This window comes from Micromonospora sp. NPDC050417 (assembly GCF_044458865.1).
In the GTDB taxonomy this organism is placed as follows: domain Bacteria; phylum Actinomycetota; class Actinomycetes; order Mycobacteriales; family Micromonosporaceae; genus Micromonospora_G.
Window position 1 is genome coordinate 561,753 of record NZ_JBITIH010000001.1, and the last position, 53,329, is coordinate 615,081.

Here is a 53,329-nt window from a genome sequence, read left to right on the forward strand (position 1 = left end):
GACGCCTTGCCCTGACGATAGCGCTCCACAATAGGCCGAACTGCCCGCAGGTGCCTGTAGCAGAGACTAGTCCACCGCGCCAAACCGGCAAGGCCACCAATGTCAGCACAATGGAAGTATGGAAGATCTCTGTCCTTCACGGCATCACCATTGGAAGTGGCCATGAGCAGGGAGTCCCAGTAGGAAGGAGTACTCAAAAGAAGCTCGTTATCGATGTGGGGAACCGCTCGTCCATCGTCAGCCGCCACGAACCCATCGTACGCAAGTGATATTAAGTCCTGGATGCGCAGCAGGGGATAGCGTAAATATGCGAGATGCTTAGGTGATTTGGACTGACAGGCTATCGAGACCGGGGAAAGGACCGTACGCCTGTCTTCGGGCCCACCAACCTCCCAGTGAGCCGATATGACAAGTTCACGACCCCCCGAAATCATGACGGATTGCTCCGGCTGAACGTCCGCTGTGATTGTGAACGATTTTAGTCTGTTGCTCCCATTGTGGTTCTGCCAATTCTCGACAACCGCACTGAGCCCAAGCCAGCTCGAAATTCCGAAATAGTGGGTTGCGATGGAATGAACATTAGCGCTTCGGATTTCCTTGATGTCCACACCAACAATCAGGGAACGCGCACGGTAGCGAAGGACGGAGGCACTCGCCCCACCGAAGCTCCTGGTGCTTCCTCTACCGACGATGTCAAGCAGGAGAACGCCTCCGCTCTCCGTTGCACCGGTAATGATTCGCGGTAGGGCCGACGACCCATGTCGGTCTTTGAAGGAGTCGCTTTCGTCCAACAAGACGAGTTGAAGCCTGTTGTCGTCGGCGAGCTTCAGGTAGCCGCGTTCGGGTTCCTTCTTCCAGGACCTTGGTTTAACCTGACCAGGCCAAAACCAACCTATGGTTCCTTCGTGCACGGCACCTATCTTTTCGGGCATAAACGCCTCCGGATCAAGAAGTTCCATCACTAATTGCCCATGCCTGCTACAAGATCGGCTGCATAGGTTGGCGAGATTACATCGATGAACGGTCCGAGGCTATCCCCTACTGAATAAATCGACCTGCCCTGGGCACCTCTCGTTCAGTCGCGCGCGGACTGCACCTATGGTTCCGGCTGCCGAATTATTCTCTTCTGGATCAAGCCGCCGGCGGGAGCGGTAGACCGCCCGGTGGCAAGCCGCCCCGGCTCGCTTCGCGGCCGGGGCGGAGGCCACCGACACCCAGCGGACGCCGCTCCCACGCCAGGCAGCAATCGATGGCTGCCGCCACCTCGTCGACCACGGCCAGGACGCCGAGCACGGCGGTACGGAAGCCGGCGTGGCTGGCCTCCGTGGGACTCTTGGCTTCCGACTGCCGCGCCAGTCCACACCCCGGACTGGCTTGCCACCGGGCGCCTGAGGCGCTGTCCGTTGTGGCCGAGCAAGTCGGGCATCGCGGCGCGCGGGCTCCGCTAGACACTGCGGCATCTCGAAGTTCTCGGCCGGATGACGGGTGGTGCAGGGACAACCTGGTCTCCTGATGCGGAGGTCGCTGGGACAGCGTGCCATGGAATGGCACGATCGAGTGATGATCGAGTTGCCGCAGCTCGTCAGGGACTTCGCGTCGGCCCTACAAACGGCTGACGCCAAGCGCCCCCAGGCGACCAGCCCCACTAAACGGACCTACCAGCCCGGCATCGGCCCCCACACCGAGCAGGACACCATCAAACTCGTACTCAATGAACTCGCCGACCTGAGCCCCGGGTATCGGAAGGACGGGCTGAATGTGCGCTACCCCGGCACCAGCCGGCAACGCTGTGACTGGTGCCTAGGAGAGCCTCCGTCATGGGATTGGGCCATCGAAGCCAAGATGTTGCGGCTGTTTGGAGACAACGGAAAGCCAAACGACAACATGCTCACCCGCGTGCTGTCTCCCTACCCCGCACACGGAAGTGCGCTCACCGACTGCGACAAACTCGTAAGCTCGACGCTGCCGGGCCGGAAGGCGATCCTGATCTTTGGCTACGACTACAAAGAGCAGAAGGTGGAGATGGAGATGGAGCCAGCAATCCAAGCGTTCGAAACACTCGCCCGCCTAAGGGTCAACCTCGGCGACCGGTTCGTCGCTACCTATGACCAGCTCGTCCACCCGGTTCACAAGCGCGGTCGTGTGTTCGCCTGGGAGATCGCTAGTCGGGAGTAGCGCGGAACGCCGAGCAGGATGCGACAGCTGAGCTGCGCCCCGTTCCGTCGGGCCATCCACAGGCCAGACGCCGGTGTAACTCCAGGCCAAACCAGACCAGTCCAGACCGTGCCGACCAGGCAAAACGCCGTACCGGGACCCTGCGCGGTCCAATTCCCAAGCTGACAGTGCAGTTTCGATTTCCATTACCCGCTCCATACACAGGAGCCCTACTCGGAACGCGAGTCCCGAGCAGGGCTTTTGGGTTTCGCAGCCTGCTGTTGTCGCCGCGCAAGCAGTATCGTCCGGGCCGCGACGGCCCTACGCGGTTAGCAGATCGGTCAACGCCGCAATATGGGCAACGCGATTCCGGTGCTGTCGAGCCTGTAGGACCAGGTTGGCCACTACCAGGGCCGGGTCGCTATCCGGCGCGTCGATACCCAAGTTGTGCCGGACCCATGGAGCCACCTCGCTCCACCGGTAAAACGCCGTGCCTTCGCGGGCGGGGTTCACCGGTGGGGGAAATCTGCCCGGGCCCCGGTCACCTGTCACGTATCGCCGTACCGATTCCCGGCTCTGGCCGATCCGCTGTGCGACATCAGCCAGTGTGAGTAGGTCCTGATCTAGGACGCGCAGCGAGACTAGGCCGACGCAGTCGAGGTTGCGTACAGCAGAGGCGATGGCATCTGCCATGGTCTCCGCTTCCCGATCGAACTCCGCGATCGGGAAGCCGGCCTCCGTGCCGAACGCTGCATCATCGCAGCCTGCGGTAAACAATGCGTTTAATTCGTCATCAGTAGGCGGCCGATCAAGCACCACCGTGAACACGTGAGTTGTCATGCCGTACCTCCCTTCGGCCCTACGTCGATGCGGGTGCCTCCGCAGCAGGTGCGGGATGGGTGTGGGTCCGCGCGAAACGATCGATCTGCTTCGCATGTGTGCCAGGGCTGCGGGGGGTCGACCAAACATCCCGGCTTGCTTGACAGGCACTGCACCTCACTTCGCCCCACCTGTGCCCGCGATGAAGTTTTGTGATGAGTAGCCCAAGATCTTCAGCGCGACGGAGAGCATCGGCAATCGCCTTCTTCGGGTGGCGGCCCGAGCTGATCATATGGGACTCCTACTCTTCGCCTGTAAGGGCTATCATGTTTTGCCTTCATTTGCTCCACCTCTCAATTGGCTAGTCCAGGTCCAGCCAGGAAAACGGTCGAGATTCCCGATGCGTGATACATCGCCGAAGTGCTCTGCCGAAGAACTTTCGACCGCTTTCCAGTCCGGACCTGGTGCAATAGTACACCACCCTGGTGCACTTGTGCACCAGGGTGGCTCGGGCGAATACCTCCTGCCTTCGATCATCGAGATGCGTCAGCCCGAAGGACGCGTGGGGTGCGCTGGCCATCCGGGGGCCGTAAGCCGATGTAGACCAGGGCCAACACGGGCCACCTGGGAGCGCGTCGACGCACGGCGACGCACGATCGTCTGATCTTGAGCGGTCCCAAGCTGACAGTGCTGCCCAAGATCAGGGCGCATTCGGGGCGTCGGGGCGTCTCCAGGGCGCCAAACGTCGACCAAAGTTGACCATTAACGCTTGCCCCCGCCAGGACATACGGCCAGGTCAGAGCCTTGATTAAGGCTGTGACCTGGTGGGCGACGGACGAGTCGACCTGTACGCCGGATTCTGTGCCCGGTGGCACCGTTGCCGGTGTCACCGGCGGCGGCCATCCATCTCGGCCTACCGTCGCCGGCAGGCTCTAGCGGCCTACCCGCAGACATCGGGCGGGCAGCCCTCAAGCGTCTGCGCGGGCCGTCACCTCGCGGTGATGACCCTGTCTTGGCCTTGCTCCGGGCGGGGTTTACCTAGCCACCCCGGTCACCCGGGGTGCTGGTGGGCTCTTACCCCACCGTTTCACCCTTACCTGGCGTCACCTGCCGAGCCTGTTGGCTCGGCGGGATCAGCCGGGCGGTTTGCTTTCTGTGGCACTGTCCCGCGGGTCGCCCCGGGTTGCCGTTAACAACCGCCCTGCCCTGTGGAGTCCGGACGTTCCTCGGTGGCGGGCTTTCACCCGCCGACGCGACCGCCCGGTCGACTCGTCCGTCGCCCGGCAAGTCTACTTGTCGACACAGTCACAGAGTCGCCGGGAGTAACGCCGTCCCGAGCGGGCCGCTGACTACTCTCGGCAGCGATGGATCTCCTCAATGCGGGCCTGCTGCTCGCCGCCGGGCTCGCCGCGGGCACCATCAACGCGGTTGCCGGTGGCGGCTCGTTGATCACATTTCCGGCACTGATCGCGATCGGTATGCCGCCGATCCAGGCGAACGTGACCAATTCCGTATCCGTTTGTCCGGGTTATCTGGCGGCGGTCGCCGGCAGCAAGGACGATCTGCCCCACCGGAGCCGCGTCCTGCCGTTGATCCCCACCGCCGCGCTCGGCGCCACCGCCGGTGGCCTGCTGCTGCTGAACACCTCCGAGGACGCGTTCAAGGTCGTCATTCCGATTCTGGTTCTCGGTGCGACGGCCGTACTCGCGTTCCAGGATCGGTTGCGCCGACTGGTCGGCCATCCGGCGGATCTGAGCCCGCGCCGCCGCACCCTCACCCTTCAGGGCATGGTCGCGCTCGGCTCGGTGTACGGGGGCTACTTCGGCGCCGCCCTCGGCGTGATGCTCGTCGCCGGTCTCGCCCTGGTGCTGGACGAGACACTGGCCCGGGTCAGCGCGCTCAAGAACGTGGTCTCGGCGGTCGTCGGGTTGACCACCGTCGTCGTCTTCTCCGCCTTCGGGCCTGTGGACTGGGCTGCGGTGGCTATCGTGGCGCCGGCGACCCTGGTCGGGGGCTATTTCGGTGCCCGGCTGGCCCGTCAACTACCGCCGGCCGTACTCAAAGGTGTGATTGTGGCCTTTGGCATGACCATCGGCGTTCTGCTCATCTAGGTTCTGGGGACCAGTCCGCACCGGGAGACATCGCATGATCACTGTTGGCCGGCTCGCGCCGGAGGATCGCGCCGACTGGGAAACGCTGTTCCGGGCGTACGTCGACTTCTACCAGCGTGAGCTTCCACCGGAGATGTACGACAGGGCGTGGAACGCGTTCCAGGACGACACGCGGATGCACGCGCTCGGTGCGAAGATCGACGGCAAGCTCGTCGGGATCGCTCACTTCCTCATCCACGCCAACACCTCGGCGCCGGACGTCTGCTATCTCCAGGACCTCTTCACCGCCCCGGAGGCGCGGGGGCGGGGCGTGGCCAGGGCGTTGATCGCGGCGGTGACCGATTGGGCACGTGAGCAGGAGTGTTGCCGGGTCTACTGGTCGACCCAGGAGACCAACATCATCGCGCGGCGGCTCTACGACCAGGTGGCGATCAACCGGGGCTTCATCCTCTACCAGATCAACCTTTAGTCACGTACCCGATCGGCGGTGAGTCAGGCGGACTCAGCGGTTGGCGACCTGGGTGACGAACGCGCGCCAGGCGGTCGGGCCGAAGGCCAGGGTGCCGCCGTCACGGTTCTTGCTGTCCCGGACCAGCACCCGGCCGGGCAGGTTGTCGGCCACCTCGACGCAGTCGCCGCCGTTGTTGGAACTGCGGGTGGAGGTGCGCCAGATGGCTCCGGTCAGGTCCATGTCTTCGCCACTTCCTTGATCAGCTCGATTGAGTGTCGGCGCGGGAGGGCTTCCCCGGTAACACTCTCCCACCGTCTCCCGAGGCTCACAAGGTCGGCGCGGAGGTCCACCATCTGGCCGCGCAACTGGTTGTCGAGGTGGCCCGCCTCGGTCCCGTCCGGCATCGTCCCGACCACGAACGGCCCCGCGAGCCCGGTGTGCCACGGGGCGTCGGCGGGGATGACCTGGATCTGGACGTGCTCCTGCTCGCCGATCGTGATGAGGTGTTCGAGCTGCTCCCGCATCACCGCCCGATCGCCGACTCTCCGCCGGAGCACCATCTCGTCGAAGACCGCGATGAACTGCGGTGGCTTCGCGCTCGACAGGATGGCCTGCCGCTGGAGTCGGGCCTCCACCAACTCCTCCACCTCCTCGGGCGGCATCACCGAACCCACCCGGAGCATGGCGCGGGCATAATTCTCGGTCTGGAGCAGCCCTTGCAGGACAAGCGGTTGGTACGAGCGGATCAGGATCGCCATGCGCTCGATCTCGGCCCAGGGGCGGAACCAGGCCAGGTTGCGCCGCCGATACGGCTCGGGCCAGAGTTCCTCCTGTTTGCGGTCGAGCAGCGTCGCCACCCGCAGCCGGGTACGCGGATGCGGAGTGCGTCCCGGCGAAAGCCAGCGAGCCGCCGTCTTGGGGTCGACTCCTACTTGGTGGGCGAGGGACTCGATTGTCTCGCCCGCATCGGCCATCGCCACCCGTAAGGCATTGTTCTGCACGGTTCGGCTCCTTAAGGGACACTCGGAGTGTGTGCGCTTACCTTAATCGGGCAGGCCCAGGAATGAACAGGGCGAATTTCCTCATGATCGGATCGAGTACGATTCGTCGCAGCGAATGGGACCGCCTTGTGCGCGACAACCAGGTAGCGATTCTGGCGCGCTCAACACCTCTCCCACCAGTAGAAACGTCCTCGGTTACTCCACTGAGGACGAAGCGATCCAGTCGATTGATCATGCGTTCGCCATGGGTTACGGACACCAAAAAGGACCTCTATTGGTCAACAAAATGACCAGGAAAGGTCCTCCCGAAACTCGCACTCCCACACCACCACCCGGACCCCCTCAGCGAAGGTGATCTCCGCAGGTGTTAGGAAGGGCCCCTTGTTAACGCATAGCGTTAACAAGGGGCCCTTCCTTTCACGCGACCGGTTCGGTGGGGGCTTCCTCGGAGGCGCGACGGGGGGCGGGAGTGGAAACGGAGACGGGGACGAGGCGGGGGTCGCCCTCGTCGGCGAAGTAGTCGTCGCGGTTGGTGCCGTCCGGCCCCTCGGAGACCTTCGCCGCCCGCAGGATCAGCGTGAAGATGACGGCTACCAGCAGGTTGACCGCCACCGCCACCAGACCGACGTAGATCGTCTTCGGGGTGTCGAAGCCGAACCTCTCCAACGCGAAAGCGCTGCCACCGAAGTGTTCGCGCTTCGTGGCCGGATTCGGAATCTGGTAGAGCATCCACATGCCGAGCCCCATGCCGGCGGCCCAGCCGGCGATCAGAGCGCCCCGGTGGAACCAGCGGGTGTAGAGACCGAGCGCGACCGCCGGCAGCGTCTGAAGAATGATCACGCCGCCGATGAGTTGCAGGTCGATGGAGAACTGCGGGTCGAGGAAGACGATGCAGGCGACCGCGCCGACCTTCACCACCAGCGAGGCGATCTTCGAGACGTTCGCCTCCTGGGCGGCGGTGGCGTCCCGCTTCAGGTACTCCTTGTAGATGTTGCGGGTGAAGAGGTTGGCCGCAGCGATCGACATGATGGCCGCCGGGACCAGGGCACCGATGCCGATCGCGGCGAACGCGATGCCGGCGAACCAGCTCGGGAACTGCTGCTCGAACAGGAGCGGGACCACGGTGTTGTTGTCGACGCTGCCCTCGGTGGCACCGGGCAGCGGCTTCACGTTCGCCGCGATCGCCATGTAGCCGAGCAACGCGATCAGCCCGAGCAGCAGGCTGTAGGCCGGCAACGCGGACATGTTCCGCTTGATCACGTCCCGGTTCTTGCTGGCCAGGACCCCGGTGATGCTGTGCGGGTAGAGGAAGAGCGCCAGCGCCGAGCCGAGGGCCAGGGTGATGTACTGGAGCTGGTTGTTCTGGTTGAGCAGGATGCCGTCGCCGGGCGACGGGCTCGCGTCGAACTTGGCGTCCGCCGCATCGAAGATCTCCCCCCAACCCCCCAACTTGTACGGCAGGTAGATGACCGCCACCAGGATCACGATGTAGATCAGCGTGTCCTTGACGAACGCGATCAGCGCGGGTGCCCGCAGTCCGGACTGGTACGTGTACGCGGCCAGGATGGCGAACGCGATGATGATCGGCAGGTGCCGGGCGACGGTGCTCTCCCCGGTCACGCCCATCGTCTTGAGTACCGCCTCGATGCCGACCAGTTGCAACGCGATGTACGGCATCGTCGCCGCGATGCCGGTGATGGCGACCAGCAGGGCGAGTGTCGGCGAGCCGAAGCGCTGCCGTACGAAGTCGGCCGGGGTGACGAAGCCGTGCCGGTGCGAGACCGACCAGAGCCGGACCAGCAGCAGGAAGACCAACGGATAAATGATCACGGTGTACGGCACGGCGAAGAAGCCGGCCGCACCCGCCCCGAAGAGCAGCGCCGGTACGGCGACGAAGGTGTACGCGGTGTAGAGGTCGCCACCGACCAGGAACCAGGTGATCCAGCCGCCGAAGCTGCGCCCGCCCAGCCCCCACTCGTCCAGGTGGGCCATGTCCTTCGGGGCCCGCCACCGGGCGGCCACGAAGCCCATCGCGCTGACCAGCAGGAACAGCAGCGTGAAGACGATGATCTCAGTGAGATGGTCGCGCCACATGTGGTTCACCCCCGCCGCTTCGTCATCTGGTAGACCAGCGTCGTGCTGGCGACCCCGAGCAGGACGAAGGCAAGTTGCAGCCAGTAGAAGACCGGGAAGCCGAACAGTCGCGGCGTGTCCTGGTTGAAGAACGCGGTGACCAGCGGCACCACGATCGGTACGAAGAGCAGCCAGTTCCACGGGCTACGGTCGCCCGCCCTCGACGCCGCGACGGGTGTCGGGGCCGTGGCGGTACCGGCCGGATCCGGTGGGTCCGCCGTACCGGGGTTGGCCGATTCTGGTTCGCTCATCGCACACCTCCACCAGCGTCGTGATCTCGTACGCGGGCGGAGGTTATCGAGGCTGTGACTGCCGTCACGTGCCGGAAACGGACGCCGTGCGCCGAACGGCGAGCGCGCTGCGCCGAACGGCTGATGGAAGCAGCGTCCCCGTCGACCGGACGGTCGACGGGGACGCTGGGTGTACCTGTGCTGGTGGCGACGCTTTCCTAGCCGGCGCCGGGGCGGATCAGAAGGTCCAGAGGCCGAGCGAGAGGGCCTTGGTCAGCGACGCGTTGTCGTCGTCGCCATCGAGCGACCAGATCATTGCCCCGCCCAGTCCCTCCTTGCGGATGTAGAGCGCCTTCTGGAGCAGCACTACCGGGTCGTCGTACGTCCACAGGGTGGTGCCGTCGAAGAGCCAGGCGTGTCCGGCGCGCAGGTCCCGGTGCAGCGTGTAGCCGTTGCCGACCAGGTTCTTCAGCACCTTGTAGTCCTCGTATCCGGCTTCGTACGTGGCCGGTGCCGGGGCGGTGGCGGGTCCGAAGAGTCCGTTGCCGCCGGTGGTGATCCCGGTCCAGCCCCGGCCGTAGTACGGGACACCGAGCACCAGCTTGCGTGCCGGCGCTCCCCGGTCGAGCCAGGTGTCGATGGCGACCTCGACGGAGAAGTCGGGGTTGTCCGGGGCGCCGGCCGGCACCCGCAGCGCGGACTGCTGGTTGGCGCGGGCGTCCCAGCCGCCGTGGAAGTCGTAACCCTGCACGGTGGCGAAGTCGAGATACTTGAAGATCTTCCGACCCTCGAAGCCGGCGTCGATGGTGGACGGGGCGGCCGGCAGGAACGCGGTCAGTTCGTAGTGCTCGCGCTTCTTCTTGCCGTACGCGTCGAGCTGCTTGCGGAATTCGGCGAGCAACTTGGTGAAGTTCTGCTTGTCGTCCGGGCGGATCACGTTGCCCGGCTCACCGGCCGAGCCCGGCCATTCCCAGTCCAGGTCGATCCCGTCGAAGACCCCGGCGGCCGTGCCGGGGGCGGTGCCCGGCAGGTTGCCCTTGAGGTAGAGGTCGATGCAGGAGGTGACGAACGCCTTGCGGGAGGCGTCGGTCGCGGCGGCGTTGGAGAAGTACGTCGACCAGGACCAACCGCCGAGCGAGATCAGCACCCTCAGGTCGCGGTGCTTCTTCTTGAGCTTGGCGAGTTGGTTGAAGTTGCCGTTGAGCGCCTGACCGGGCGCGTCGGCGACCCCGTCCACACTCTCTTCGGCGGGCACCGGCCGCTGGTAGTCGGCCCACGGGTCACCCTCGCCCGGCCCGCCGTCGATGTAGCACTTCCCGTCCTCGCTCACGTTGCCGAAGGCGTAGTTGACGTGGGTGAGTCGGGCGGCGGCGCCGGAGGTGTCGAGCTTCTTCACCGGGAACGCGCGGCCGTAGATGCCCCACTGGGTGAAGTAGCCGACCTTGTAGTAGCCGTCCGAGCCGCCCCGGTGGCCGGTGGTGGCGCTGGCGGCGGTGGGCGGGGCGACGGTGAGCAGTACGGACGCGGTGGCGATCAGGACGCCGAGTCGACGGGCGAGACGGTTATTCATCCACACTCCTTGAGGAGCTGCGATCTGTAAGGAAACCTTGCAGATCGATGATGTGCGTACCGCCTGCTGTGGTCAAGCCTTCTCGACTGCTGCGATCCAGTCCTGTCTCTGGCATGCTGATCGGGTGCCGAGGTTTCCCTCGTACGACGCGACCGAGCTGACCTATCACGTGCACGGCGCCGGGCCACCGCTGGTCTGCCTACCGGGCGGCCCCGGACGCGCCTCGTCCTACCTGGACGACCTGGGTGGACTCTCCGCCCACCGGACACTGATCATGTTGGATCACCGGGGCACCGGGGACTCCGAGGTGCCGGGCGATCCGACCAGCTACCGCTGCGACCGGTTGGTCGACGACGTCGAGGCGCTCCGTACACACCTCGGGCTGGACCGGATGAGCCTGCTCGGCCACTCCGCCGGCGGAGACCTGGCCCAGCTCTACGCGGCCCGGTTCCCTCACCGGTTGGCCCAGCTCCTGCTGATCACCCCGGTCTCGGCGAGCACCGGGACCGAACGGGTCGGCCTGGACAACGCGCTCGACGCCCGGGCCGGCGAGTGGTGGTACCCGAATGCCCGCGCGGGCTGGACCGCCCTGGTCCAGGCGGTGGTCGCCGGCGCCGACCCGGCCGAGACCGCCCCGCTCCTGCTCGCCACCGCCCCGTTCCTCTACGGCCGCTGGGACGAACGGGCGCGCACGCACCACGAAGCCGACAGTTGGCAGCGCTCGTACCCGGCCTCCGAGGGCTTCTACGCCGGTTTCGCCCCCGACACCGGGGCCGTACGCGCCGCACTCGGCCAGCTCGACGTACCGGTGCTGGTGCTGGCCGGCGCCCTGGACCCGATGTGCACCCCGCCCGCCGCGCGGCTCATCGCCGACCTCTTCCCACAGGCGCAACTGGTCGTCCAGGAGCGTGCCGGGCACTACCCCTGGGTCGACGACGCCGCCACCTTCACCCGGCTGGTACGCGACTTCCTCGCCGCACCAGCCGGCGCCGGTAGGTGACCTGGGCGGCCGGTCAGAGGGTGGCGAGGTGGGCGGTGTCGTTGACGGTCCGGACCGCCACCCCGCCGTCCGGCCAGAGGTCCACGATGGAGAGACCGGCCGGTTCGAGGTAGAGCCGGTGCAGGAACGCGTCCCCGGCCGCGAGCGCGTCCCGGAGCAGGATCTTCAGCGGGGAGACGTGCGAGACCACCACCACGGTCTCCCCCGGGTACGCGGCCAGCAGTGCGGCCAGCGCCCGGCGTACGCGGGTGGTGACGGCGCGGAACGACTCCCCGCCCGGCGGCGCGACACTCGGCGAGGCGAGCCAGGCGTTCATCTCCCCCGGCCAGCGCGCCTGCACCTCGGCGAAGGTGTGTCCCTCCCACGCACCGAAGTCGCATTCGATCAGGTCCGGTTCGGTGGCGACCGGCTTGCCACCGAGCACCCCTGTGATGATCTCGGCGGTGGCCGTACAACGGGACAGCGGTGAGCTGACCACGGCCGCGACCGAGGGTGCCAGCCCAGCCACCCGGACCGCGGTCGCCCGCGCCTGGGCCAGGCCGCGTTCGGAGAGCGGCACGTCACCCCGGCCGGAATAGCGGCGCTCGGCGGTCCGCTCGGTCTCCCCGTGCCGGACCAGCAGCAGCCGGGTCGCGGTCGAGGACGGCCTCGGCTCCCAGGACGTACGGGTGGTCGAGCCCTGCGCGGCGACCTCCTGCGCACGGGCGCGGGCGGACGGGTCCGACCCGGCCGCCGCAGCGGCATCGGCAACCCCGGGCTTCCCCGCCGCCAGGTCCATCGCCGCGTTCGCCAGCGCGTCCGCGTGCCGGTTCTGCTCGCGCGGGATCCACTGGTAACGCACCGCGTCGAACTTGCGGACCAGCCCGGCCGCCTGCGCGGCCAGCGGGCGTAGTCCGTGGTTCTTGATCTGCCACCGGCCGGACATCTGCTCGATGACCAGCTTGGAGTCCATTCGTACGTCGATCTCGGAGGCGTCCAGTTCGACCGCGGCCTCCAGACCGGCGATCAGGCCCCGGTACTCGGCCACGTTGTTGGTGGCCACCCCGATCGACTCGGAACGCTCGGCCAGCACCTCGCCCGACTCGGCGTCCCGGACCACGGCGCCGAACCCGGCCGGGCCCGGGTTGCCCCGCGCCCCGCCGTCGGCCTCCATGACCACCCGTGGCCGGCCGCTCACCTCGGCACCGCGTTCATCCGGCCCGCCGGGGCGGGACGACCGGCGGGCACGGTCACAACCCCGACTCGGCGGTTCGGACCATGATCCGGCGGCACTCCTCGCAGCGGACGACCTCGTCCGGGGCCGCCGCCCTGATCCGGGCCAGGTCGGCGCCGTACAGCTCCAACCGGCAGCCACCACACCGGCCGGCGGTGAAGAGCGCCGCGCCGAGCCCACCGGAAACGTCCCGGACCTTGTCGTAGAGGGTGACCAGGTCGGCCGGAAGGTCCGCCGCGAGCGGCTGCCGGGCGCCGGCCTTGAACTCCTCCTCCTTGGCGATCTCGGCGAGCGCGAGGGTACGCCGCTCCTCGGTCGCCGTGCGGGTCTCCCGGGTCGCGGTCAGCCGCTCCTCGACCCCGTCGAGCACGCTCTGGGCGGTTTCCCGCTGCTCCATCAGCTCCAGCTCGGTGTCCTCCAGCTCGCTCTGCCGCCGGTTGAGCGAGGCGAGTTCGTGCTGCAACGCCTCCAGCTCCCGGGCCGGGCCGGAGCCGAGGGTCAGCCGGGCCTGGTCCCGATCCTTGCGGGACCGAACCTGGTCGATGTCCTTCTCCATCCGGGCGATGTCCCGGTCCAGGTCGTCGACGGCCACCTGGGCGCGTACCCGCTCGTCCTCCAGCGCGGAGAGCTGCCGGGCCAGCGCCTCCAGTTCCGCGTGCTCCGGCAGGGTGCGGCGACGGTGCGCAAGCTGGGCCAACGCGGTGTCGATCGCTTGCAGGTCCAGCAGACGACGCTGGGCTTTCGGGTCGGCCTTCACAGGCGGTGCTCCTTGTCCACGGGGGATGCGGCGTGCACGTCAGATGCGGCGGCCACAGGCTGAGGTACGGGGGTGACGGTCGACGGCGATCCGGCCCGGACCGTCCACGGGTCGGTGTCCAGGTCGGACACGTAGACGTCGAGGTCGAGCTGATCCCGCAGGTGGGTGGCGAGTTCGTCCAGCCAGGGCCGCTCGGTGGCCCAGTGGGCGGCGTCCAGCAGCGCCGGGCCGCCCTCGGCAAGATACTCGCTCGCCGGGTGGTGTCGCAGGTCCGCGGTGAGGAAGGCGTCCACCCCGGCGGCGCGGGCGTCATCGAGGTAGCTGTCACCCGCGCCACCGCTGACCGCAACCGTGTGGATCATGCGCTCCGGGTCACCGGCGGCGCGTACGCCCCAGGCGGTGGCGGGGAGCACGGCGGCGACGTACCGGGTCAGCTCGGCGAGGGTCAGCGGTCGGGCCAGCCGGCCGATCCGGCCGATGCCACGGCCCTGGCCCGCTGCCGGACTGCCGGGGGCGGCGGGACGCAGCGGGCGCAGGTCGACCAGCCCGACCCGGGCGGCAAGCGCATCGGAAACGCCCGGGTTGGCGACGTCTGCGTTGGTGTGCGCCACATACAGCGCAACGTCCGACTTGATCAGTTGATGGACGATCCGACCCTTGTACGTCGTCGGCGCGACCGACGAGACCCCACGCAACAGCAGCGGATGGTGGGCGATGATCAGATCCGCCCCCCGGTCGAGGGCCTCGGCGACGGTCTCCGGCACACAGTCGACCACGCACGTGACCCGGCGGACCGGCGCCGCCGGGTCACCGAGCACCAGCCCGACCCGGTCCCACGACTCGGCCCAGGCCGGCGGGTAACGACGGTCCAGCGCGGCCACCACCTCGGCCACGCTCGGCGTCTCGGATCCAGTTATGCCCACGGCGGCCCAGCTTACCGGCGCCGGCCCGCCGACCGCGCCGCCGGCTCGAACACCCCGACCGGCCCGTTCAGCGGGGTCGGCCGTTGACCGCGCATCTGGTCCGTAACGCGTCCAGCCCCAGGTGCCACGGGTACTGGTCGAGGTAGCGGGCGCCGCTGCCAGGTGGGAAGGGCGGCAACACCTCGTCACCGAAGAGCACCGTGACGCCCCAACTCCGCAGCCGTTCCAGACTGGCCTGGAAGGCCGGGTGGGTGGCCATGGCGGCGTTGGTGAAGGGCATCGCCACGATCGGCAGCCCCAGCCCCTGCCCCTCGATCAACAACCCGAGGGCCAGGCTGTCGGTGATGCCGACCGCCCACTTGTTGACCGTGTTCACCGTCGCCGGGGCGACGATCAGCGCATCGGCCGGCGGCAGCAGGTCCGGGTCGCCCGGTTGTTTGTACGCGCTGCGGACCGGATAACCGGTCTGTTCCTCCAGGGCCGTGACGTCGATGAACTTCCGTCCGTCCGGCGTACTGATCACGCAGACCGTCCAGCCGTCGCGCTGGGCGTGGGCCACCAACTGGTCGACGTTGCGAGCCAGCGGGGAACCACAGGTGATCACGTACAGGACTCGTTGTCGGTTCCCGGTCATCCGGCCACGAGCCCGCTCATATGCCAACTCCCATGTGCTCAGCCAACTCCGCAATCGGCGCAGGCGGCGCACCACGTGTGCGACGGAGGATGTCGGACATCACCTCGTGGGCGATCGGCCGGCAGCGGATCTCCGAGGGGGCCAACCGGTCGCCGTCGACCAGCATCTCCCCGGCGCTGTGCACGTCCCCGATCTGGGCGAACCCTCGGGCGATGTCGAGCAGGTGGTGGGCCCGTCTCTCGGGCAGCAGGGCGGCGAACCTGCGCTTGTCGATCCGCTGCTCGTGGGTCTCGACCGCCTGCCGTCCCTCGCCCAGCTCGACCGCGGCCGCCGCCCGGTGCAGTTCCAGGTTCGTGGGGCCGAAGCTGGTCCAGTAGTAGTTCTGGTCCGAGCCGAGCGCTCTCGCCGCCTCCTCCGCACCCCGGATCAGGTCCTTCACGGTCGCGCTGTCACCCAGGCGGGCGGCGGCCATGGCCCCCTGGAGCAGCAGCATTCCGTAGACCGATAGCCGGTCCGGGTCCGCCCCGTTCGTGCCGCCGGGGGCGAGCCGGTTGGCGATGTTGACGTTCACCTCCAGCGCGGACCGGGCCCGGCCGAGCGCGAGCAGGGCGTTGCCCACCCGGTACGTCGCCACCCCGGCCAGCAGGTGGTCGTCGGCGCGTACGGAGACCGCCATCGAGCGGTCGGCGGCGAGCCAGGCCAGCTCGTGTTCGCCCAGCTTCCGCAGGGCCGAGGAGGCGATCTGGTAGACCTGCCCGAGCAGGCTCGCGGCGAGCTGTCCGTCGTCCCCGGTGTAGTAGGCGTCCGCCGCCTGGGCGTCGCGCAGCAGCTTCGGCAGCGCCCGGGTCAGCACCCCGTAGCGCGCGTACTGGTAGGTCAGCCAGGCATGGCTGACCGCCTTGCGGAACTCGGGCAGCGGTGGTGGCACCACCGGGGCGTGGAAGTACTTGCTCATCGAGACGTACCGCTCCAGGGCGGCCCGGATCTCCTCGACCTCGACCTCGTCGATGCAGTTGAGGGCATCGGTACGCCGTTCCGGGTCCTTGCCGAGCAGGAGCTGCACGTCGATCGTGAGCACGTCGGCGATCTCGTAGAGCACGGAGAACTTGTCCAGCCGGCGTACCCCGCGCTCGACCTTGTCGACCCAGCTCTTCGACTTGCCGAGCCGGTCCGCGAAGACCTGTTGGGACAGCTTTCGCCGACCACGCCAATATGCGACGCGGCGCCCGATGGGCAGCTCGTCCACGTCCGTTCCTCCCCTTGTGCCATGCCGGCGGTTCCGGGCCGGTCGAGCTCTAAACGGGTGTGGTGGTGCTTGCTCTTCAGATGTAACCGGGGTGGTGCGGGGGCGTACCTCTGTGCGATTTGTGCGTATATGGCACGGTCGCACAGCGTGTGCGTCAGGCCGGAGGCTGGCGCTCGTACTTTTCGATGCAACTTGCAAGTGGCTTTATGCCAGGAGCAACGAATCCACCCGGCGCCGGTAACGGCGCGAAGCTATCGATCTTGTGCTGATCGATCCCGGAAGGAGCGGCGTGCCATGTGGGGGACTACCCGACCGCCTATCACCCGTCTGACGACGCTGGAACGGGTACGCCTGCGGCGCGTGGCCGTCCGCTACGCCATGCACGGCTGGGAGGTCACTCCCGGAGCGTTCCTGACCCGACACCGGTTCGTCTGTGGCCGCGCCGGCTGCCCCACCACCGGCTGCCACCCGGCCCTGGAGGAGTGGGAGGGAGCCGCCAGCTCCGACCCCGCCCGGGTCGCCGCCTGGTGGCGGGTACGGCCGCACGCCGTCCTGCTCGCCACCGGCTACACCTTCGACGTGCTGGAGGTGCCGGCCTACCTCGGCCAGCACGTGCTGGAGGCGACCCGACCGCACCCCGGCGTGACCATTCCCGGACACGACCAGGTACGCGGACCGGTGGCGCTCACCCCCGGCGGCCGGTGGATGTTCCTGGTCCGCCCCGGCGACCCGCTCCGCCCCGAACTCGACCAGTGCCTCTACGTCGTCCGGCACGGTCCGGGCTCCTGGATCCCCGCCCCGCCGACCCGGCTGCCCGAGGGAAGCGTGCGCTGGGTCGTGCCGCCGGAAGAGGCCCGCTGGCAACTGCCGGACTCGTACGCCCTGCAGGAACTGTTGGTCGACGCCCTCCAGGCACACAACCCGGTGCTCCCGGTCGCGCTCCTCCCCGGCCGCCTGCCCGCCCCCCGACGCGGCTACTGAACCCACCCCCGACGCGGCCACGGCACCGGCGAACCCGGCAGCCACGCCGACCACGGCACCGGCGCGCGGCGAGTCGGCACGCGGCACCCAACGTCCGGCCGTGGCCGCCGTCGTTAACGCAGGTGACACAAGCACGGACGGGACCGCGTCGAGCGGACCGGACCGGCGCGCAAACGGGGGATGACATGCGAACCGACGAAACGCTGCCCGCACCAGGCGGGCTGGACGGGGCGGAGCCGGCCACCGGCACCCCACCGTGCCGCTGGGCGGGAACCCGACCGAAGGGGTCCCGCCCCGGCGGCGCCCGGCCCATGGGCTCCCGGCCAGCCGGCACCCATCGCCCGGTGCGCTGATCCGGCCCGACACGGTCGATCAGTTCCCGAGCGGCAGTCGGCCGGAGCGCGGCGTGCGCCCGTCGTCGGTGACCACGGCCCACTCGTGACCGGCGAGCCGGCCGAGCCAACCGACCCCGGCACGCCCCATCGCCAGCGCTGCCGTGGCGTACGCGTCCGCGATGCCGAGGTCGGTGCCGACCACGGTCACCGACCGCAGCCCACGGGCCGGCGTACCCCGGCGCGGGTCGATCACGTGGTGGCCGCGCTCGTACACACCGGAGGTGGCGACCGCCAGGTCGGTGCCGTGCACCACCAACGACACCCGGCTCGGGTCCCACGGGTCCTGGATGCCGACCCGCCACGGCTCGCCCGTGTGCGAGCGGCCCCGGACCCGTACGTCGCCACCGGCGTTCACACAGTGGTTCGGTGCCCCCGCCTCGACCAACCGGTCCGAGGCGACCTGCGCCGACCAGCCCTTCACGTAGCCGGACGGGTCGAGCCGGCCGGTGGCGTACGCGTCGAAGAAACCATCGGTCTCGCCCCACAGGTCGGCACAGCGCTCCAGGGTCGCCCGCAGGTCGATCGACGCCTGGGAGAGCAGCACCTCCCCCCGGTCGAACCGGCTCACCTCACTGTCCGGCTGGTACGTGCTGAATCGCCGGTCCACCTCACGCAACCAGTCGAAAACCTGCTCGGCCAGCTCGTCGAGGCGACCCGGGGACAGGTCGTCGGCAAGGTCGAGGCTGATCGCCGTACCCATGACGAACTCGACCCGGCGCAGACCCGGCCGCGTCCCCACACTGGTCACGCCGGCCTCACATCTTGTCCAGCGCGGCCTGCAACGACCGCTTGTAGGCGCTACTGGTCGCGGTGGCGCCGCTGACCGTGTCCGGCATCCGGCCCTGGTTCGCCGCCGTGACCGCCGCCCCGCCGGTGCCGCTGTAGGCCCGGTCCACCTGGTCGCTCTTGCCGTCGGAGGTGGCCGTCTCCCGCGGCAACTCCAACGCGACGACGTTGGTGACCCGGTCACCGGTGACGGTGATCTGCACCTGGACCAGGCCGAAGTCCGCCGCCGGCGTCACCGATCCGTCGATCTTGCGCGGTCCGGTCGCCGGCGGCGGGGCCTTGCTCGTGGTCGTGCCGGCGCCGGGCGCCTTGGTGGTCGGCTTGCCGCTCGGCGTCCTCGACCTGCCGGGTGACGTGGCCGGCGTGCCCGACCGGCCCGGTACGGCCGAACCGGTCGGTGCCGCCCCACCCCGCGCCGGGTCCGGAGTCGGCTGCGGCGGGGCACCGGCGCTCGGGTCGGTCGACGCGCCTGCCGGACCGACCGGCACGTCCCGGGCGGTCGTGGTGGTCGCCGGCCCACCCTTGAGCACCACCAGCAGGGTGGTGCTGGCGGCGAGACCGGTGATGCCGAGAATGGCGCGACGCAAGGAAGGAACCTCCGCTACAGCTCGAACGTGGCCTGGTGGATCTGCCGGCGGGGCACCCCGGCCTTGCGCAGTGCCCGTACCGACTCACGGATCAGACCCTGCGGGCCGCAGAGGTAGACGTCCCGCTCGGTCAGGTCGGGAACCAGCCGGCGCAGCCCACGTGGGGTGAGGATCTGCTGCGGACCTGGGTCGTGACGAGAGCCGATGACGTACCACAACTCCGTCTCCCGGGCCTGCGCCAGCCAGTCCAGCTCGCGGCGGAGCAGCACGTCGTTCGGGGTGCTGGCGCGGTAGACCAGCACCGCACCGGGCGGCAACTCCTCCAGCAGAGCCCGGATCGGCGCGATCCCGCTTCCCCCGGCGATCAGCAGCGCCCCCTCACCGACCCGGTGGGCGGCGGTGAACGTACCGCAGGGACCGGAGGTCCAGACCCGGGTGCCGGGCCGGAGCCGGCGCAGCTCCGCGGTGTGCCCACCGACCACCTTCACGGTCAGCCGCAGCCACCGACCGTTGCGCGCGGCCGAGAGCGAGAACGGGTGCGACTGCCACCAGCGCCCGGCGGAGAGGAACCGCCAGCGGAAGAACTGCCCGGCGAGCACGTTCAACCGATCCAGCTTCCGGCCGGTCAGATAGATCGAGATGGTGTCCGGGCTCTCCGCCACCACGTCCGCTACCCGGATCCGGTAGCGCAGGTTGAACACCAGCGGCGAGAGCACCCGCCCGGCGAGCACGGCGACCACGACCAGGGCGTACATCGCGATCCAACCGGTCCGCACCGGACCGGGCCGGAACAACTGCTGGCCGTACGTGAACTGGTGGCCGAAACCAAGCAGCAGCACCGCATAACTGCTCAGATGGAGGAAGTGCCAGAACTCGTAGGGCAGCGCGTTGCGGATGAACCGGACACCGGTGAAGCCGAGCAGGACGACGATGCCGGCGGCGGCGAAGGCGCCGACCATGTGCTCGTAGTCGCGCAGCAGGGTGGTCGCCTCGCCGAGGAAGGACTTCCGCTCCACGGCGGCGTACCCGGCGACGATGAGCGCCACGTGCGCCAGCACGGCCACGAAGAGGGTGCCGCCGACGTCCCGATGCCAGCGGCTGAGCTGCTCGGTGCCGATCCACCGCTCCAGCAGCCGCAGTCGGCTCATCAGCAGCACCTGGACCAGCAGCAGGTAGCCGGCGATCAGGCCACTGATCCGGCCGGCGGCGGTGAGGCTGGCGAACTGGCTGTTCAGCGAGGCGGGCGGGGTCTCCAGCCACCACGGCAGCACGGCGGCCAGCAACCCCGCCCAGAGCAGGAGGACGACCAGCCACCGGCCCACCGGCCCACGCCGTGCCGGCCCCTCGGTCGACGTCGCGGCCGTACCCTCGGACCGGGGCCGGGTGACCGAACCCGGCCGGGCCGCCCGTGGTGGGGAGTCCTCCGTGCGGTAACGATCGGCGGTGGAACCGGCCATCCGGTAACGCCGCACGGCGGAGTCGTCCGTGCGGTAGCTCCGCTCGTAGGCGGAAGCCTGCTGGCCACCATCGCGGGGGTCGCTCCCGGAACGGTGGCCAGTCGAGGTAGGCCAGGTCGTCACGCGTACAGCTTGACCGGAGTGATGGTCTGACGGGGGCACATCTTCTTCACCTCGGCGTCAGTCAGGTTGAATCGGCCCTTCGCCACCGAGCCGTACACGTCGAACATGTTGTTGTACTCCGGTACGTCACCGCTGTCGAGCTTCTCCAGCCCGTTCCAGGTCCCGAGCAACGAGCCGGCGAGCTTCTTGCCGGAGAGCAGGGTGACCACGCCGCCGTGGCCGTGGTCGGTGCCGTTGTTGTTGGAGGCGACCCGACGGCCGAACTCGCTGCTCACCATGATGGTCACGTCCGCGGCGAGGGTCGGGCCGAGGTCGTCGAAGAACGCCGCCATGCCACTGGCGAGTTCGAGCAGCCGGTTGTGCAACTGTCCGCCCTTGGCCGTGCCCTGGTTCTCGTGGGTGTCGTAGCCGCCCATGCTGACGGTCGCCACCCGTACGTTGGCGCCACCCTTGATGAGCTGGGCGAGGGTCCGGAACGAGTTGCCGACGCCTCGGTACTCGACTCCGGTGGCCGGCTGGTACGGCTTCGCGGCGAGTTGCTGCGCGGTCTTCAGCGCGCCCAGCCCGGCGATCACCGACTCCTCGACCGGATGGTTGATCCCGGTGAAGAGGCCCTGGATGGCCTTGGCGGTGGCGTCCTTGTACCTGCCGTCGCCGTTGAGGCCGAGCGAGCCGACGCTGTTGAGCGAGAGCGCGCCGTTGTTGCCGACCAGCGAGCGGGGCAGGGTACTGCCGACCCCGACGCTGCGGAACGCGGTGCCCGGTCCGAGCGCGTCGACCAGGGTGTCGAGCCAGCCCCGGCCACCGGTCTCGTTCGGCAGCCCGCCGAGGTTGCAGGCGTCCGCGGCCTGGAAGTGGCTGCGGGACACGCGCGGGTCGGAGGCGGCCGGGACGAAGCCGAGCTGGCCGGCGTCGAGGAACCTCTGCAACGGGGCGAACGCGCTGGTCAGCTTGAAGCCCCGGTCGAGGGCGATCGAGTCGTTGCCGAGCAGCAGGTCCGGCCGGGCCTTGCTGAGCACCGGGTCGTTCTCCGGGGCGATCAGGCTCAGCCCGTCCAGCCCGCCGTAGAGGAAGACGTGGATCAGCGTGCCGCCGGGGGTGGCGGCGAAGGACGCCTGGGTGGAGACGAACTGGGTGGTGGCCAGGGCGGTCACCGTGGCGGCGGCACCGGCGACGAACGTACGGCGGGTGACGCCCCGCCCGTCCTGCTGCGCCTCCTCCACTTCGGACAGGTCGAGGAAGTCCCCGCGTACGGCGGCGTTCTCGGCCGTGACCGCGGCGTACTCCGCGCGCAGCACGGCCTCGGTCCGGTTCGGGGCGAGACGCCGCAGGTCGGGGCAGTCGGGATGCAGGGGGTACGAGTGCACAGTCTTCTCCACTGTTAGCTCACCGGAGGTGGTGCTGGGGGGAGGCGAGGAGCGCCCGCGCGATCGCGGTGATCGCGCCGTTGAACGTGGCGTCGACCTTCGTCGCCGCGGTCACCCCGGCGATGCCGAGAATCAGGTCCTTCTCCTTGTCCGTCAGCTTCTGGTGCACCAGCCGTTGGGCAAGGACGTCGAGGTACGCCCCGGCGGTGGCCGGCGCCGCCGCGACCAGCTTCTCCGGTGCGGTGTAGGAGAACACCTTCCGGTTTCCGTTGATCACGTCGTGGGCCTCGTTCCAGCCGCTGACCATGGTTCCGGCGGAGGTCCAGGCGACGTAGACGTCCGGGTAGCCGTTCGGAGTGGAGAGACCGGCCGGGAAGTGACCGAGCTGCTCCATCTTGTTCTTGATCTGGCTCAGCCCGTCGGCGAACGGGGTCCGCCTGAGATTCGCCGGCTTCTGGTAGTCCGGCGACGGGTCCGGCTGCATCCCGAGCACCCGGTAGGTGGCGACCAGGTACTCCATCGGACGGCGTACCTTCTGCCCGACCGAGCCCCAGAACTCGCTGGAGCTGAAAAGGGTCATCAGCACGGGCTTGATCGCGCCCTTGTTCGCGCTGTACGTCTTCGCCAGCCGCTCGACCAGTGCCTTCGGCGGGGTGTCCGAGACGAACCGGGTGGCGAGGCTCTGCGCGACGTAGTTCGCGGTGGAGGGGTGCAGGGCGAGGTGCCTCAGGTACGCCTTGATCACCGCCTCGCCCTCCTCGGCGGAGCTGTTGGCGCTGGTGAAGCCGAGGATGCTCACCTTGCCGACGTAGTGCCGGTTGGCGCGGTAGACGTACTCGTCCTTGTCCACACCGAGGCCGGTCTGGAGCATCGCGGCCTGCCGTACGTCCATCTCGGTGTAGCCGCCGTCGACGCCGACCGAGTACAGCTCCAGGTTCTCCCGGGCCAGGTTCTCGTTGATCGCGTCCTTGTGCGACTGGCTCTGGTTCAGGTACGTCAGCAGGGCCGGGTGGGTGTTCGCGGCCACCAGCATGTCGGCGTAGTTGCCGAGCGCGTGTTTGCGGATGACGTCCCGGTCGAACGAGGCGCGCTGGATGGCGCCGCCGTCGAAGTACGCCGCCACGTGCAGGAAGTCGTTCCAGAAGTCGACCATCACCTCGTAGAGCTGGCGGTCGGACCAGATCTGCCGGGCGATGGTCGCCCAGACGAACTCCTCGTCGGCGTTGTCGACGTTCTCGACCGTGTCGCGGCGTTCACGGAGCTGCTTGATGGACATGTTCAGCGTGGGCAGTTCGGCGAGCTTCAGCTCGGCCCGGGTCGGGGCGATCTTGTCCGGGTCGAGCTGCCGGCGCAGCCACTCGTCGATGCCCAAAGTCCTGATCTCGGTCAGCAGCTTGGGCGTCGCGCCGAAGGTGGCCCGGGTGGCGAGATGCCGGATCGGATCCTTGGCCAGGACGGTCTTGACCGTGACCTCGGTCTGCGCCGCCGCGATCCCGGGGCCGCCGAGGGTACGGCCGGCGGCCGGGCTGTTCTTCTTCAGCTCCTGACCGGCCTTGGAGCCCATGTAGCTCTCGTTCTGTTCGGTGTAGGTGCGCACCGTGCTCGGCTGCTGGCCGCTGGGGCGGTCGGCGGTTCCGTCGGTGATCGCCGCGGCGGTGGCGTTGCCACCGTCACCGCCGGACGGGGTGTGGCCGAGGATCCTGTCGGCCACACCGTTGCCACCGGAGGCGACCGCGATCGCACCGGCACCGGCCACCACCGCGGCGGCGCTGGTCAGCGCGATCAGCGCCCGGCGACGACCGTTCGACCTGACCGGTTCCTCGTCGTCGGCCAGTTCGGGCAGTTCGCCCGGTACGGCGTACGAGCGGCGGTCCTCCGGTTCCAGCCCCTCCGGGCCGACCCACTGCGGCCCACGCCGCCCGCCCACCCGGTGCTCCTCGGTCCACTGGTCGAGCTTCTGGCCGGACTGCTGGTGCGCCCACTGGGCGGCTGGCTGCGAGTAGCCGGCGTACTGCGGGTGACCCGCCGACCTCGGGTGGCGCGCGTCCGGGTAGCCGTCGGACCCGGACGCCACGCGGCCGTACGACGGGCCACCGGGCGCGGCCCGGTAGCCGTCTGGGCCGGGCTGAGGTCGACCGTCCCAGGGGCTGTCGTCACGCGATCGGCGTGGTGGCACATTCTGGTCAGCCATGTACCAATCCGTCTGCTGAGGCACGCCGGGGTTCAGGCTCCGCGACAATTGGCGGGGCGGGGCCTCCAGCGGCGGTTCTTGGGGGGTTGCTACGGGAAGGTAGCCCCGGGGCCGACCCGCTTCAAGATGGCCGAAATTGCACTCCAGGCCGACTTAAGGCTCGGCTCAGGGGAATCACCGGTATGCGGTATCAACCCGATCCGGCCGGCACGGGCGCGAGCAGCACCGATGTTGTCCGGCGGGCACCCGCGACACCCTCCGTAACCTGCGGGAATGGGAGCAGGGGAATCAACAGCAAAGGCAAACTTAAGGATGGATTAAGTGAAATTTTGTCGTACCCGTTGGTACGTGGAGTCGCATTACTGGCGACAGTCACAGTCGGTAGCAGGGGCAGGAGTGAGAGCGGCCCCGGATCGGGTATCCCCGCGCCGGACTGTTGACGCGTGAGGGGAAGGCTGCCGCCATGCTCAGCAAAGAGGATCAGCGTCGGTTCGACGAGATCACCCGCCAGCTGAGAATCAGCGACCCGGACTTCGTCGCCCGACTCAGTAATCGTGCGCAAGCCCGCCGGGGCAGACTCCTGCTCCTGTTGACCGTCATACTCTGGAGCGCCGTACCAGCCGTGGTCGTGATCGGCGGTTGGGTGGCGGCCGTGATGGCGCCGGTCGTACTCGCCGCCGCCAGCGTGCTGGCCTGGCGGGTGCGCCGACTGCACCATTGACGGGCCGGCGTCACCGATCCGCCCGGCGTCACTGTTTTCCGGCTGGCGTCACCGATCCGGCTGGCGTCACCGATCCGCCCGGCGTCACTGTTCCGGCTGGCCGAAGCGGGCATACGCCCGACGGAGGCGTTCGACCAGCCCGGGACCGCCGATCGCCGCCGCCGGGGCGCCGAGCTGCCGCAACAGCAGGTCCGGCTCGGTGGCCAGAATCGGCGCCGGGTCCGGCAACGGCACCGGCGGTAGCCAGAAACGGTCGATCGCCGTGTCCAGAGCCGCATCGGGCAGATCGGCCAGGGCCAGCTCGGCGCCGACGGACGGTGCGGCGACGGCCGAGCCGGCGGTGCCGGGCAACGGCTCGACGGACGCCGACACGGCCGGCACCGGCTCGGACGGCGTGCCCTTGGCGCGCCGCGTACGGAGCCGGTCGAGCAGCTCATCCCGGGTCCGGCCCCGCCAGTGCAACAACTGGAACGGGTCGGCGTCGAACGCCTCGGCGAGCAGGTAGAACGACGCGGCGAGATGCTTGCACGGCACCGCGAAGTCGGGGCAGTCGCAGCGCATCGTCAGGTCGTCGACCGTGGCCGGGAAAAGCGGGGCGTCCGCCTCCGCGAACACCTCCTCCAGTTCCGGTGGCAGGTCACCGGCGAGCAGTTGGGCACTGAACAGCGCCTGCCCGGCGAGCACCGTCTCGATCCGGACCCAGACCGGTTCGGCGTACGGGCGCAACCGGACCGTCACCTTGTACGGCTTCGGCCGGGAGCCCTGCACCACCGCCGCCACCACGCCCGGGGTGACCTCCAGGGAGAGCACCTGACCGGCGCGGGCGTACGCCCGGCCCCGGGTCAGCCGGGTGCCGAGCGCGAACGACTCCAGTACGTCGACGAACCGTCGGGACCACCAGGACGCGCCGATCGCCCCCCGGGCCGTACGCGCCCGCAGCCCACCGTCGACCTTGCGCGGCCGGCCGAAGTCGGCGAACCGCCCCGAACCCGCCCCCGTCGACTCGCTCACTCGACCACCGCCCCGGCCTCCAGCGCGAACAGCCCGCGCAGCTCCGACGTGGACAGTTCGGTGACCCACTGCTCACCGGTGCCGACGATCTTCGCGGCGAGCCCACGCTTCTCCGCGATCATCGCGGAGATCTTCTCCTCGACGGTGCCGGCGCAGACGAACTTGCGTACCTGCACCGCCCGACGCTGACCGATCCGGAAGGCCCGGTCGGTGGCCTGGTCCTCGACCGCCGGGTTCCACCAACGGTCCACGTGCACGACGTGGTTGGCGGCGGTCAGGGTCAGCCCGGTGCCGCCCGCCTTGATCGAGAGGACGAAGAGCGGCGGCCCACCGTCGGACTGGAACCGGGACACCAGGTTGTCCCGTGCCGCCTTGCCGACCCCGCCGTGCAGGTAGAGCACCTCGCGCCCGAGCCGGGCCGACAGATGCGCCCGGAGCATGTTGCCGAACTCGGCGTACTGGGTGAAGAGCAGCGCCTTCTCCCCCGCCACGAGCACCTCGTCGACGATCTCCTCCAACCGGGCCAGCTTGCCCGAGCGGCCGACCAGGTTGGACCCGTCGCGCAGCAGTTGCGCCGGGTGGTTGCAGACCTGCTTGAGTTTGGTCATGGTGGCGAGCACCAGGCCACGTCGCTCGATCCCGCTGCTGGACTCGATCCGGGCCATCATGTCGTCGACCACCGCCTGGTAGAGGGAGCCCTGTTCGGCGGTGAGGTTGCAGAGCACCTCCATCTCCAGCTTCTCCGGCAGGTCCGAGATGATCGACTTGTCGGTCTTGGTACGCCGCAGCACGAACGGGCCGGTGATCCGACGCAACCGCTGTGCCGCGTCGTCGTCGCCGTGCCGCTCGATCGGCACCGCGTACCGCTTCTTGAACGCGGTGGAGGTGCCGAGTAGGCCCGGGTTCGCGAACTCCATGATCGACCAGAGGTCGGCGAGCCGGTTCTCGACCGGCGTACCGGTGACCGCGATCCGGTGCCGGGCGGGCAACGCGCGGACCGCGGCGGCCTGCCGGGTCGCGGCGTTCTTGATCGCCTGTGCCTCGTCCACCACCAACCGGTGCCAGTCGACCTCGGCCAGCTCCACCGCGTCCCGGGCCGCCACCGAGTAGGTGGTCAGCACCAGGTCCGCGTCCCGCACCGCCTCGGTGAACGTGCCGCCCCGCGCCCGCTCGGCCCCGTGGTGCACGTGCACACGCAACTCCGGCGCGAACTTCGCCGCCTCCCGCTGCCAGTTGCCGACCAACGACATCGGACAGACCAGCAGGGTCGGCCCGCACCCCGGCTCGTCCCCGGCGAGCAGGGCCAGCAACTGCACCGTCTTGCCCAGCCCCATGTCGTCGGCGAGCACCCCGCCGAGCCCCAGCGACTGGAGAAAAGCCAACCAGGCCAGACCCCGTTTCTGGTACGGCCGCAGCGTGCCCCGGAACCCGGCCGGCTCGTCGCGCGGGGTGAGATGCCGTTCGGCCTGCCCGGCGAGCAGGTCACCGAGCGGACCGTCGGCGGTGACCGTCAGCACCGGCAACGCGTCCGGCTCGTCCGGCGTGGCCAGCCCCATCCGCAACAGGTCACCGACGGTCAGCTCGCCACCGTCGCGGAGCAGCTTCAGGCCGGCGGCCAGCCGTCGGGCGTCCAACTCGACCCACTGCCCGCGCAGCCGCACCAGCGGACTCTTCAGCTTGGCCAGGTCCCGCAACTCCCGAGCGGAGAGCGGCTGGTCACCGAGGGCCAGCTCCCACTTGTAGTCGACCAGCGCGTCGAGGCCGAGCGAACTGCGTACCGCGACCGTGCCCGGAGCGGTACGGCTCTTCGCCTGCAACCGGGCCCCGAGCCGGGCACTCGGCCGCGACCACCAGGACGGGAGCAGCACCCCGAAGCCGGCCGCGTGCAGCACCGGGGCCCCGTCGCGGAGGAACCGGTGCGCCCCCTCGGTGTCCAGCGCCAGCCCGTCCGGCATCGCCGTACGCAGCGCCCCGGTCAGCTCCGGCCAGAGCCGGCTGGCCCGGCCGAGTTCCGCCAGAAGCGTCTCCTGCGGGGCGTCGAGATGCCGGGCCAGTGCCCGCAGCCCGCCCCGGGCCTGCCAGATCCGGTCCGCGCCGACGATCAGGCTCGGCTCCTCGGCGGACTGGAGCGCGAACTCGACCCGCCACCCGTCCCCCTGGTCAACCTCGATCCCGACCCCGTCGCCCGGTGCGTCGCCGCCGCTGCCCTCGCCCGCCTCGACCAGGTCCACGTCGGGTGCCGGTGGCTCGACCAGGCGGAAACAGGCCCGTACCGGGCTGCCCGCCGCATCCCGCTGCCACACACCGATCTCGTCGACCAGGGTGCCCAGCGCCGCCGGGGTGATCGGGAACCGGCGCTCCCGCCCGGTCAACGCCCGCAGCCAGGCCCGTACGCCCGCCGAGACGCCGGTGGCCCGGGAGTCGATCAGGCGTACGCCCTCCAGGGCGGTCCGGGCGGCGGCGTCGGTGAGCGTGTCGAGGGCGTCGGCGACCAACGCGGCGGCGGAGGTTCCCGGCTCGGCGGCCCGTACGGCCGGCGGCAACGCCATCGCGAGGGCCCGTACGCGACCCGCGTCGGCGCCGGTGAGCAGCGGGCGCCAGACCGCGACCGCCGTACCGTCGGAGCCGTCCGGTTCGGCGAGCACCCCGGGCAGGGTACGGCCCCGGTTGACCAGGTCGGTGGCGAAGCCGGCGAGTTCCTCGACCAGTCGCAGCGTTGCGCCCCGGACCACGGTCGAGGAGTCGGCGAGCGCGAGCAGCACCGGCAGGGCGTGGTCGGCGTCGTACTCCAGGGTCGGCACCCGCCAGGCGGCGAGGGTGAGCCGACCGGTGGCCGGTCCGGCCTGGTCGGCTCCCCGGACCAGCTCCGGGGAGTCGGCCGGGACGCCGGCCCGGGTCGGCAGGGTGAGCAGTGCGGTGCTGGTCGCGGCCTTCGCGGCGACCTCACCGAGCGTGTCGGCGAGCACGACGTAGCCGGCGGCGAACGGGTGTCCGCGTTCCCGCCCCACCCGCCCCGACCGCCGCGTCGGGGCAACCCCCGGCGCCGCGTCCTCCGCCCAGAGCGCCAGCCGCCCACCCACCAGCCACACCCCGTGCACCACCCGCAAGGAAGGGCCCCTTCTTATCGTTTTCGGTAGAGGAAGGGTCCCTTCCTAACACCTCAGGCTAGTCAGCCGGTGGAGCCACCCGGCCGCACACGTGGTCCGGCGTTACCAGCCTCTCCACCCGACCGGCCGCTCCACCCGGCTAGCCTCGGCAGGATGACCGAGTCGACGACGAACCGGCACGCCGTGGTGATCCCCGGCGGTGGCTACGGACCCCAGGCGCCGCTGCTGGCGTACGCGGCGGACGCGGCGGAAGCACGGCGTGCCCGGGTGCACCCGATCTCCTGGACGGCAGACCCGAGGAAGGTGCCGCCGGACGACCGGCAGGGTTGGGTGGCCGCCCAGGTCGCCCCGGTGCTGGACGAACTGGAGACACGAACGGCGCCGCCGCAGCCGGACGAGCTGACCGCTCCCCCGCCGGCTGGCATTCCGCTGCTGATCGGCAAGTCGTTCGGAACGTACGCCGCCGCTCTCGCCGCCGACCGGGGACTGCCGGCGGTCTGGCTCACCCCGTTGCTGACCAACGAAACGGTGGTGGCGTCGCTGCGTCAGGCGACCGCCCCGGCGCTACTCGTCGGGGGGACCGCCGACCCGCTCTGGGACGGCCAACTGGCCCGGCAGCTCTCGCCGTACGTGCTGGAGGTGACCGACGCCGACCACGGCATGTACCTGCCCGGTCCACTCGCCGGCTCGGCGGCGGTGCTCGGCCGGGTCGCCACCGCGGTCGAGGAGTTCCTGGACGACGTGCTCTGGCGCTGACCGCGACCAACCAGGTGACCGGTCAGGCCCGCCCGGTGACCGGCCAGACCCGTCCGATACGGCCGGACCGTCCCACCCCCTGGTCGGGGGCGGGACGGTCCGGGACTTTCCGTTACCTGTACCTGGTCAGCTAGCCGCGCGGCGTGACGGTGACCGTCACGGTGATCGGCGTCGCCCCGACCTTCGCCGCGTTGCTGGTCACCATCACCGTGGCGGCGTGCACACCCGGCGCCAGACCGGCGGTGTCGATGGCCAACTCCACCTCGGCCTTGCCGCCGGGGGCGAGCTGCCCACTCGGGTTGGTCACGGACACCCACGACACGTCGCCGTACGCCGGCAGGGCACCGTTGATGTGGTAGGCCACGGCCCCACCCGGGGACCGGGCGGCCTGGCCGACCAGCCACAGGTCACCGTGCTCGTCGATGTCGAGCCCGGCACCGCTGAGCGCGTCGGCGTCCGGGTCCGGTGCCGAGCCGAGCGTGGCGCAGGTGTCCGGGTCGAGCGCCCAGACCGCCTCGCCGACAGTGTTGTTGTTGATCCCCCACAGCACGTTGCGCTCCTCGTTGAACGCCAACCCGCTGACCCACGGCACGCTGGGGGTGCACTCACCGAGCACCGCTCCGGGCTGGGCGTGCGAGAACCCGGCGATGTGCCGGATCACCGTGTTGCCCGGCGCGTAGCTGGCGAGGTAGAACGTGTCGTCGCCCGCGCGGTAGGCGAGCCCGTACGCGTTCGCCCCGGACCACGTTCCGGCGATGGTCTGCTTCGTCTCCAGGGTGTCCGGGTCGAAGCATTCGATCGGGCTGCCGCCGGTGATCGACCATCCTGCGCCGCACATCAGGTCCTGGTTCGCCACGTAGGTCAGGTCGGTGTAGGAGACACCGGTCGTGACCTGGCCCGTACCCAGCAGCTTGCCGTTGCGGTCGAACTTCTGCATCTTGCCGGTGAAGTACGTGTCGACGACGTACACCTCACCGTTGCGGTAGCCGACGCCCACCCCGCTGTACAGACCGGCGAGCGGGAAGGATCCGAGCACCTGACCGGGTGCCGAGGCCGGCGGCGTCGGCGAGTCGATCTCCCGCGCCTGCCAGTTGGCGGCGACGTCACCCTTGTTGGTCAGGCTCACCGTCGCGGTCCGGACTCCTCCGACCCGCGCGGTCACCTTCACACCGTCCTTGTTGCTGGTCAGCAGGGGGGTACGCAACGCGAGGTCGTGCTTGACCACGCTGGCGTCGGCGACCGTCACGGTCTCGGCCGGCAGGTCGTACCCGAAACTGGTCGCGGTCACCGAGAGCTCACCGGCGGGCACCTCGACCTGGTAGAACCCGTCCTTGTCACTGGTCACGGTCACCGGGACGGGAGCGCCCGGTGCCTGGATCCGTACGGTGGCGTCGGCCACCGGCTGCCGGTCGTTCGCGTCGCGCACGGTGCCGTGAAGCACCCCGGTGCCCGGCACCCGGAAGATGACCGCGGTACCGGCGTCGAGAGCGACCTCGTTCGCCGAGTACGTCAGCGCGGTACCGGCCGGCTTCTCCGCGATGCCGACCGTTGCGGTCGCACCGGTCGCGCCCGAGTCGAGGTTGCGGTACTGGAGGGTCACCGTCCCGTTCTCGGCGAGCACGATCTGGAAGTCCAGCCGGTTCTTCGGGGAACTCTTCAGCGCGACCCGGGTCCAGCTGATGATGAACTGACGGTTCGGTGCGCTGCCGGACCTCTTCGTCCGGACGGTGGAGACGTTGTCCAGCACCAGGTCGTCCCAGAACGCGTGGACGGCGGCGGCCGGTACCGACGCCGCGGGCAGCGCCGCGTTGTCACCGGTCGAGGTGGTGACGCCGGTGCCGAAGGTCAGGTAGCCGTCGGTGTGCACGCTGGCGTCGGTGTAGGTGGTGCCGTAGAACGTCACCGGGAACGGCAGTTCGACGGCCCGGCTCGCCTTGTCCCCGGTGAGCGGGAGGACGCTGCCGCCGTTGACCCAGGCGGAGTCGGCGACGCCGGTGGCGTAGCCGTACGCGTCGGTCTTGGCCTCAAGGGTGACGTCCAGGGTCTCGTCGCCGTCGACGGTGAGCGGCACGATCTTGCGCGCCAGCCATCGCGCGTTGGTGACCTGCACGTCGTAGTCGGCCTCGGGAAGCATGCCGGTGTACGTGCCGTCGGCGCCGGTGGTGAAGCCGGGGAAGGTCTCGCCGACCAGGCTGACCTGTGCGCCCGCGACCGGGTGCCCGGCCGGGTCGGTGACGGTGCCGTGCACCGCGTGCCACGGCACGGACTCGGAGAGGTCGACCGTCAGGGTGGCCGTACCGTCACCGGCGACGGTGATCGTCTGCTGCTGCGTACGCTGCGCGAAGAAGCTCGCGGTCAGGGTGTAGTCGCCGGCCGGGACCCGACCCAGCTCCACCCTGCCCTGCTCGTCGGTGCGGGCACTGCGGTCGACGGTGTCCGAGGTGAGCGTCACCTTGGTGCCGGGCAGCGGCTGCCCGCCCCGCGTCGCGGTCACCACGACACCGCCGAGCTGGGCGCTGGACGCTGCGGTGACCAGGGCGTACGCGTCGAGCAGGCCCTCGCCGTAGACGTTGTTGTCGGCGGCGGTTCCACCGCACTGCCGGTCGTCGACGTCGTGCGCGGTGCGGTCGAGCAGCTCGCGGGTGGTCTCCACGTCACGCCGGAGGTTCGGCACGGCCGACCAGGCCAGGGCGACGGCACCGGCGACGTGCGGCGCGGCCATCGAGGTGCCGTTGTCCGCACCGTACTCGTTGCCGGGGCGGGTGGAGACGATGTTCACGCCTGGGGCGGCGATGTCCGGACGGACCGTGGGGTCGCCGTCCTTGCCACGGCTGGAGAAGGAGGCGATGGTGCCGGTGTTGTCGACCGCGCCGACGGCGTAGACGCCCGGGTTGACCGCCGGGTAGCCGGCCGTGTTGCAGGGGCCCCATTCCTTTTCCCCGTCGTTGCCGACGGAGTAGACCGGGAAGATGCCGGCCGCCAGCCAGGTGTCGATGATCTCCTCGTAGAAGTTCGCGCCGTCGTTGGCGCCGCCCCACGAGTTGTTGATGATGTCGGGGGCGAGGTCCGGACGCGGGTTCTGGTTGAACCGGTCGGTCGGGGCGAGCATCCACTGGCCCGCGGCGAGCAGGTCCGGGTCCGTGCAGGTGGTGTCGCCACACCCCTTGGCCGCGATCCAGGTCGCCCCGGGTGCCACGCCGACGACCGTGCCGGCGCCGTCGTCGCCGACCATGGTGCCGGTGGTGTGCGTACCGTGGCCGACGTTGTCACACGGGGTCGCGCCGCAGCCGTTGGTCGGGTCGAACCAGTTGTAGTCGTGGCTGAACGTTCCCTTGCCGGTGTTGCCACGGTACTGACGTACCAGCGCCGGGTGGTTGTACTGGACGCCGGTGTCGATGCTGCCGACGACGATGCCCTCACCTCGTACGCCGTACTCGTTCCACACCTTGTCGGCGCCGATCTGGCTGAGGTTCCAGGGCACCGTGGCGCTGGCGGCGGCGCCGGCGGACGCGGTCGGCTGCTCCAATGTCGTGTGTCCGACCGGGGCGATCCGGGCGACGTCCGCCCGCTTGGCCAGTTCGGTGACGAGGTCGAGGGTGCCGGTCACCTCGATGACGTTCGCGATCCAGAAGGGGGTGAAGTCGGCCTTGCGCTCCCGCAGCAGCGACCGGAGACCACGCTGGGTCTGCTCGGCGTGCGAGACCTTCGTCTGGTAGACCTGCGTCGTGCGCGCGATCCGGCCGGCCTTGCCGGCGGCGCTTCGCTCGACCCGGTCGAGCTGGGCCTCGTCGAGCTTGAACTCGTCGGCCAACTCCACGAAGAAGCTCGTGCTAGCGCCGGCGGAGAGCGGCTGGAGCAGCCGGGGGTCCACCTTGCGTAGCGGGTCCGTCGTCCCGCTGGTGGGCGCGGCGGCCGTTGCCGCGCCAGCGGGCAGCACGAGTACCGCGGCGAGTGCCGCGGCCACGCCCGCTGCCCAGCGCGGGGTTCGCCGTCTGGATGTGAACATCAGGGGTAGTCCTTCCTCACGGCGCCGAGGGGTTCGGGCGCCGCCGTCGCCGATTGTGGAGTGACATGAGCCCTGACCTGGTACGCCGCGACTGGCGGAGCAATGACATGACGTATCTCCGCCAGAACTGTTAACCGAAACAGCACCGCCACGTTACCGAAGATGATCAAGGAAACTTGCCCGTAACACCGGCCGTGTTCACCGCCACACACCGTCGGTGTCCCTGGGCCCGCCGCCATCCGGACAAATCAACCCGCCGCCATCCGGACAAATCAAGAGGCGGTGCCCCCGGCCGGCCCGTACCGTGCTGGCACATGACGATTGCCATCCGCTCATTCGACCCCGGCAGCCCAACCGCGGTCGCCGACAGCGAAGCCGCCGCCGAGGCATTGCGCGCGGTACTGCCGTACCTGGTGGTGACCCCGCTGACGCTGCGCTGGCAGGTGGAGACCTCGCCGGCCGCGCAGCACCACCGGCTGCTCCTCGCCGAGGAGGACGGCCTCCTGCTCGGTGCCGCACGAACCGGAATCTATTACGACAGCAGCGAGCCGGGGCAGGCGTACCTGAACATCTACGTCCGTCCCGAGCTGCGCGGCCGGGGCGCCGGCCGCGCCCTGCTGGCGGCTGGCGAGGCGTACGTGACCGGCCTGGGTGCCCGCACCAACTTCTGCTGGTCGCTCGATGACGAACGCTCGATCGCGCTCGCCGAGCGCAACGGCTACCGGCGTGGCCGGTCGGCGCACTTCCAACGACTGCCGCTCACCGACGGATCACTGCCCTCGCTGCCGCCCGTCCCACCGGGAGTCGAGGTACGCACCGGGACGAGTTTCGGTGACGACCTGCGGGAGATCTGGGAGACGGACAACGAGACCAGCACCGACGTGCCGGACGACGTGGATCCGGCGCCGGTCGACTACGACGTCTGGTTGGCGCAGTACTGGGAGCATCCGGAGCACGACCGGGAACTCACCTCGGTGGTGACGGTGGACGGCGTCGTGGCCGCGCTCAGTTTCGCCATCACCGACGGCGGTAGCCGTTACATGTCCGGGCTGGCGGGCACCCGGCGGGCGTACCGGGGACGCGGCCTGGCGAAGCTGGCGAAGTCCTCGTCGCTGCACCGGGCGCGGGCGGCCGGTTACACCGAGGCGTTCACCAACAACGACGCCGGCAACGAGCCGATGCTGGCGATCAACAAGTGGTTCGGCTACGAACAGTGCGCGACCGAGATCCGCTGGAAGCGTGACCTGGCCGGATGAGATCCGGCGCCGTCCACGATCCAGCGCCGTCCACGGTCCCGGCCGGCTGCGGCGCTGAACGGCTGCGGGCCGGTCCCGGCGCGGGCAAGATGGGGGCATGGGAGCGACGGCTCAGGTCCCGCTGGTCGGCGGGGTGGCCGACGGTGCGGTGGTCACCGTCGAACTCGATCGTCATGGGCGTCCGCCGCTGGTGCACCCGCACATGGGCGAGGGCGGACTGGCCCGCGCGGAGATGTACGAGTTGGAGTCCGCGCGCGACGAGGGACCGCCCTGGGTGTACCGCTGGCGAGGCCCGGCCACCTGAGCACTACCCGAGCCGGCCCCTACCCGCCGGCGACCTGCCCTCAGAGACGCTTCAGCACCGGCGTGATCAACTGGCTGGTCAGCCTGGCCTGTTGCCGTACCTGGTCGACCCGCTCGGCGGTGCCCTCGGCTCGGGCGTCCCGCTCGTCCCAGAGCTGGTCCACCTCGGCCAGCAGCGGTCCCTCCACCTCCCGGGCGAGCCCGCTCAGTGCCGGCACCCCGATCCGCTGGGCGAAGTCGAACACCTTGCCCGCGTACGGCAGCGGCAGGAACGGCACACCGGACATCGCAGCGAAGATCAGGAAATGCAGTCGCATTCCGACAGCCATGTCCAGATGCGACATCAGCCCCAGAAGCTGCCGGGGCGAGTAGTCGCCGTGGAGAATCCGCCCCTGGTCGGCGGCGGTCATGTGGGACAGCACGCCGTGCGAGTGCTTGATGTCGTCCCGCTCCATCGGCACGAAGAGCACGTTCGCGTCGAGCCGCCGGACCAGGAAGTCGCCGATCTGGGCCAACAGCCGGTGGTAACCGTCGACGTCCAGCCGGGAGGCCGCCCGCCCCGGCTCCCGTACGCTCATGCCGACCAGCCGCCGACCGCGACGTACGCCCTCCCGGTGCAGCAGCGACATCGGGAACTCCTCCGGTTCGAGCAGGAAAGCCGGGTCGGCGGTGACGGTGATGGAGCGGTTCACCCCTATCCCCTCCAGCACCAACTGTGACTCGTCGTCGCGTACGGTCACCTCGATGGCGGCCTCAAGGCTCTGCTCCACCATCGAGCAGTCGACCGGGTCGCTGAGCGGGCCGGCACCCACCGCGTACGTGAACACCGGCAGGCCCCGTTCCTGGGCCGCCAGAACCAGCCGCAGATAACGCCGGGCCTCGCTGTCGTAGAGAATCCCGCCACCGCCGAGGATCAGCAGGTCAAGGCGGGCGATCGTGACCGAGGACTCGGCCCGCCTGATCCCGTCCCAGGCCGCCGGCTCCACGCCCTGGTGGGTCCGGGCGGTGTGCTCGGGGTTACGGGAGAAGACGATGATGTGGGCATCCGGGCGGATGGCACGCACGTCTCCCAGCAAACCAGTCAGGATCGCCTCGTCGCCGAGGTTGCGGCCCCCGTACGAGCCGATCACGCCGATGGTCGGTCCGCCACCGTCCGACATCTCCACCCCCCGGTGTTGGATGCGGCCTACCCACTCCGGCCGCACCCATGCCTACCGGCCCGGGGCGTTTCAGATCCGGGCCGATCAGGTCAGGTCAGGCAGGATCCGGGTGCCGAAGACGTCGAGGAAGTCCCGCTGGTCCTGGCCGACGTGATGCAGGTAGATCTCGTCCACGCCCAGGTTGGCGTACTCCCGCAGCCACTGGAGATGCCGTCCGGGGTCACTGGAGACGAGGACGTGCTCGCGCATGTCGTCCGGCCTGACGTACGCGGTGGCGCGGGCGAATTCGGCCGGCATCGTCAGATCCCAGGCGACGTCACTGCCGAGAATTCCGGTACGCCACTGCTCGTGCGCGATCCGCAACGCCTTCTCCTCGTCCCGGTCCCAGCTCAGGTGCACCTGGAGCTTCACCGGTTTCCCCGCCCCGCCGCCCTCCCGGTACGCCTCGATCACCGGCCTGAGCTGTGCCACCGGCCGGTTCACGGTGATCAGACCGTCGGCCCAGGAACCGACCCAGCGGGCGGTCTCCGGACTGACCGCCGCACCGAAGATCGGCGGCGGCTGCGCCGGACGGGTCCAGAGCGTGGCCCGGTCGACGGTGACCAGGCCCCGGTGGCTGACGCACTCACCGGCGAAGAGCGCCCGCATCACCTCGACCGATTCGAGCAGCCGGGCGTTGCGTTCGTCCTTGGCCGGCCAACGCTCGCCGGTGATGTGTTCGTTGACCGCCTCGCCGCTACCGACCGCCATCCAGAACCGGTCCGGGAACATCTCCGTCAGGGTCGCGGCGGCCTGGGCGACGATCGCCGGGTGGTAACGCTGCCCGGGGGCGTTGACCACACCGAACGGCAGGTCGGTGGTGGCGAGCGCGGCCCCCAACCAGGACCAGGCGAACCCCGACTCGCCCTGCTCCGGGCCGAACGGTGCGAAGTGGTCGGAGCACATCGCCCGGGTGAAGCCGGCCTGTTCGGCGGCGCGTACCTGGCGCAGCAGCTCGCTCGGCGGCAGTTGCTCGTGCGATGCGTGGAACCCGTACGTGGTCACCCCGGACCTCCCGGCGGTCGTCTGGACACTGTCGGAGTTTCAGGTGCCCACTTCGCCAGATTCTCGAACCCGGCCGCGTTCCCGTTCCCGTCTCCTGCGCCGGTTGGCGCGGACCGGCCTCGCCACCGGGGCAACCGGTCGGGTGCCGGAATCGTAGGGTGGCGGCCGTGGAGAGACACCTCGTGGGCGGTGTGCTTGCCCTCTTCGCCACCTGTCTCATGGGCGTGACGTTCACGCCGACGACCGACCCGAGATGGTTGCTGAGCGCCGCCCTGGTCGTCGGGGCGTACGCCGTCACTCCCCTGCTCGTCGACCCTCTCTGGTCGGCCGGCACCGAGGAATCCGTGCCGGCCGCCGGGTCTGGCCCGACGACCGGCAGCAACGGCTGAGCAGCCGTCGGGCTCAGGGTTCGACGAACGCGGTCTGGACGACCTGTATGCCGTCACGGCGCCGCACCAGCGTGCCGCGACCCGGTGGCAGCGCCGTCGGCCGGACGCTGCCGGCCACCGCCCCCTCCTCACGGTTGCCGGACATCACCAGCGTCGGGGTGTCGATCTCACGCAGGCGTTGCAGGACCGGTTCGTACAGCGCCCGGGACACCCCGTTCATCCGCCGGGACACGATCAGGTGCAGCCCGATGTCCCGGGCGTGCGGCAGCAGTTCGAGCAGGACGGCGAGCGGGTTGCTGCCGCCGGTGGCGACCAGGTCATAGTCGTCGACCAGGACGTACAGATCGGGTCCGGTCCACCAGGAGCGGTCGCGTAGCTGTTGCGGGGTGATGTGCGGTCCCGGCAGTCGTGCCTGCATGGCGCTGCGGATCTCGCCCAGCACCTGCCCGGAGACCTGGTTGGAGGAGGCGTATCCGATCAGGTGTTTGCCCTCGACCGCACCGAGCAGCCCGCGCCGGTAGTCCGCGACGACGAGGCATGCCTGCTCCGGTGAGTACCGCGCGACGATGGTGCGGGCGATCAGCCGGAGCAGGTTCGTCTTGCCGCACTCCGCGTCGCCGAAGACGATCAGGTGCGGGTCGCGGCTCGGTTCGAGGTAGACCGGGGCGAGGGCGGACTCGTTGACCCCGATCGCCAGCCCCTCGTGCTCCGGGTCGACCAGTTCGGCGAGGTCGGCCGGGGTGAGCAACCGGGGCAGCAGTCGGACCACGGGCGCCCGCTCCCCCGGCCAGCTTTCGTCGACCCACTTCGCCAGGGCGGTGGTCGCCGCGGCCAGTTCGTCGCCGGCCGGTTTGCCGTCGATCCGGGGCGCGGCGGCGACGAAGTGCATCCGGTCCGGGGTGATTCCCCGCCCGGGTGACCCGGCCGGCACGTTCCCGGCCGCTCGACGGTCGATCTCCGAATCGGTCGGCTCGCCGAGGCGCAGTTCGAGCCGGAGGCCGAGCAGTTCACGCAGGCTCACCCGGATCTCGGACCAACGCGAGGCCGTGACGATCAGGTGTACGCCGAAAAGGGAGCCGCGCGCGGCGAGGGTGGTGACGGTCGGTTCGAGGTTCTCGTACTCCTGGCGCAGGGTGCTCCACCCGTCGATGACGAGGAAGACGTCGCCGAACGGGTCCTCGGGGAACGCACCGGCCGAGCGCCGCCGCCGGTAGTCGACGATCGACTCGATGTTCGACCGGGCGAAGGCGACTTCCCGAGTCTCCAGGAGGTTCTCCAACTCGGCGACGGTGCGCCGGACCGCTTCGGCCTCCCGACGCCCTGCTATGCCCGAGACGTGCGGCAGTCTCGCCAGGTTGGCCAGTGCGCCGCCGCCGAAGTCGAGGCAGAAGAACTGCACCTCGCGCGGTGTGTGCGCGAGTGCGAGTGCGGCGATGACGGTGCTGACCAGTGTGCTCTTGCCGCTCTGGGGTGCGCCGACGACGGCGGCGTGGCCGGTGGCCCCGCCGAAGTCGAGCAGCAGCGGTTCGCGACGCTGCTGCTGCGGCAGGTCGACCAGACCGACCGGGACGACCAGCGGGGTGGTCTGCACCGCGCGCAGCCCGTGGGTCGGGCTGTGCACCAGTTGCAGGAGCGTGTCGAGGCTGGGCGGGTCGCCGAGCGGTGGTAGCCACACCTGGTGTGCGGCCGGGCCGGCGGTGCGCAGCCGGTCCACCACGATGTCGATGACGCGGCGTCCGACCAGTTCCGGCTCGTCGGCCCGGGACTCCGGGACGTGCGCGAGGTACGGCCCGGAGACGTACGCGGCCCGGAACCGGGTCAGCTCGCTCGTGCCGACCTTCAGATAACCGTGCCCGGGTGCGTTCGGCAGCTCGTACGCGTCCGGCACACCGAGCACCACGCGGCTCTCCACCATGGAGAACGTACGCAGCCCGATCCGGTACGACAGGGAGGACTCCAGGCCGCGTAGGCGTCCCTCCTCCAGCCGCTGACTGGCCAGGAGCAGGTGTACGCCGAGCGAGCGCCCGAGTCGTCCGATGTAGACGAACACGTCGATGAAGTCGGGCTTGGCGGAGAGCAGTTCGGAGAACTCGTCACAGATGACGAGTAGTGCGGGGAGCGGGGCCAACGCCGGATTGGCGGCCCGCGCCCGCTCGTAGTCCCACCGACTGGAGAGGTTCCCGGCTTCGCGGAGCAGCTCCTGCCGTCGCCGCAGTTCGCTCTGTAGTGCGTCGCCCAGGCGCTCGACCAGCGGCAGCTCGTCGGAGAGGTTGGTGACGAGCGCGCTGGTGTGTGCGAGCTGGTCCAGCGTCGCGAAGGTGGCCCCGCCCTTGAAGTCGACCAGGAGGAAGTTCAGTTCCGTCGACGAGTGACGCATGGCGAGGGCGGTGACGATCGTACGCAGCAGTTCGCTCTTGCCGGAGCCGACCGCGCCGACGAGCAGGCCGTGGGGGCCCATGCCGCCCTGCGCGGCCTCCTTGAGGTCGAGCAGCACCGGCTCGCCCTGCTCGTCGAGGCCGATCGGCACCCGTAGCTGCTCCGGGCCGATCGGGGTACTCGCCCCGGTGTATCGCAGCAGGTCGCCGTAACCGGGCACGCCGAGCGCGGTCAGCAGGTCGTCGCGGGGCACCGGGGACAGGATCGGGGCGGAGCCGGTGCCCGGCAGCATGAACGGCGGCGATCCCCACGCCTCGGCGATCGTGGTGACCATCATCGCGGCGCCGTCCGGGGTCGGGTCGACGGTCTCGGTCCCGGTCTCCACGTCGCTCACCGTCAGGTCGGGCATCGCGATCCGGAACATCCGCCGGCCGAGGATGGCCCAGCCGGGGAGGTTGAGCGGCAGCCGCCCGGCGGAGTCGGGGTTGACCAGCGATTCGGTCGGTTGGGTGAGCCGGGTCTCGATCCGGGACTGCGGCAGTTCGAGCAGTTCCTCGGGGATGGTCCGCCAGCTCCGGTCGACCACGGCGACGTGCACCCCGTAGCCGAGGCCCTTGTTGGCGAGGTCGACGACGCGGGCGGTGAAGTCGTGGACCAGGCTGGCGAAGTCCTGCCAGCGGTCGACAACGAGGAAGACGTCCGGGTTCGACCCGGTGCCGAGGCTGGCCCTCCGGGCCCGCAGGCTGGTCGGCGATTCCAGCTCGTGCTCACGGAAGAGCTGCTTACGTCGCAGCACGTCCTGTTCGAGCTGGTCGAGCAGCTTGCCGACCTCGCCTACCTCGTCGTCGCCGACGACCGCCCGTACGTGGGGCAGGCGGCGCATCGGCCCCAGCCAGTTACCGCCGGATTCGAGGCAGTAGAAGGCGACCTCGTGGTCGGTGTGGGTGAGGGCGAGCCCGCCGATGATGGTGCGCAGCAGGGTGGTCTTGCCGGTGCCGGCCCGTCCGACGACGAGCAGGTGCCCCTCGGTGGAGGAGAGGTCGAGCCAGACCGGTTCGCCGGCCGGTTGGTCGATTCGTTGGGCCTGGCCGACCGGCACCTTCAGCAGTCCTCGGCGACGCCACTCGGTGGCGCAGAGTCGTACGTCGTCGGCGGGTTCGAGGGGTCCGAGCAGGTCACCGAGGCGTATCTCGCGTTGGTCGCGGTGGCGTCGCTGGCGGTGGTGCCCGTCCCGGGAGAGAGCGATGTGGATCTCGTCGCTGGCCCGACCGAACTGGCACGGGGACTGGTTGGGGGCCCGGCGGGGCAACTCGATCCGCACGTACCGCCACAGGTCCTCGGGGGTGATCCGGCCGTTGCCGGTGATGTCGGCGGCCCCGGTGCTCAGCCCCTGGATGATCGTCTCGGTGAAGGCGGAGCGGAGCCGGGGCGTGACCTCGGTCGCCGGCCGCCCGTCGTCGGCGCGTTCGACGGAGTTGGTGGCGGTGATGACGTAGCGCCCGTAGCCGGCGCTCAGCTCCCCGTCGATCGGCAGGTCGTCGGCGGACTTGAGGCCCTCGCCGTCGAAGGCGCCGCTGTAGCAGCAGTCGAGCAGGATGACCGAGCTGGCCGCGTCGGACTCGTCGAGCAGTTCACGGACGAAGGAGGCGGAGACCGCCGTCGACGACAGGGCGTCCAGTTCGGTGTTGGCGACCGCCAGGTAGAGCCGGCCCCGCTTGTTGCTCCGGATGCCGTGACCGGAGAAGTAGAGCAGGAGCAGATCCTCGGGACCGGCGGTCCGCAGCATCGTCTCTATCGCGCGTTCGACCGCGCTCTTCGACTCGTTCTCCAGCAGCCGTACGTAGTCGAAGGCGCCGACGTCGGCGTCGGCCAGCAGGCTGGAGAGGTCGCGGGCCTCCTCGCGGGGCGCGTAGAGGTCGGAGAGCGACTCGTCGATGTAACGGTCGTTGGCGATGAGCAGGGCGAGACGTTGTCCCATCGCCGGTCAGCGACCCGCCTCGCCGGCCCGGTTGCCCTCGATGGCGGGTGGCGCCGCGGCAGCTCCCACTCCGGTGCCGGCTCCGGCTCCGGCTCCGGCTCCGAAGATCTGCTCCAGCCTGGCGACCAGGGCGGGGTCGTCGATCCGGCTCGCGCCGGTGATGACGAGTTCGACGTCGCCCCGGCGCAGCCGGATCGAGCGGGCCTTGGCCCGTTCGGCGTACGCGATCGCGATCTGGGCGATCGTCCGCATGGTGGTGGCCGAGAAGAGCCCGCCGACGACGAGCATGCCCAGCTCCCACGCCTGCGGCGACTTGCCGGGGCCGATCGCGGTGGAGCCGGCGTTGCCGACCCGCAGTCCGCGTACGGCCCGCAGGTCGTCGGCGAGTCCCCGGGCGAGTTGGTCGAGCCGTTCGGCGGGGACGGGGGTGTGCGTTTCGATCGCGACGGCGACCTCGGACATGGTGGTACCTCCCACGGTTCGGGCGCGTCTACATTGAACACCATTCACCCCGCCGGCCGAGGACCGCAAAGCCCCGGCGAAGCAGACATGTCTGGCAGCGGACATCTCGGTGACGCCCGGAGCCGGTCCACACTGAGCGGGCACGATCTCTTGGTTATTGTTCACTTTTTGGTGGTTTCTCCGTACCTCGGCGGGCCTAGCGTCGGGCCCACTGTCCACGAATGCGGAGGTACGCATGACTTCCGGAGACCTGACCCGTCGTAACTTGCTGCGTACGGGTGGTGTGCTGGCTGCCGGCGCGACGATAAACCTGCTCCCCGAGGTCGCGTTCGCGGCGCCGTCGACCGACGAGGCCGGCACCACCGGCACGACGGAGCAGACCAAGACCGTGACCGGCACCTTCACCCCGAGCATCGCCGACTGGTACTACCTGCCGGTCCAGGTGCCGCGCGGGGTCAACCAGATCGACGTCGTCTACTCGTACGACAAGCCGGCCGTGCCCGCCGGCACCCGGGGCAACGCCTGCGACATCGGGATGTTCGGACCCGAGGGCCACCAGCTCGGCAACGAACGCGGCTTCCGGGGCTGGTCGGGCGGCTTCCGCGACCGGTTCTCGATCAGCGCCTCGGAGGCGACGCCCGGCTACCTCGCCGGACCGATCACTCCCGGCACCTGGCACGTCATCCTCGGCCCGTACACGGTCGCGCCGCAGGGCCTGAACTACCAGGTCACGATCACCCTGCACTACGGCCCGCAGGGCAAGCCGTTCAAGCCGAACCCGGCGCCGCTGACCGCACCGGCCCGTCAGCGCGGCAAGTCGTGGTACCGGGGCGACGCCCACCTGCACACGGTCCACTCCGACGGTCGCCGTACGCCCCCGGAGCTGGTCGCGGAGGCACGCGCCGCCGGCCTCGACTTCATGGTCTCCACCGACCACAACACCTCCAGCTCGGCGTTGCAGTGGGGCGACCACGCCACCGACGACCTGCTGATCCTCAACGGTGAGGAGGTCACCACCCGGTCCGGGCACTGGCCGGCGATCGGGCTGCCGGCGGGCAAGTGGATCGACTGGCGTTACCGCGCCGGCGACCCGTCCGACTTTCGCCGCTTCACCGAGCAGGTACACAAGGTCGGTGGACTCGTGACCGCCGCGCACCCCTTCGCCAACTGCTTCGGCTGCACCTACGAGTTCGCGTACGAGATCGCCGACCTGGTCGAGATCTGGAACGGCCCGTGGACCGACGAGGACCAGCAGGCGGTCAACCACTGGGATGGGCTGCTTCGGGCCGGCCAGTTCATCCCGGCCATCGGCAACTCCGACGCGCACAGCCCCGGCCAGACGGTCGCGCTGCCGCACACCGTCGTCTACGCCGACAACCTGCGCCGGGAGGCGCTGCTCGCCGGGCTCAAGGCGGGCCGCTCCTGGCTGGCCGAGTCGTCGGCGGTGAACCTCTCCTTCACCGTCAGCGCCGACGGGCGTACCGCCGGTATCGGTGAACGGCTGAAGGCCGAGATCGGCACCCCGGTCACGGTCGAGGTCGCGGTCTCCGGCGTACCGGGGACGACCGTGACGATCCTCGACCAGCTCGGCAAGGAGTACACCGAGACGGTGCCGGAGACCGGCTCCGCGACGGTCCGCTGGACCACGTACCCGCGCTACAGCCGCTGGGTTCGGGTCGAGGTCCGCCGGGCGTCGGGTGGCCCGAACACCACCACCCCGAACGCGATGGTGGCGATGACCAACCCGATCTTCCTCGGCCGCGACTGAGCGCCGCCGCTCGGTCGCGCGGGTCGGTGTCGTCGCGACGGCACCGACCCGCGCGGCCGGCGGGACCTCGGCACCCGCCGCCCGGCCGTCGCCTTCACCACAGTTTCCACCGCGAACCGATGGCCGTTCGGAGCCGTGTTGCTGACGTCTGCCAACAATGTCAGGGCCACGATCGGCGCAGGGACGGCGAGGAGAACGTAGTGGGACTGCTGGACAAACTCCGGGGCGAGTTCGTCGACATCGTCGAGTGGCTCGACGACAGCCGGGACACGGTCGTCTGGCGGTTCCCGCGCTACCAGAACGAAATCAGGATGGGCGCGAAGCTCGTCGTACGGGAGTCGCAGACGGCGGTCTTCGTCAACGAGGGCCAGATCGCCGACACGTTCGGACCCGGCACGTACACCCTCCAGACGCAGAACCTGCCGATCCTGACCACCCTCAAGGGCTGGAAGTACGGCTTCGACTCGCCCTGGAAGGCCGAGGTCTACTTCGTCAACACCCGGCAGTTCACCGACCTGAAGTGGGGCACCCAGAACCCGGTGATCGTCCGCGATCCCGAGTTCGGCGCGGTACGGCTGCGCGCGTTCGGCGGGTACGCGGTGCGGGTGGTCGACGCCCCGAAGCTGCTCCGCGAACTCGTCGGCACCGACCCGCAGTTCCGCACGGAGGAGGTGCAGGAGTTCCTGCGACAGTTGATCGTGGGACACCTGGGCAGTGCCCTGGCGACCGCGCGGGTGCCCGTGCTGGACCTGGCCGCGCAGCAGGTGGCGATCGGCGCGACCCTCGCCGGGGTGCTCACGCAGGAGTTGGCGCCGGTCGGCATCCAGGTGCCGAGGTTCGTCATCGAGAACATCTCGATGCCGCCGGAGGTGGAGGAGGCGCTGGACCGGCGCACCTCGATGGGCGTGGTCGGCGACCTCGACCGGTACACGAGGTTCCAGGCGGCGAACGCGCTCACCGACGCGGCGAACAACTCCGGCGGCGCCGGCGAGGGCTTCGGGCTCGGCCTGGGCATGGCGGCGGGACAGCGGGTGGCCGGTGCGCTCGCCCCGACTCCGCCACCGGTGCCGACCCCGGCCGGTCCACCACCGTTGCCGGCGCAGGGGCAGTGGTTCGTCGGTGTCGGTGGCCAACAGCAGGGCCCGTACGACCTGGCCGGGCTCGCCGGGCAGCTCGCCGCGGGCACTCTGACCCGGGCGACGCTGGTGTGGCGGGTCGGGATGGCGCAGTGGGCGCCGGCCGGTGAGGTCGCCGAGTTGGGCAGCGTCTTCGCCGCCACCCCGCCGCCGTTGCCGCCGCAGGCATGAGCGGCGAGCAGCGGATGAGCCAGCAGCACTATCCCTGCGCCGGTTGCGGCGCGGGCGTCGAGTTCGCCCCCGGCACGACCGTGCTGCGCTGCCCGTACTGCGGGCACGAGACGGCTCTGGTGCCGACCGGACGGCAGGTACGCGAACACGCGTACGCCGAGTTCGTCAGCCTGCCCCGCAAGCCGGTGGCCTCGCTCGGCGCGCACGTCTTCACCTGCCAGAAGTGCGGCGCGCAGACCGAGACCGAGGCGATCTCGGACCGGTGTCAGTTTTGTGGCGCGGCGATGGTGGCGGACGTCGCCGCGACCGGGCAGGTGGTGCCGGAGGCGGTGCTGCCGTTCGTGGTCGACCGGGCCGGGGTGCGGCAGGCACTGCGGGGCTGGGTGGCGTCGCGTTGGTTCGCGCCGTCGGGGTTGAAACGGGTGTCCGAGGCGGAGTCGGCGACGAGCACCTACCTGCCGCACTGGACGTACGACGCGCGGACCGTGTCGCGGTACCGGGGGCAGCGGGGCGAGCACTACTGGGTGACGGAGACGTACACCGAGACGGTCGACGGTCAGTCGCAGACGCGTACCCGTCAGGTCCGCCGGACCCGGTGGCACACGGCGAGCGGTACGGTCGGGCGCGACTTCGACGACATCCTGGTCGCCGCGACCGGGCACGTCAGCGGTAGGCGTCTGGACGAGTTGGCGCCGTGGCCGCTGGCGGATGCCGACGGCTACCGACCGGAGTATCTGGCCGGGCACCGGAGCCTGCGCTACGACGTGGAGCCGGAGGCCGGGTTCGCCACCGCGAAGTCGCGGATGGCACCGGTGATCGAACGGGACTGCCGGCGGGACATCGGCGGCGACGAGCAGCGGGTCGACTCGGTCGAGACGGACTATCACGACGTCGGGTTCAAGCTGATGCTCTTGCCGGTCTGGATCGCCTGCTACCTGTATCTCGGCCGGACCTACAACGTGCTGGTGAACGGGCGGACCGGTGCGGTCGCGGGCGAGCGTCCGTACAGCAAGGTCAAGATCGCGTTGGCGGTGCTGGCGGCCGTCCTGGTGGTCGCGGCGGTGGTCCTTCTGTTCACCGTGAACCAGTAGGAAAACCGGCTTTTGCATCGACAAACGGACGATCGACGGCCCCCTCGAAAGGTGTAGCCATTTCGACAGATGTCGATTAGTGTGACGCCAACCTCAACGCGGCGTATCGGCGAAGTCACATCGTCGGCGTGAAGCTCCCCCGAGTCGGCGTCTCCCGGGGACTCATGGCGACAGCGTCGTGTGTGGACCGTCCCACCCCCACCGCCCAGGAGACGCCATGGACAGACGATTGTTTCGTCATGCCCTCGTAGCCACCGCCCTCACTCTCCTCGTCCCCACCGCGCTGCCCTCGGCCGCGGCGGCCGGCCCCGTCCGCGCCCCCGTCCCAGGGCCGGCCGCACTCGCCGCCGCAGCCGCCGTTCCGCCCCAGGAACCCGGCGTCACGCTGCGCGTGTTCGACGTGCAGGTGCCACTGGACGAGATCTGCGTCCTCAAGCCCGGCCAGACCCCGAACATCGACAAGCTGATGCCGACGATCAACTGGACCACCACCGCGGACTTCGGCGGCATCGCCGACAACTTCGTCAGCCAGGTGATCGGCAACATCAACATCACCCAGCCGGGGGCGTACAACTTCCGGCTGTACAGCGACGACGGGTCACGGCTGACCATCGACAACACGGTCGTCATCGACCACGACGGCCTGCACGGCGCCAACCCGCCGGCGGACGGCGCGATCACCCTGACCGCCGGTTACCACTCGCTGCGTATCGACCACTTCGACCGCACCGTGGACCAGCAGATCACCCTGCACTGGCAGCCGCCGGGCGCCGCGTCGTACGTGTTGGTGCCGAACTCGGTGCTGAGCACCGACTCCGGCGTCGTACGGGTGACCGCACCCGGTCAGAAGCAGTGCGAGGCGAGCACCGACACCCCCGGCGACGGGCTGCCGTTGACCTCGGTGCACCCGAACTACAGCCTCACGAACCTGCGCCCGAGCGGCTTCCAGCCGCAGGTGACCGGGATGGACTTCTTCTCCGACGGCCGGCTCGCCATCACCACCTGGGGCGGCACCGACAACGTACTCGGCGAGGTCTGGATCCTGAGCAACGCCACCGGGCCGACCGGTCCCGGGCAGGTGACCACCCAGCGGGTCGCGAGCGGGCTGCGCGAACCGCAGGGCATCAAGATCGTCGATGGAAAGATCTACGTGTCGGAGAAGCACCGGCTGACCGAACTCAACGACACCAACGGCGACGGGGTCACCGACAACTACCGTACGGTCGCCACCTGGCCCTTCGGCGGCAACTTCCACGAGTTCGGCTTCGGCCTGCTCTACCAGGACGGGTTCTTCTATCTGAACCTCTCCGTCTCGATCAACCTGGGCGGAAACACGACCGACCCGCAACCAGCACCGAACCGGGGCACCACCATCAAGGTCAACCGGACCACCGGTGAGGTCTCCTACATCGCGGGCGGTCTGCGTACGCCGCACGGCATCGGGTGGGGGCCGGAGGGCGGCATCTTCGTCACCGACAACCAGGGTGGCTGGCTGCCGTCGTCGAAGTTGCTCCACGTCAAGCAGGACCGGTTCTTCAACCACTACATGAACCCGGCCGGCCCGTTCGACAACCGCCCCGTCACCAAGCCGGTGCTCTGGATGCCGCAGAACGAGATCGCGAACTCGCCGAGCACCCCGGTCTACCTGAACAGCGGCACCTTCGCCGGGCAGATGCTCATCTCCGACGTCACGTACGGCGGCATCCAGCGGGCGTACCTGGAGAAGGTCAACGGCGAGTACCAGGGCGCCCTGTTCCGCCTCACCCAGGGGCTGGAGGCCGGGGTCACCGAACTCGCCCAGGGACCGGACGGCGCGATCTACGCCGGTGGCCTGGGCGCGGGCGGCAACTGGGGCCAGGAGGGCAAACTCAGCTACGGCCTACAGAAGCTGACCCCGAACGGCGCCAACACCTTCGACATCCTGGCGATGCGGGCGACCGCCACCGGTTTCGAGATGGAGTACACCCAGCCCCTGTCGGCGGCGACCGCCGCGGCGCTGGCCACCGCGTACAAGGTCCAGCAGTGGCGCTACCAGCCGACCTCCGCGTACGGCGGGCCGAAGTTGAACCTGCAGAATTTGACCGTCTCGTCGGCGACCCTGTCGGCGGACGGCAAGAAGGTCAACCTGGTGATCAACGGCCTCCAGGCCGACCGGGTGGTGTACGTCCGCTCGCCCCGGCCGTTCACCTCGAACACCGGCCAGGCGCTCTGGAGCACCGAGGCGTGGTACACGCTGAACAACGTGCCCGGCGCGGCCAACCAGACCAACCTGGCGTTGGGCAAGCCGGCCACCGCCGACTCCTCCTGCAACGCCAACGAGAGCCCGGCGAAGGCGGTCAACGGCAGCATCACCGGCGGCACCACCGACAAGTGGTGCTCGACCGGCGCCAGCAAGTGGCTCCAGGTCGACCTGGGCTCGACCCAGTCGGTGAACCGGTTCGTGGTCCAGCACGCCGGGGCAGGTGGTGAGCAGACAAGCTGGAACACCCGCGACTTCACCATCGCGACCAGCACCAACGGCACCACCTGGTCCACCGCCGCCACCGTCACCGGCAACACCGCCTCGACCACCACCCACACCGTCAACGCGGTCCAGGCCCGCTACATCCGGGTCAACATCACCGCGCCGGAGGCCGGCAGCGGCGGTGCGGCCCGAATCTACGAATTCGAGGCGTACGGCGGCACCACACCACCGCCCGCCACCAACCTCGCGGTCGGCAAGCCGGCCACCGCCGACTCCTCCTGCAACGCCAACGAGAGCCCGGCGAAGGCGGTCAACGGCAGCTACACCGGCGGCAACCTCGACAAGTGGTGCTCGCTCGGCGCCTCGAAGTGGCTCCAGGTCGACCTGGGCGCGGCGACGAGCGTCAGCCGGTTCGTCGTACGGCACGCCGGGGCCGGCGGCGAGAACACCGCCTGGAACACCCGCGACTTCACCATCGCGACCAGCACCAACGGCACCACCTGGTCCACCGCCGCCACCGTCACCGGCAACACCGCGTCGTCCACCACGCACGACATCACCCCGGTCCAGGCGCGCTACGTGCGGCTGAACATCACCGCGCCGACCAACAACACCGACGGTGCGGCGAGAATCTACGAGTTCGAGGCGTACGGCACCGCGACACCGCCGACCCGGATCAACCTGTTCGACGGCACCAACCTGTCGAACTGGGAGCACACCAACGGGGCCGCCTCGACCTGGCCGGTCAGCGGCGGTTCCGCCGAGGTGCTCGGTGGTGACCTGCGGACCAAGCAGAGCTTCGGCGACTTCACGCTGCACGCCGAGTTCTGGATTCCGAACCTGCCGCCGGAGGTGACCGGTCAGGCGCGTGGCAACAGCGGCATCTACCTCCAGGACCGGTACGAGCTACAGGTGCTCGACTCGTACGGCGACACCACGCCCGCCGACAACGAGTGCGGCGGTTTCTACCAGAAGCGGGCGCCGGACAGTAACCGGGCGACCGCGCCGGAGACCTGGCAGACGTACGAGATCACGTTCCGGGCGGCCCGTTGGAACGGCACCACCAAGACCGAGAACGCGCGGGTGACCGTGATCTGGAACGGCGTGGTGGTGCACAACAACGTGGAGATCAACGGATCGACCGGTGGCGGTGCCGCCGAGGGCCCGAGCGTCGGACCGATCAGGCTCCAGGACCACGGGGACCCGGGCGCCAACGTCCGCTACCGCAACATCTGGATCGAACCGCAGGTCTGATCGAACCGCAGGTCTGAGAGAACGGCGGCGGCGCGGGGACAACATGGTCCCGGCGCCGTCACCGTGGCTGTCATCACCGCAAGCAGGAGCGGCAGCACCAGAGCGACGAATCGATACCACGTCCGTCGCGCGCGAAGCATGCTCAACTTTCCGAGTCAGGGCTCCCGACCAACCCGGAGCGCCGCAGGGGCGGATTTTGTCGGAGTCGCGCACCATACTCGTGGCGACGAGTCCAGCCGGCACGGCGCATCGGAGGAAACGGCATGGCGGAAATCCTGTTGTTCCATCACGCACAGGGGCTGACACCCGGCGTACGACACTTCGCCGAGCTGCTGGAACGGGCCGGTCACCGGGTCCACGTCCCCGACCTGTACGACGGGCAGACCTTCGACAACCTCGACGAGGGGGTCGCCAACGCCCAGAAAATCGGGTTCGGCACCATCCTCGAACGCGGGCAGGCCGCCGCCGAGGGCCTGCCAGAAGATCTCGTGTACGTCGGCTTCTCGCTCGGGGTGGTGCCGGCGCAGATGCTGGCCCAGACCCGCCCCGCCGCGAAGGGCGCACTGCTGCTGCACTCGACGATCCCGCACGAGGAGTTCGGTGGGGCGTGGCCGAAGGGCGTCCCGGTCCAGATCCACTCGATGGACGCCGACCCGAGCTTCGTGGACGAGGGCGATCTCGAAGCGGCCCGTGCCCTCGTCGCGTCGACCGCCGACGCCGAGCTGTTCCTCTACTCCGGCGACGGCCACCTCTTCGCCGACGACAGCCTGCCCGCGTACGACGAGCACGCGACCGCGCTGCTCACCGAACGGGTGCTCGCCTTCCTCGCCGCGATCAGGTAACCCCGCCGGACGTCGGCTGCACGGGCACCCGGCACACCGTTGGCCGCGCGCCGGCGCAGCCGACGTTCACCTCTAGCTGGGCAGCGTGTTCGTCCACTCGGAGACGAGCGTGAACGAGCCGCCTTCACCGGCGCTGGCCCAGGCGCCGTCCGACGTGACAAAGAAGTTGGTCCTACGGATCTGCCCGGTCGCCGGGTCGACCACCAGCCGCGCCTGATCCTCCTGCGCCTGTTCCAGGGAGATCAGCAGGCCCTGTCCGCCCTCGACCTCGCCGAGGCTCTCCACGTGGGGATAGGCGGCGATGGCCCGGAACGCGGCGGCGCGGACCGCTGGCGGGGCTGGTAGCTGGGAAACCAGGGAGATCAGACCTCCGAAGACGGACACCTCCCGTAGTTCGGGAGTCAGTAGGCCGCCGCTGTATCGTGCGCCGCTGTTCGCCACGGAGTCGGTGATCCATGCCGTCAACGCCTCCGGTGAGGTCGGGAGCTGCCGAAGCTCTTCGAGGGTGATGTCGGTGGCACCGAGCCGGAACGGCACCGGGTCGACCAACTCGATCACCTCCCCGTTGCTCTTCTCCGCCCGGAACCAGGTCCGGCCGTCCCGCTTGGTCCAGTACTCGTACTCGTAGGCGTTGACGGGCAGGCTGCCGCCGTCGGAAACCACCTTCGCGTACCAGTAGTCGCCGGAGCCTTCGGGTGCGGCCAACGCGGTGGTGGCGGCGGCGAGCAGAATCTGCTGGCCGGAACGGGCTCCGGCGCCCGGTGGCGGTGCGACCACACCACCGCCCGGGTACGGGTGGCCGGGACCGCCGTTGCCGCCGGCGCCGCCGTTGCCGCCGATTCCGATCGCGACGGCGGCAACGGCGACGGCTGTCAGTGCCGAGGCCAACGCGACAATCCGTCGCTTCGGGAACCGACGCGGGGCCCGCTCGGCCGTCTGTAGGTCCTGGTGGATCTGGCTCATCACGAGCTCCTGGAGACGATGGTGGCGTTCGCTCGACAGATCCCGGTCCACGGAGTCCGGCAGCAGCCGGGCCAGCTCGGCACGATCGTCCGGGTGGGGCTGAGACGGGGTGGACTTCATTGGGCGTTCTCCTGAGCGAACAGGACCGCGAGGCCGCGGTCACCATCTACCTGTCCGTGGCCGGCAACCGGTTCCCGATCTGTTCCTTGAGGTCGGAGCCGCCCGGCGGCGACGAGCTTTGTCAGCTTCTTACGTGCCCGGGAGAGGCGCGAGCGTACGGTGCCGACCGGCACGTCGAGTGCGACCGCCGCCTCGGCGTAGTCCAGTCCGGACCAGACGCAGAGCGCCAGCACCTCGCGTTCGGGTTTGCGCAGCGCCACCATTGCCGCACGGACCAGGGCCAGGCGTTCGTGGTCGTCGACCCGGTTGCCGACCTCGTCGGCGAAGTCCGGCTCCACCTCGGGCGATAGTCGCGCCAACGCGACGTCGTGTCGCCGGGCGGCCCGGCGTACGTTGCGCGCCACGTTGGTGGCGATGCCGAGCAGCCAGGGTCGCAGCGACCCGCTGTCGGCGGTGACGTCGACCCGTTCGCGCAGCCGCCACGCTTCGAGGAAGGTCAGCGAGACCACGTCCTCGGCCGTCGACCAGTTCCCGATCAGCCGATAGGCGTGGTTGTAGACCGTGCGAGCGTGTCCGTCGAACAGCTCTCTGAACGCGTCCGGGTCTCCGGCACGGACCCGGACGCGCAAACTCATCTCCACATGTTCGTACTGTCCGGTCGAGCACCTGGGTTCCCGTGACACGGCCCACAGCGTCGATTTCGTACACGTTCTTTGATGTACTCACCCAATGCCGCTTAGTTAGTGCGGTGGGTGATCGGGTGGCGGCGGATAGTCATGGCGGCGTGGCGGGACATGGAACAACGGAACTACCGGTATGACT

General features: G+C 69.6%; 41 protein-coding genes and 1 other RNA gene (1 of these 42 running past the window's edge). 15 read left to right on the top strand and 27 right to left on the bottom strand.

Annotated features, from left to right (window positions below):
* Positions 1–959: the 5' portion of a HEPN domain-containing protein gene (locus tag ACIBF5_RS02395; RefSeq protein ID WP_396807252.1), read on the bottom strand. 409 nt of this gene lie to the left of the window's left edge; 959 of the gene's 1,368 nt are visible here — the first part of the coding sequence; it begins with the start codon at positions 957–959; its stop codon lies off the left edge, out of view.
* A 601-nt stretch (positions 960–1,560) separates the two neighbouring features.
* Here ACIBF5_RS02395 and ACIBF5_RS02400 point away from each other — a divergent pair.
* Positions 1,561–2,175: a hypothetical protein gene (locus ACIBF5_RS02400; protein ID WP_396807254.1), complete on the top strand. Its 615-nt coding sequence runs from the start codon at positions 1,561–1,563 to the stop codon at positions 2,173–2,175.
* 300 nt (positions 2,176–2,475) lie between these two features.
* Here the strand turns inward: ACIBF5_RS02400 and ACIBF5_RS02405 are convergent, their stop codons facing one another.
* Positions 2,476–2,994: a helix-turn-helix transcriptional regulator gene (locus ACIBF5_RS02405; RefSeq protein ID WP_396807256.1), complete on the bottom strand. Its 519-nt coding sequence runs from the start codon at positions 2,992–2,994 to the stop codon at positions 2,476–2,478.
* A gap of 811 nt (positions 2,995–3,805) precedes the next feature.
* An RNA gene (gene rnpB, locus ACIBF5_RS02410) (RNase P RNA component class A) lies at positions 3,806–4,245 on the bottom strand.
* A 92-nt stretch (positions 4,246–4,337) separates the two neighbouring features.
* Here rnpB and ACIBF5_RS02415 point away from each other — a divergent pair.
* Positions 4,338–5,084 (top strand): sulfite exporter TauE/SafE family protein, encoded by a 747-nt coding sequence (locus ACIBF5_RS02415; protein WP_396807258.1) that lies wholly within the window; start codon positions 4,338–4,340, stop codon positions 5,082–5,084.
* A 34-nt stretch (positions 5,085–5,118) separates the two neighbouring features.
* Positions 5,119–5,553 carry a GNAT family N-acetyltransferase gene (locus tag ACIBF5_RS02420; RefSeq protein ID WP_396807260.1) on the top strand — a complete coding sequence of 145 codons (435 nt, stop codon included), beginning with the start codon at positions 5,119–5,121 and terminating at the stop codon, positions 5,551–5,553.
* Positions 5,554–5,586: 33 nt separating this feature from the next.
* Here the strand turns inward: ACIBF5_RS02420 and ACIBF5_RS02425 are convergent, their stop codons facing one another.
* The 5 genes from ACIBF5_RS02425 to ACIBF5_RS02445 form a co-directional block, all read right to left on the bottom strand.
* Positions 5,587–5,775 (bottom strand): DUF397 domain-containing protein, encoded by a 189-nt coding sequence (locus ACIBF5_RS02425; protein WP_396807262.1) that lies wholly within the window; start codon positions 5,773–5,775, stop codon positions 5,587–5,589.
* Positions 5,766–6,509 (bottom strand): Scr1 family TA system antitoxin-like transcriptional regulator, encoded by a 744-nt coding sequence (locus tag ACIBF5_RS02430; protein ID WP_396807378.1) that lies wholly within the window; start codon positions 6,507–6,509, stop codon positions 5,766–5,768. The genes ACIBF5_RS02425 and ACIBF5_RS02430 overlap by 10 nt, the downstream gene beginning before the upstream one ends.
* Before the next feature lie 444 nt (positions 6,510–6,953).
* Positions 6,954–8,630: a monocarboxylate uptake permease MctP gene (gene mctP, locus ACIBF5_RS02435; protein ID WP_396807264.1), complete on the bottom strand. Its 1,677-nt coding sequence runs from the start codon at positions 8,628–8,630 to the stop codon at positions 6,954–6,956.
* A gap of 5 nt (positions 8,631–8,635) precedes the next feature.
* Entirely contained in the window at positions 8,636–8,920 is a 285-nt protein-coding gene (locus ACIBF5_RS02440) for a DUF3311 domain-containing protein (RefSeq protein WP_396807266.1), read from the bottom strand.
* A 217-nt stretch (positions 8,921–9,137) separates the two neighbouring features.
* A complete protein-coding gene (locus tag ACIBF5_RS02445; protein ID WP_396807268.1) occupies positions 9,138–10,469 on the bottom strand; it encodes a glycoside hydrolase family 18 protein in 1,332 nt (443 codons plus the stop codon).
* 124 nt (positions 10,470–10,593) lie between these two features.
* Between ACIBF5_RS02445 and ACIBF5_RS02450 the strand changes: the two genes are divergently transcribed.
* Complete coding sequence (locus tag ACIBF5_RS02450; protein ID WP_396807270.1) at positions 10,594–11,469, top strand: alpha/beta fold hydrolase; 876 nt, start codon at positions 10,594–10,596, stop codon at positions 11,467–11,469.
* Between the two features lie 13 nt (positions 11,470–11,482).
* Here ACIBF5_RS02450 and ACIBF5_RS02455 read toward each other — a convergent pair whose 3' ends face one another.
* The 5 genes from ACIBF5_RS02455 to ACIBF5_RS02475 form a co-directional block, all read right to left on the bottom strand.
* Positions 11,483–12,622 carry a bifunctional RNase H/acid phosphatase gene (locus tag ACIBF5_RS02455; protein WP_396807380.1) on the bottom strand — a complete coding sequence of 380 codons (1,140 nt, stop codon included), beginning with the start codon at positions 12,620–12,622 and terminating at the stop codon, positions 11,483–11,485.
* Positions 12,623–12,698: 76 nt separating this feature from the next.
* Positions 12,699–13,439, bottom strand: coding sequence for a zinc ribbon domain-containing protein (locus ACIBF5_RS02460; protein ID WP_396807272.1), 741 nt, complete (start codon positions 13,437–13,439; stop codon positions 12,699–12,701).
* Positions 13,436–14,323, bottom strand: coding sequence for a Nif3-like dinuclear metal center hexameric protein (locus ACIBF5_RS02465; RefSeq protein ID WP_396807382.1), 888 nt, complete (start codon positions 14,321–14,323; stop codon positions 13,436–13,438). Before ACIBF5_RS02465 ends, ACIBF5_RS02460 begins: the two co-directional genes overlap by 4 nt.
* 106 nt (positions 14,324–14,429) lie before the next feature.
* Complete coding sequence (locus tag ACIBF5_RS02470; RefSeq protein WP_396807274.1) at positions 14,430–14,996, bottom strand: flavoprotein; 567 nt, start codon at positions 14,994–14,996, stop codon at positions 14,430–14,432.
* Between the two features lie 16 nt (positions 14,997–15,012).
* Entirely contained in the window at positions 15,013–16,242 is a 1,230-nt protein-coding gene (locus ACIBF5_RS02475) for a helix-turn-helix domain-containing protein (protein ID WP_396807276.1), read from the bottom strand.
* 294 nt (positions 16,243–16,536) lie between these two features.
* Between ACIBF5_RS02475 and ACIBF5_RS02480 the strand changes: the two genes are divergently transcribed.
* Positions 16,537–17,223: a bifunctional DNA primase/polymerase gene (locus tag ACIBF5_RS02480; RefSeq protein WP_396807278.1), complete on the top strand. Its 687-nt coding sequence runs from the start codon at positions 16,537–16,539 to the stop codon at positions 17,221–17,223.
* 372 nt (positions 17,224–17,595) lie between these two features.
* Here ACIBF5_RS02480 and ACIBF5_RS02485 read toward each other — a convergent pair whose 3' ends face one another.
* The 5 genes from ACIBF5_RS02485 to ACIBF5_RS02505 are packed head-to-tail and all read right to left on the bottom strand — an operon-like array spanning position 17,596 to position 24,129.
* Positions 17,596–18,318 (bottom strand): FAD:protein FMN transferase, encoded by a 723-nt coding sequence (locus tag ACIBF5_RS02485; RefSeq protein WP_396807384.1) that lies wholly within the window; start codon positions 18,316–18,318, stop codon positions 17,596–17,598.
* A gap of 55 nt (positions 18,319–18,373) precedes the next feature.
* Positions 18,374–18,991: an FMN-binding protein gene (locus ACIBF5_RS02490; RefSeq protein ID WP_396807280.1), complete on the bottom strand. Its 618-nt coding sequence runs from the start codon at positions 18,989–18,991 to the stop codon at positions 18,374–18,376.
* 14 nt (positions 18,992–19,005) lie between these two features.
* The gene (locus ACIBF5_RS02495; protein ID WP_396807282.1) at positions 19,006–20,571 is read right to left on the bottom strand and encodes a ferric reductase-like transmembrane domain-containing protein; all 1,566 of its coding nucleotides are present in this window, start codon (positions 20,569–20,571) and stop codon (positions 19,006–19,008) included.
* Positions 20,568–21,950, bottom strand: coding sequence for a DUF1501 domain-containing protein (locus tag ACIBF5_RS02500; RefSeq protein ID WP_396807284.1), 1,383 nt, complete (start codon positions 21,948–21,950; stop codon positions 20,568–20,570). The genes ACIBF5_RS02495 and ACIBF5_RS02500 overlap by 4 nt, the downstream gene beginning before the upstream one ends.
* 7 nt (positions 21,951–21,957) lie before the next feature.
* Positions 21,958–24,129, bottom strand: a complete 2,172-nt coding sequence (locus tag ACIBF5_RS02505) for a DUF1800 domain-containing protein (RefSeq protein WP_396807286.1) — start codon at positions 24,127–24,129, stop codon at positions 21,958–21,960.
* A gap of 463 nt (positions 24,130–24,592) precedes the next feature.
* Between ACIBF5_RS02505 and ACIBF5_RS02510 the strand changes: the two genes are divergently transcribed.
* Entirely contained in the window at positions 24,593–24,850 is a 258-nt protein-coding gene (locus tag ACIBF5_RS02510) for a DUF3040 domain-containing protein (RefSeq protein WP_396807287.1), read from the top strand.
* An 84-nt stretch (positions 24,851–24,934) separates the two neighbouring features.
* On the opposite strand, the gene ACIBF5_RS02515 is transcribed toward ACIBF5_RS02510, so the two are convergent.
* Together ACIBF5_RS02515 and ACIBF5_RS02520 are read right to left on the bottom strand one after the other, a co-directional pair.
* Complete coding sequence (locus ACIBF5_RS02515; protein ID WP_396807289.1) at positions 24,935–25,861, bottom strand: SWIM zinc finger family protein; 927 nt, start codon at positions 25,859–25,861, stop codon at positions 24,935–24,937.
* Positions 25,858–28,968: a DEAD/DEAH box helicase gene (locus ACIBF5_RS02520; RefSeq protein ID WP_396807290.1), complete on the bottom strand. Its 3,111-nt coding sequence runs from the start codon at positions 28,966–28,968 to the stop codon at positions 25,858–25,860. The genes ACIBF5_RS02515 and ACIBF5_RS02520 overlap by 4 nt, the downstream gene beginning before the upstream one ends.
* Before the next feature lie 153 nt (positions 28,969–29,121).
* Here ACIBF5_RS02520 and ACIBF5_RS02525 point away from each other — a divergent pair, with 153 nt between their 5' ends.
* A complete protein-coding gene (locus ACIBF5_RS02525; RefSeq protein ID WP_396807292.1) occupies positions 29,122–29,724 on the top strand; it encodes an alpha/beta hydrolase in 603 nt (200 codons plus the stop codon).
* Positions 29,725–29,854: 130 nt separating this feature from the next.
* Here ACIBF5_RS02525 and ACIBF5_RS02530 read toward each other — a convergent pair whose 3' ends face one another.
* Positions 29,855–33,730, bottom strand: a complete 3,876-nt coding sequence (locus ACIBF5_RS02530; RefSeq protein ID WP_396807294.1) for a S8 family serine peptidase — start codon at positions 33,728–33,730, stop codon at positions 29,855–29,857.
* 314 nt (positions 33,731–34,044) lie between these two features.
* On the opposite strand from ACIBF5_RS02530, the gene ACIBF5_RS02535 reads away from it, so the two are divergent.
* Positions 34,045–34,986, top strand: coding sequence for a GNAT family N-acetyltransferase (locus ACIBF5_RS02535; RefSeq protein ID WP_396807296.1), 942 nt, complete (start codon positions 34,045–34,047; stop codon positions 34,984–34,986).
* 97 nt (positions 34,987–35,083) lie between these two features.
* Positions 35,084–35,290 carry a hypothetical protein gene (locus ACIBF5_RS02540; protein ID WP_396807298.1) on the top strand — a complete coding sequence of 69 codons (207 nt, stop codon included), beginning with the start codon at positions 35,084–35,086 and terminating at the stop codon, positions 35,288–35,290.
* Between the two features lie 40 nt (positions 35,291–35,330).
* Here the strand turns inward: ACIBF5_RS02540 and ACIBF5_RS02545 are convergent, their stop codons facing one another.
* Both ACIBF5_RS02545 and ACIBF5_RS02550 read right to left on the bottom strand, forming a co-directional pair.
* Positions 35,331–36,449, bottom strand: a complete 1,119-nt coding sequence (locus ACIBF5_RS02545) for a polysaccharide pyruvyl transferase family protein (protein ID WP_396807386.1) — start codon at positions 36,447–36,449, stop codon at positions 35,331–35,333.
* Between the two features lie 84 nt (positions 36,450–36,533).
* Positions 36,534–37,493, bottom strand: coding sequence for a TIGR03885 family FMN-dependent LLM class oxidoreductase (locus ACIBF5_RS02550; RefSeq protein ID WP_396807299.1), 960 nt, complete (start codon positions 37,491–37,493; stop codon positions 36,534–36,536).
* Between the two features lie 167 nt (positions 37,494–37,660).
* Between ACIBF5_RS02550 and ACIBF5_RS02555 the strand changes: the two genes are divergently transcribed.
* The gene (locus ACIBF5_RS02555) at positions 37,661–37,882 is read left to right on the top strand and encodes a hypothetical protein (RefSeq protein WP_396807301.1); all 222 of its coding nucleotides are present in this window, start codon (positions 37,661–37,663) and stop codon (positions 37,880–37,882) included.
* Between the two features lie 13 nt (positions 37,883–37,895).
* Here the strand turns inward: ACIBF5_RS02555 and eccCb are convergent, their stop codons facing one another.
* Together eccCb and ACIBF5_RS02565 are read right to left on the bottom strand one after the other, a co-directional pair.
* Entirely contained in the window at positions 37,896–42,236 is a 4,341-nt protein-coding gene (gene eccCb, locus ACIBF5_RS02560) for a type VII secretion protein EccCb (RefSeq protein ID WP_396807303.1), read from the bottom strand.
* A 6-nt stretch (positions 42,237–42,242) separates the two neighbouring features.
* Positions 42,243–42,698: a hypothetical protein gene (locus ACIBF5_RS02565; protein WP_396807305.1), complete on the bottom strand. Its 456-nt coding sequence runs from the start codon at positions 42,696–42,698 to the stop codon at positions 42,243–42,245.
* Between the two features lie 235 nt (positions 42,699–42,933).
* Between ACIBF5_RS02565 and ACIBF5_RS02570 the strand changes: the two genes are divergently transcribed.
* From ACIBF5_RS02570 to ACIBF5_RS02590, 5 genes are all read left to right on the top strand, one after another.
* Complete coding sequence (locus ACIBF5_RS02570; RefSeq protein ID WP_396807307.1) at positions 42,934–44,466, top strand: CehA/McbA family metallohydrolase; 1,533 nt, start codon at positions 42,934–42,936, stop codon at positions 44,464–44,466.
* A 200-nt stretch (positions 44,467–44,666) separates the two neighbouring features.
* A complete protein-coding gene (locus ACIBF5_RS02575) occupies positions 44,667–45,773 on the top strand; it encodes an SPFH domain-containing protein (RefSeq protein ID WP_396807309.1) in 1,107 nt (368 codons plus the stop codon).
* Positions 45,770–46,864, top strand: coding sequence for a hypothetical protein (locus ACIBF5_RS02580; RefSeq protein ID WP_396807311.1), 1,095 nt, complete (start codon positions 45,770–45,772; stop codon positions 46,862–46,864). Before ACIBF5_RS02575 ends, ACIBF5_RS02580 begins: the two co-directional genes overlap by 4 nt.
* Positions 46,865–47,081: 217 nt before the next feature.
* The gene (locus tag ACIBF5_RS02585; protein ID WP_396807313.1) at positions 47,082–50,582 is read left to right on the top strand and encodes a family 16 glycoside hydrolase; all 3,501 of its coding nucleotides are present in this window, start codon (positions 47,082–47,084) and stop codon (positions 50,580–50,582) included.
* A gap of 263 nt (positions 50,583–50,845) precedes the next feature.
* Entirely contained in the window at positions 50,846–51,424 is a 579-nt protein-coding gene (locus ACIBF5_RS02590; RefSeq protein WP_396807314.1) for a dienelactone hydrolase family protein, read from the top strand.
* A 72-nt stretch (positions 51,425–51,496) separates the two neighbouring features.
* On the opposite strand, the gene ACIBF5_RS02595 is transcribed toward ACIBF5_RS02590, so the two are convergent.
* Complete coding sequence (locus tag ACIBF5_RS02595) at positions 51,497–52,507, bottom strand: CU044_5270 family protein (RefSeq protein ID WP_396807316.1); 1,011 nt, start codon at positions 52,505–52,507, stop codon at positions 51,497–51,499.
* Positions 52,504–53,142 carry an RNA polymerase sigma factor gene (locus ACIBF5_RS02600; protein WP_396807317.1) on the bottom strand — a complete coding sequence of 213 codons (639 nt, stop codon included), beginning with the start codon at positions 53,140–53,142 and terminating at the stop codon, positions 52,504–52,506. The genes ACIBF5_RS02595 and ACIBF5_RS02600 overlap by 4 nt, the downstream gene beginning before the upstream one ends.
* Between the last annotated feature and the right edge of the window lie 187 nt (positions 53,143–53,329).

Bases quoted from the DNA above. Each gene is read 5' to 3' on its own strand.
- ACIBF5_RS02400 (WP_396807254.1), top strand. From the start codon at position 1,561: ATGATCGAGTTGCCGCAGCTCGTCAGGGACTTCGCGTCGGCCCTACAA.
- ACIBF5_RS02405 (WP_396807256.1), bottom strand. From the start codon at position 2,994: ATGACAACTCACGTGTTCACGGTGGTGCTTGATCGGCCGCCTACTGAT.
- ACIBF5_RS02415 (WP_396807258.1), top strand. From the start codon at position 4,338: ATGGATCTCCTCAATGCGGGCCTGCTGCTCGCCGCCGGGCTCGCCGCG.
- ACIBF5_RS02420 (WP_396807260.1), top strand. From the start codon at position 5,119: ATGATCACTGTTGGCCGGCTCGCGCCGGAGGATCGCGCCGACTGGGAA.
- ACIBF5_RS02425 (WP_396807262.1), bottom strand. From the start codon at position 5,775: ATGGACCTGACCGGAGCCATCTGGCGCACCTCCACCCGCAGTTCCAAC.
- ACIBF5_RS02430 (WP_396807378.1), bottom strand. From the start codon at position 6,509: ATGGCCGATGCGGGCGAGACAATCGAGTCCCTCGCCCACCAAGTAGGA.
- mctP (WP_396807264.1), bottom strand. From the start codon at position 8,630: ATGTGGCGCGACCATCTCACTGAGATCATCGTCTTCACGCTGCTGTTC.
- ACIBF5_RS02440 (WP_396807266.1), bottom strand. From the start codon at position 8,920: ATGAGCGAACCAGAATCGGCCAACCCCGGTACGGCGGACCCACCGGAT.
- ACIBF5_RS02445 (WP_396807268.1), bottom strand. From the start codon at position 10,469: ATGAATAACCGTCTCGCCCGTCGACTCGGCGTCCTGATCGCCACCGCG.
- ACIBF5_RS02455 (WP_396807380.1), bottom strand. From the start codon at position 12,622: ATGGAGGCCGACGGCGGGGCGCGGGGCAACCCGGGCCCGGCCGGGTTC.
- ACIBF5_RS02470 (WP_396807274.1), bottom strand. From the start codon at position 14,996: ATGACCGGGAACCGACAACGAGTCCTGTACGTGATCACCTGTGGTTCC.
- ACIBF5_RS02480 (WP_396807278.1), top strand. From the start codon at position 16,537: ATGTGGGGGACTACCCGACCGCCTATCACCCGTCTGACGACGCTGGAA.
- ACIBF5_RS02485 (WP_396807384.1), bottom strand. From the start codon at position 18,318: ATGGGTACGGCGATCAGCCTCGACCTTGCCGACGACCTGTCCCCGGGT.
- ACIBF5_RS02505 (WP_396807286.1), bottom strand. From the start codon at position 24,129: ATGGCTGACCAGAATGTGCCACCACGCCGATCGCGTGACGACAGCCCC.
- ACIBF5_RS02510 (WP_396807287.1), top strand. From the start codon at position 24,593: ATGCTCAGCAAAGAGGATCAGCGTCGGTTCGACGAGATCACCCGCCAG.
- ACIBF5_RS02525 (WP_396807292.1), top strand. From the start codon at position 29,122: ATGACCGAGTCGACGACGAACCGGCACGCCGTGGTGATCCCCGGCGGT.
- ACIBF5_RS02530 (WP_396807294.1), bottom strand. From the start codon at position 33,730: ATGTTCACATCCAGACGGCGAACCCCGCGCTGGGCAGCGGGCGTGGCC.
- ACIBF5_RS02535 (WP_396807296.1), top strand. From the start codon at position 34,045: ATGACGATTGCCATCCGCTCATTCGACCCCGGCAGCCCAACCGCGGTC.
- ACIBF5_RS02540 (WP_396807298.1), top strand. From the start codon at position 35,084: ATGGGAGCGACGGCTCAGGTCCCGCTGGTCGGCGGGGTGGCCGACGGT.
- ACIBF5_RS02545 (WP_396807386.1), bottom strand. From the start codon at position 36,449: ATGTCGGACGGTGGCGGACCGACCATCGGCGTGATCGGCTCGTACGGG.
- eccCb (WP_396807303.1), bottom strand. From the start codon at position 42,236: ATGGGACAACGTCTCGCCCTGCTCATCGCCAACGACCGTTACATCGAC.
- ACIBF5_RS02565 (WP_396807305.1), bottom strand. From the start codon at position 42,698: ATGTCCGAGGTCGCCGTCGCGATCGAAACGCACACCCCCGTCCCCGCC.
- ACIBF5_RS02570 (WP_396807307.1), top strand. From the start codon at position 42,934: ATGACTTCCGGAGACCTGACCCGTCGTAACTTGCTGCGTACGGGTGGT.
- ACIBF5_RS02580 (WP_396807311.1), top strand. From the start codon at position 45,770: ATGAGCGGCGAGCAGCGGATGAGCCAGCAGCACTATCCCTGCGCCGGT.
- ACIBF5_RS02585 (WP_396807313.1), top strand. From the start codon at position 47,082: ATGGACAGACGATTGTTTCGTCATGCCCTCGTAGCCACCGCCCTCACT.
- ACIBF5_RS02590 (WP_396807314.1), top strand. From the start codon at position 50,846: ATGGCGGAAATCCTGTTGTTCCATCACGCACAGGGGCTGACACCCGGC.
- ACIBF5_RS02595 (WP_396807316.1), bottom strand. From the start codon at position 52,507: ATGAAGTCCACCCCGTCTCAGCCCCACCCGGACGATCGTGCCGAGCTG.
- ACIBF5_RS02600 (WP_396807317.1), bottom strand. From the start codon at position 53,142: ATGAGTTTGCGCGTCCGGGTCCGTGCCGGAGACCCGGACGCGTTCAGA.